The 47,704-nt window shown below is 32.3% G+C and carries 63 protein-coding genes and 1 other annotated feature; all 63 genes read right to left on the reverse strand.

The genetic code is table 11. The annotated features are described in order from the left end of the window. Positions 1-313: 313 nt before the first annotated feature. On the reverse strand, positions 314-1,018 hold the full coding sequence (gene cwlD, locus IR152_RS17565; protein ID WP_227453186.1) for an N-acetylmuramoyl-L-alanine amidase CwlD: 705 nt from the start codon (positions 1,016-1,018) through the stop codon (positions 314-316). A 508-nt stretch (positions 1,019-1,526) separates the two neighbouring features. Beyond that, entirely contained in the window at positions 1,527-1,919 is a 393-nt protein-coding gene (gene rpsI, locus IR152_RS17570) for a 30S ribosomal protein S9 (protein WP_003421105.1), read from the reverse strand. A gap of 28 nt (positions 1,920-1,947) precedes the next feature. Beyond that, a complete protein-coding gene (gene rplM, locus IR152_RS17575; RefSeq protein ID WP_021382526.1) occupies positions 1,948-2,379 on the reverse strand; it encodes a 50S ribosomal protein L13 in 432 nt (143 codons plus the stop codon). Between the two features lie 119 nt (positions 2,380-2,498). Beyond that, positions 2,499-3,230, reverse strand: a complete 732-nt coding sequence (gene truA, locus IR152_RS17580; RefSeq protein WP_227453187.1) for a tRNA pseudouridine(38-40) synthase TruA — start codon at positions 3,228-3,230, stop codon at positions 2,499-2,501. Between the two features lie 32 nt (positions 3,231-3,262). Continuing rightward, positions 3,263-4,066: an energy-coupling factor transporter transmembrane component T family protein gene (locus IR152_RS17585; RefSeq protein WP_227453188.1), complete on the reverse strand. Its 804-nt coding sequence runs from the start codon at positions 4,064-4,066 to the stop codon at positions 3,263-3,265. Then, positions 4,060-4,926 carry an energy-coupling factor transporter ATPase gene (locus IR152_RS17590; protein ID WP_227453189.1) on the reverse strand — a complete coding sequence of 289 codons (867 nt, stop codon included), beginning with the start codon at positions 4,924-4,926 and terminating at the stop codon, positions 4,060-4,062. Before IR152_RS17590 ends, IR152_RS17585 begins: the two co-directional genes overlap by 7 nt. After that, positions 4,914-5,747, reverse strand: a complete 834-nt coding sequence (locus IR152_RS17595) for an energy-coupling factor transporter ATPase (RefSeq protein WP_227453190.1) — start codon at positions 5,745-5,747, stop codon at positions 4,914-4,916. Before IR152_RS17595 ends, IR152_RS17590 begins: the two co-directional genes overlap by 13 nt. Before the next feature lie 119 nt (positions 5,748-5,866). Further along, on the reverse strand, positions 5,867-6,208 hold the full coding sequence (gene rplQ, locus IR152_RS17600) for a 50S ribosomal protein L17 (protein WP_003421117.1): 342 nt from the start codon (positions 6,206-6,208) through the stop codon (positions 5,867-5,869). Between the two features lie 20 nt (positions 6,209-6,228). Continuing rightward, positions 6,229-7,176 carry a DNA-directed RNA polymerase subunit alpha gene (locus IR152_RS17605; RefSeq protein ID WP_003427733.1) on the reverse strand — a complete coding sequence of 316 codons (948 nt, stop codon included), beginning with the start codon at positions 7,174-7,176 and terminating at the stop codon, positions 6,229-6,231. A gap of 77 nt (positions 7,177-7,253) precedes the next feature. Beyond that, positions 7,254-7,877 (reverse strand): 30S ribosomal protein S4, encoded by a 624-nt coding sequence (gene rpsD, locus IR152_RS17610; protein WP_227453191.1) that lies wholly within the window; start codon positions 7,875-7,877, stop codon positions 7,254-7,256. Between the two features lie 31 nt (positions 7,878-7,908). Next, on the reverse strand, positions 7,909-8,307 hold the full coding sequence (gene rpsK / locus IR152_RS17615; RefSeq protein ID WP_003421122.1) for a 30S ribosomal protein S11: 399 nt from the start codon (positions 8,305-8,307) through the stop codon (positions 7,909-7,911). 35 nt (positions 8,308-8,342) lie between these two features. Then, positions 8,343-8,714, reverse strand: a complete 372-nt coding sequence (gene rpsM, locus IR152_RS17620; protein ID WP_003421125.1) for a 30S ribosomal protein S13 — start codon at positions 8,712-8,714, stop codon at positions 8,343-8,345. Positions 8,715-8,866: 152 nt separating this feature from the next. Further along, positions 8,867-8,980: a 50S ribosomal protein L36 gene (gene rpmJ, locus IR152_RS17625; RefSeq protein WP_002509257.1), complete on the reverse strand. Its 114-nt coding sequence runs from the start codon at positions 8,978-8,980 to the stop codon at positions 8,867-8,869. 35 nt (positions 8,981-9,015) lie between these two features. Next, complete coding sequence (gene infA / locus IR152_RS17630) at positions 9,016-9,234, reverse strand: translation initiation factor IF-1 (RefSeq protein ID WP_003421127.1); 219 nt, start codon at positions 9,232-9,234, stop codon at positions 9,016-9,018. Positions 9,235-9,271: 37 nt separating this feature from the next. Next, positions 9,272-9,541, reverse strand: coding sequence for a KOW domain-containing RNA-binding protein (locus IR152_RS17635; RefSeq protein ID WP_009895197.1), 270 nt, complete (start codon positions 9,539-9,541; stop codon positions 9,272-9,274). Positions 9,542-9,562: 21 nt separating this feature from the next. After that, positions 9,563-10,309: a type I methionyl aminopeptidase gene (map, locus tag IR152_RS17640; RefSeq protein ID WP_003421130.1), complete on the reverse strand. Its 747-nt coding sequence runs from the start codon at positions 10,307-10,309 to the stop codon at positions 9,563-9,565. Next, entirely contained in the window at positions 10,310-10,960 is a 651-nt protein-coding gene (locus IR152_RS17645) for an adenylate kinase (protein WP_102815217.1), read from the reverse strand. It lies immediately after the preceding gene. Between the two features lie 16 nt (positions 10,961-10,976). Next, positions 10,977-12,245 (reverse strand): preprotein translocase subunit SecY, encoded by a 1,269-nt coding sequence (gene secY / locus IR152_RS17650; RefSeq protein ID WP_227453192.1) that lies wholly within the window; start codon positions 12,243-12,245, stop codon positions 10,977-10,979. Positions 12,246-12,288: 43 nt separating this feature from the next. Further along, positions 12,289-12,732: a 50S ribosomal protein L15 gene (rplO, locus tag IR152_RS17655; RefSeq protein WP_227453193.1), complete on the reverse strand. Its 444-nt coding sequence runs from the start codon at positions 12,730-12,732 to the stop codon at positions 12,289-12,291. A 32-nt stretch (positions 12,733-12,764) separates the two neighbouring features. Further along, complete coding sequence (rpmD, locus tag IR152_RS17660) at positions 12,765-12,950, reverse strand: 50S ribosomal protein L30 (protein ID WP_003421137.1); 186 nt, start codon at positions 12,948-12,950, stop codon at positions 12,765-12,767. Between the two features lie 14 nt (positions 12,951-12,964). Then, the gene (gene rpsE, locus IR152_RS17665; protein WP_003421138.1) at positions 12,965-13,474 is read right to left on the reverse strand and encodes a 30S ribosomal protein S5; all 510 of its coding nucleotides are present in this window, start codon (positions 13,472-13,474) and stop codon (positions 12,965-12,967) included. A gap of 20 nt (positions 13,475-13,494) precedes the next feature. Continuing rightward, positions 13,495-13,863: a 50S ribosomal protein L18 gene (gene rplR / locus IR152_RS17670; RefSeq protein WP_003421141.1), complete on the reverse strand. Its 369-nt coding sequence runs from the start codon at positions 13,861-13,863 to the stop codon at positions 13,495-13,497. A 35-nt stretch (positions 13,864-13,898) separates the two neighbouring features. Next, a complete protein-coding gene (rplF, locus tag IR152_RS17675) occupies positions 13,899-14,441 on the reverse strand; it encodes a 50S ribosomal protein L6 (RefSeq protein ID WP_003435668.1) in 543 nt (180 codons plus the stop codon). A 30-nt stretch (positions 14,442-14,471) separates the two neighbouring features. Continuing rightward, on the reverse strand, positions 14,472-14,870 hold the full coding sequence (gene rpsH, locus IR152_RS17680) for a 30S ribosomal protein S8 (protein ID WP_003421148.1): 399 nt from the start codon (positions 14,868-14,870) through the stop codon (positions 14,472-14,474). 32 nt (positions 14,871-14,902) lie between these two features. Next, positions 14,903-15,088: a type Z 30S ribosomal protein S14 gene (locus IR152_RS17685; RefSeq protein ID WP_003421149.1), complete on the reverse strand. Its 186-nt coding sequence runs from the start codon at positions 15,086-15,088 to the stop codon at positions 14,903-14,905. 17 nt (positions 15,089-15,105) lie between these two features. Next, positions 15,106-15,648, reverse strand: coding sequence for a 50S ribosomal protein L5 (gene rplE / locus IR152_RS17690; protein WP_003421151.1), 543 nt, complete (start codon positions 15,646-15,648; stop codon positions 15,106-15,108). 29 nt (positions 15,649-15,677) lie between these two features. Beyond that, positions 15,678-15,983, reverse strand: coding sequence for a 50S ribosomal protein L24 (gene rplX / locus IR152_RS17695; RefSeq protein ID WP_003427723.1), 306 nt, complete (start codon positions 15,981-15,983; stop codon positions 15,678-15,680). A gap of 23 nt (positions 15,984-16,006) precedes the next feature. Beyond that, complete coding sequence (gene rplN / locus IR152_RS17700) at positions 16,007-16,375, reverse strand: 50S ribosomal protein L14 (RefSeq protein ID WP_003421155.1); 369 nt, start codon at positions 16,373-16,375, stop codon at positions 16,007-16,009. Positions 16,376-16,400: 25 nt separating this feature from the next. After that, on the reverse strand, positions 16,401-16,655 hold the full coding sequence (gene rpsQ / locus IR152_RS17705) for a 30S ribosomal protein S17 (protein ID WP_003421156.1): 255 nt from the start codon (positions 16,653-16,655) through the stop codon (positions 16,401-16,403). 23 nt (positions 16,656-16,678) lie between these two features. Next, entirely contained in the window at positions 16,679-16,882 is a 204-nt protein-coding gene (gene rpmC, locus IR152_RS17710) for a 50S ribosomal protein L29 (RefSeq protein ID WP_003421158.1), read from the reverse strand. A 1-nt stretch (position 16,883) separates the two neighbouring features. Then, the gene (rplP, locus tag IR152_RS17715) at positions 16,884-17,315 is read right to left on the reverse strand and encodes a 50S ribosomal protein L16 (protein WP_003421160.1); all 432 of its coding nucleotides are present in this window, start codon (positions 17,313-17,315) and stop codon (positions 16,884-16,886) included. A 35-nt stretch (positions 17,316-17,350) separates the two neighbouring features. Beyond that, entirely contained in the window at positions 17,351-18,166 is an 816-nt protein-coding gene (gene rpsC, locus IR152_RS17720; protein ID WP_227453194.1) for a 30S ribosomal protein S3, read from the reverse strand. Positions 18,167-18,188: 22 nt separating this feature from the next. Beyond that, a complete protein-coding gene (rplV, locus tag IR152_RS17725) occupies positions 18,189-18,524 on the reverse strand; it encodes a 50S ribosomal protein L22 (RefSeq protein WP_009887891.1) in 336 nt (111 codons plus the stop codon). A 31-nt stretch (positions 18,525-18,555) separates the two neighbouring features. Then, positions 18,556-18,837, reverse strand: coding sequence for a 30S ribosomal protein S19 (rpsS, locus tag IR152_RS17730; RefSeq protein ID WP_003421166.1), 282 nt, complete (start codon positions 18,835-18,837; stop codon positions 18,556-18,558). Between the two features lie 34 nt (positions 18,838-18,871). Further along, on the reverse strand, positions 18,872-19,702 hold the full coding sequence (gene rplB, locus IR152_RS17735) for a 50S ribosomal protein L2 (protein ID WP_003421168.1): 831 nt from the start codon (positions 19,700-19,702) through the stop codon (positions 18,872-18,874). A 29-nt stretch (positions 19,703-19,731) separates the two neighbouring features. Continuing rightward, positions 19,732-20,022 carry a 50S ribosomal protein L23 gene (gene rplW, locus IR152_RS17740; RefSeq protein WP_003421170.1) on the reverse strand — a complete coding sequence of 97 codons (291 nt, stop codon included), beginning with the start codon at positions 20,020-20,022 and terminating at the stop codon, positions 19,732-19,734. Beyond that, positions 20,022-20,645 (reverse strand): 50S ribosomal protein L4, encoded by a 624-nt coding sequence (gene rplD, locus IR152_RS17745; protein ID WP_009887887.1) that lies wholly within the window; start codon positions 20,643-20,645, stop codon positions 20,022-20,024. Before rplD ends, rplW begins: the two co-directional genes overlap by 1 nt. 29 nt (positions 20,646-20,674) lie before the next feature. Further along, positions 20,675-21,304 (reverse strand): 50S ribosomal protein L3, encoded by a 630-nt coding sequence (rplC, locus tag IR152_RS17750; RefSeq protein WP_003421173.1) that lies wholly within the window; start codon positions 21,302-21,304, stop codon positions 20,675-20,677. 91 nt (positions 21,305-21,395) lie between these two features. Further along, positions 21,396-21,707, reverse strand: coding sequence for a 30S ribosomal protein S10 (gene rpsJ / locus IR152_RS17755; RefSeq protein ID WP_003421175.1), 312 nt, complete (start codon positions 21,705-21,707; stop codon positions 21,396-21,398). A gap of 370 nt (positions 21,708-22,077) precedes the next feature. Further along, on the reverse strand, positions 22,078-23,271 hold the full coding sequence (tuf, locus tag IR152_RS17760; RefSeq protein WP_009887863.1) for an elongation factor Tu: 1,194 nt from the start codon (positions 23,269-23,271) through the stop codon (positions 22,078-22,080). Between the two features lie 90 nt (positions 23,272-23,361). Beyond that, a complete protein-coding gene (gene fusA / locus IR152_RS17765) occupies positions 23,362-25,428 on the reverse strand; it encodes an elongation factor G (RefSeq protein WP_227453195.1) in 2,067 nt (688 codons plus the stop codon). Between the two features lie 48 nt (positions 25,429-25,476). Further along, positions 25,477-25,947: a 30S ribosomal protein S7 gene (rpsG, locus tag IR152_RS17770; protein ID WP_054274278.1), complete on the reverse strand. Its 471-nt coding sequence runs from the start codon at positions 25,945-25,947 to the stop codon at positions 25,477-25,479. Positions 25,948-26,069: 122 nt separating this feature from the next. Next, the gene (gene rpsL, locus IR152_RS17775; protein WP_003436176.1) at positions 26,070-26,492 is read right to left on the reverse strand and encodes a 30S ribosomal protein S12; all 423 of its coding nucleotides are present in this window, start codon (positions 26,490-26,492) and stop codon (positions 26,070-26,072) included. Positions 26,493-26,779: 287 nt separating this feature from the next. Beyond that, on the reverse strand, positions 26,780-30,265 hold the full coding sequence (gene rpoC / locus IR152_RS17780) for a DNA-directed RNA polymerase subunit beta' (RefSeq protein ID WP_227453196.1): 3,486 nt from the start codon (positions 30,263-30,265) through the stop codon (positions 26,780-26,782). A 41-nt stretch (positions 30,266-30,306) separates the two neighbouring features. Next, positions 30,307-34,023 carry a DNA-directed RNA polymerase subunit beta gene (locus IR152_RS17785; RefSeq protein ID WP_227453197.1) on the reverse strand — a complete coding sequence of 1,239 codons (3,717 nt, stop codon included), beginning with the start codon at positions 34,021-34,023 and terminating at the stop codon, positions 30,307-30,309. A gap of 461 nt (positions 34,024-34,484) precedes the next feature. After that, positions 34,485-35,273 carry an SDR family NAD(P)-dependent oxidoreductase gene (locus IR152_RS17790; RefSeq protein ID WP_227453198.1) on the reverse strand — a complete coding sequence of 263 codons (789 nt, stop codon included), beginning with the start codon at positions 35,271-35,273 and terminating at the stop codon, positions 34,485-34,487. 385 nt (positions 35,274-35,658) lie between these two features. Further along, positions 35,659-36,024, reverse strand: coding sequence for a 50S ribosomal protein L7/L12 (gene rplL, locus IR152_RS17795; RefSeq protein WP_003421186.1), 366 nt, complete (start codon positions 36,022-36,024; stop codon positions 35,659-35,661). Positions 36,025-36,081: 57 nt separating this feature from the next. After that, positions 36,082-36,588: a 50S ribosomal protein L10 gene (gene rplJ, locus IR152_RS17800; RefSeq protein ID WP_003421187.1), complete on the reverse strand. Its 507-nt coding sequence runs from the start codon at positions 36,586-36,588 to the stop codon at positions 36,082-36,084. A gap of 42 nt (positions 36,589-36,630) precedes the next feature. Further along, positions 36,631-36,759: a sequence feature (ribosomal protein L10 leader region), on the reverse strand. 51 nt (positions 36,760-36,810) lie between these two features. Beyond that, the gene (rplA, locus tag IR152_RS17805; protein WP_227453199.1) at positions 36,811-37,509 is read right to left on the reverse strand and encodes a 50S ribosomal protein L1; all 699 of its coding nucleotides are present in this window, start codon (positions 37,507-37,509) and stop codon (positions 36,811-36,813) included. A gap of 70 nt (positions 37,510-37,579) precedes the next feature. Beyond that, positions 37,580-38,005 carry a 50S ribosomal protein L11 gene (gene rplK, locus IR152_RS17810; protein WP_003421189.1) on the reverse strand — a complete coding sequence of 142 codons (426 nt, stop codon included), beginning with the start codon at positions 38,003-38,005 and terminating at the stop codon, positions 37,580-37,582. Between the two features lie 38 nt (positions 38,006-38,043). Next, positions 38,044-38,586 (reverse strand): transcription termination/antitermination protein NusG, encoded by a 543-nt coding sequence (nusG, locus tag IR152_RS17815; RefSeq protein WP_227453200.1) that lies wholly within the window; start codon positions 38,584-38,586, stop codon positions 38,044-38,046. Positions 38,587-38,605: 19 nt separating this feature from the next. Continuing rightward, complete coding sequence (gene secE, locus IR152_RS17820) at positions 38,606-38,827, reverse strand: preprotein translocase subunit SecE (RefSeq protein ID WP_003429494.1); 222 nt, start codon at positions 38,825-38,827, stop codon at positions 38,606-38,608. A 25-nt stretch (positions 38,828-38,852) separates the two neighbouring features. After that, positions 38,853-39,002, reverse strand: coding sequence for a 50S ribosomal protein L33 (gene rpmG, locus IR152_RS17825; RefSeq protein ID WP_003421192.1), 150 nt, complete (start codon positions 39,000-39,002; stop codon positions 38,853-38,855). A gap of 249 nt (positions 39,003-39,251) precedes the next feature. Continuing rightward, positions 39,252-40,445 (reverse strand): elongation factor Tu, encoded by a 1,194-nt coding sequence (gene tuf, locus IR152_RS17830; protein WP_009887863.1) that lies wholly within the window; start codon positions 40,443-40,445, stop codon positions 39,252-39,254. Positions 40,446-40,518: 73 nt separating this feature from the next. After that, positions 40,519-41,166 carry an RNA polymerase sporulation sigma factor SigH gene (gene sigH / locus IR152_RS17835; RefSeq protein WP_009892548.1) on the reverse strand — a complete coding sequence of 216 codons (648 nt, stop codon included), beginning with the start codon at positions 41,164-41,166 and terminating at the stop codon, positions 40,519-40,521. Positions 41,167-41,230: 64 nt separating this feature from the next. Then, on the reverse strand, positions 41,231-41,758 hold the full coding sequence (locus IR152_RS17840) for an NYN domain-containing protein (RefSeq protein ID WP_227453201.1): 528 nt from the start codon (positions 41,756-41,758) through the stop codon (positions 41,231-41,233). 2 nt (positions 41,759-41,760) lie between these two features. Next, positions 41,761-42,498: a 23S rRNA (guanosine(2251)-2'-O)-methyltransferase RlmB gene (rlmB, locus tag IR152_RS17845; protein WP_227453202.1), complete on the reverse strand. Its 738-nt coding sequence runs from the start codon at positions 42,496-42,498 to the stop codon at positions 41,761-41,763. Positions 42,499-42,510: 12 nt separating this feature from the next. Beyond that, on the reverse strand, positions 42,511-43,269 hold the full coding sequence (gene thyX / locus IR152_RS17850) for an FAD-dependent thymidylate synthase (protein WP_227453203.1): 759 nt from the start codon (positions 43,267-43,269) through the stop codon (positions 42,511-42,513). A 103-nt stretch (positions 43,270-43,372) separates the two neighbouring features. Next, positions 43,373-43,768 carry a ribonuclease III domain-containing protein gene (locus IR152_RS17855; RefSeq protein ID WP_227453204.1) on the reverse strand — a complete coding sequence of 132 codons (396 nt, stop codon included), beginning with the start codon at positions 43,766-43,768 and terminating at the stop codon, positions 43,373-43,375. A 2-nt stretch (positions 43,769-43,770) separates the two neighbouring features. Then, entirely contained in the window at positions 43,771-45,168 is a 1,398-nt protein-coding gene (gene cysS, locus IR152_RS17860; RefSeq protein ID WP_227453205.1) for a cysteine--tRNA ligase, read from the reverse strand. Between the two features lie 139 nt (positions 45,169-45,307). Next, a complete protein-coding gene (locus IR152_RS17865; protein ID WP_003421202.1) occupies positions 45,308-45,463 on the reverse strand; it encodes a hypothetical protein in 156 nt (51 codons plus the stop codon). 221 nt (positions 45,464-45,684) lie between these two features. Next, positions 45,685-47,166 carry a glutamate--tRNA ligase gene (gene gltX / locus IR152_RS17870; protein ID WP_227453206.1) on the reverse strand — a complete coding sequence of 494 codons (1,482 nt, stop codon included), beginning with the start codon at positions 47,164-47,166 and terminating at the stop codon, positions 45,685-45,687. Positions 47,167-47,352: 186 nt separating this feature from the next. Continuing rightward, a partial coding sequence (locus IR152_RS17875) for an RNA-guided endonuclease TnpB family protein (RefSeq protein ID WP_227453207.1) occupies positions 47,353-47,704 on the reverse strand: 352 nt, incomplete at its 5' end.

Genomic DNA, 47,704 nt, shown 5'->3' on the forward strand with positions numbered 1-47,704 from the left:
ATCCTGAGCCAGGATCAAACTCTCAAATAAAAGTTTATCAGGCTCAGATACTATTGTTATCAAAATATCTGGCTTTATGGTTTGTTTCTTGTTTATAAATTAACCTACTGTTTAATTTTCAAAGTTCTTTTGTCTTATTTTGGTGCTCCTTTTGGGCACTCATATATAATATCATCTATATCATCCGAAGTCAATAATTTTTTAACTTTTATTTTAAATATTTTTTTGTCAAAACAAAAATAGCCTATATTAATGCATTTTAACCGCTTTAATACAAGCTATTTACATATTCAGACCTATTTTTATAGTTACTTTAACTTAAATATTTTTGTATTCCTATGTAGATTGCCCATGCTATTTTTTCTTGATATGTTTCATCAGTTAAAAGCTTACACTCTTTTTCATTCGATAAAAAACCACATTCTATTAATACTGATGGAATATTATTTTCTTTCAAAAGATATATATCATCTCTTGGTTTAACTTCTCTATTGTTTGTTTTATCTACCACTCTTTTAAGTTCTTCTTGAATACATTTTGATAATTCTTTACTATCTTGCTTATCTTTAGGATAAAAAGTTTGAGCCCCATAGTATTTTGACTGTTCAAATGCATTGAGATGTATGGAGACAAACATATTGGCATTAGAGCTAGATATTATTTCTTTTCTATTTTTCAAATTCTCATTATATTTTTGTCTTGTAGTTTTATTATTTTCTTCTTTATAAAGGCTACTATCATCCTCTCGAGTTAATATTACAAGACCCCCACTTGATTCTATAAGCTCTCTAAGCTTAAGTGTTATTGCTAGGTTAATATCTTTTTCAGATGTGCTCTTATCCTTATTTAATGCGCCTGGATCAATTCCTCCATGACCAGCATCGAGAATTATAGTTTTGTTTGTTACTGGCATATACTTGATAACATCTTCAGAAATATTTTTAACTTCAAATATAGATACTACTACTAGACATACCATCACAAAACTAAAAATTATATGTTTTATGTACTTTCTCACAACATCACCCTGTATATGTATACTTATAAAAACACTATAATATTCCAGATATTAGTACAAACACTTAAGTTTTCTTTTAATATTTATATATCTTTATTTATTAGTATTAATATATTATTATGTAATGGTGCTATATTCCTCCCCCCTTTTTAATTCACTATGCTTATCTAACATTCAATATTGCATAATAAATTATATTTAGTTTATATTGTAAACTATGATAATGTATATTCAGAATTTATATTTTTATACAAGACTTGCAGATACACCATCTTTTGTAAATCTTCAAACCGTATTTTTATAAAAATTCGGTTTGATTATTGTTAGCATATATTTTTTGTTAAATAGTTAAAATAAAAAAGGATACTCTTCTTACTGAAAAGCATCCTAATAAGATCTTATTATTTTATTATATATCAATAATTAACTTAACCCAACATTTTTAACATACCAATACTTTCTGAATGACAGTAAATAAAGGATTTTGTTTTTCCAAAAAAATAAATAATTATCTTTTTGAGAATTGTGGAGCTCTTCTTGCTGCTTTTAATCCGTATTTCTTTCTTTCCTTCATTCTTGCATCTCTAGTTAAGAAACCTTCTTTCTTTAAAGCAGGTCTTAAATCTAAATCAGCTTTTAATAAAGCTCTAGATATACCATGTCTTATAGCTCCAGCTTGTCCAGTGAATCCTCCACCTTCAACTTTTACTATAACATCATATTTATTTTCATTTCCAGTTAAAACTAATGGTTGTTTAACATCTCTTATTAATGTTTCATAGTTAAAATAATTTTCTAATGCTCTTCCATTTACTAATATATTTCCTTCACCTGCAACTAGTCTTACTCTAGCAACAGAACTTTTTCTTCTTCCAGTTCCATAATATTGAACGTTAGCCATTATAAACTCCTCCTTTCACCTATTAATCTTACTTAAAATTTAAAACTTCTGGATTTTGAGCTGCATGAGTGTGTTCAGCACCTGCGAATACTCTTAATCTAGTCATCATTCTACTTCTTAATTTGTTTTTAGGTAACATACCACTTACAGCATGTGCTATAACTTCTTCTGGTTTCTTATCCATCATATCTCTGTAAGATATTTCTTTTAATCCACCTACATAACCAGTATGGTATCTGTAATATTTTTGATCTAATTTTTTACCACTTAAAACTATTTTTCCTGCATTTACTACAACAACAAAATCTCCACCATCAACGTGAGGAGTAAATGTTGGTTTATGTTTACCTCTCAATACTGTCGCAATTTCTGTTGCTAAACGACCTAATGTTTTTCCTTCAGCATCAACTAAGTACCATTTTCTTTGTACATCAGCTGGCTTAGCTATATAACTTTTCATAACTGTCCCTCCTTAACTACTTTTCATAAAATTTTTCTACCGTTTATGTCAAGTCCGGGGCAAGTGGACTTATTAACACATTCTCATATATTTTAATACATGTAGCCTGGTGTGTCAAGTTAATAATGAATTTTTTTAAGAAATAATCCTTGTGCTGGAGCTGTATGTCCACACCTTGACCTAGTTTTTGATTGTATTATGTCTAAAAATGGTTCATTAATTCTACCACGACCTATATCAACAAGTGTTCCAACAATAATTCTTACCATGTTATACAAAAAACCATTACCACTAATCTCCAAAGTAATCAAATCATCTTTTTTATTTATATCAATATCATATATAGTTCTAACTGTATCTCTTACAGATGAACCAGAACTCATAAAACCTTTAAAGTCATGTGTACCTAATAAACTTTTTGATTCCAAACACATTTTATCAAAATCAAGTTTATATTTTACTTGATATGACATATCACTAAGTATTGGATTTCTAAACCTACTATTATATATTAAATATTTATATGTTTTACCCTTTGCACTATATCTTGAATGAAAATTATCATTTACTTCACATGCTTTTATAACCGATATATCTTTTGGTAACTTAGCATTTAACGCCATTGGTATAGTTTCTATACTTATACCTGAACTAAGTATAAAATTTGCAGTTTGCCCAAGAGCATGAACCCCTGAATCAGTTCTACCTGACCCTATGAGTTTGACTTCTTCTTTTGTTATATCATATATAGCTTTTTCAATTGTACCCTGTATTCCTAAAGAATCAGGTTGCTTTTGCCATCCACAATAATTTTTACCATTATATTGGATTGTAATTTTTATATTTCTCATACTTTACCTCATTTATATCTATCTCTTCTTAATTAGATTGCTATAAATCTAGTAGCTATAATTGCACCTAGATAGACCACTTGAAATACACATGCTATATAATCTCCTCTTGCTATAACAGACTCTCTCATTTTAGTTCTATTGTGTCCTCCTCTATAGCATCTAGCTTCCATAGCCATGGCCAATTCATCTGCCCTTCTAAATGCACTCACAAATAAAGGTACCAAAAGTGGTACTAGATTCTTTGCTCTATTTATAAGATTCTTACTTTCAAAATCTGCACCTCTGGACATCTGAGCCTTCATTATTTTGTCTGTCTCATCTAACAATGTAGGAATAAAACGTAAAGCAATTGTCATCATCATTGCAAGTTCATGAACTGGCAAACCAATTTTTTTAAATGGATTCAATAATCTCTCTATTCCATCAGTTAATTCTATTGGTGAAGTTGTTAAAGTAAGTAATGATGTACCAACTACTAAAAATATTAATCTTATAGCCATAAAAATTGCTTGTCTTAAACCTTGTCTTGTAATAGCTAAAAATCCAAATGACCATATCTTATCACCTGGTAAGAAAAAAATATTTATAACAAATGTAAACAGAATAATCCACTTAAGAGGTTTTACACCCTTAACAATATATTTAACTGGTATATTAGCTAACTTTATCATACCTAGTAAACATAATAAAACTATTATATAAGGCCAAAATTTATTTACTACAAATATAGATACCATAAATACAATTGTTGCTACAAGCTTTATCCTTGGATCTAACTTATGAATAGCAGAACTCGTTGGGTAGTATTGCCCTATAGTTATATCTTTTAACATAATCCTCGTCCTCTCACAACTTTTAATATTTCCTGTTTTGCTTCTTCTAAAGTCAATATATCTTCACTGATGTCAAAACCTTTTTGTCTCAATTTCAATGCAAGTTCTAAAACTTGCGGAATATCTAATCCTATCTCTTTCAATTTGCTCGCATTTGATTTAAATACTTCCCTAGGAGACCCCATAAATTCGATTCTTCCATGATTCATAACAATTAAAGTTTTGGCTAATTTTGCCATATCATCCATGCTATGTGATGATAGTATTATAGTCATATTATTGTTTTCATGTAAGTTTTTTATTAAACTAAAAATTTCATCTCTTCCACCAGGGTCAAGACCAGCAGTTGGTTCATCCAATATAAGAACTTCTGGATTCATTGCTATAACTCCGGCAATGGCTACTCTACGCTTTTGACCTCCCGATAATTCAAAAGGAGATTTATCTTTAAATTCCTCATAATCAAGTCCTACAGCTTCCATTGATACTTTTACCCTACTATGTATCTCAAACTCCTCTAAGCCCAAATTAGCAGGTCCAAAAGCTATATCTTTATCAATTGTTTCTTCAAATAACTGATATTCTGGATATTGAAATACAACACCTACTCTTTTTCTAATCTCAGTTAGGTTCAAATTTTTATCTGTTATATTAAAATCATTTATAAATATTTCTCCTGAAGAAGGCTTTAATAATCCATTTAAATGTTGTATTAATGTAGATTTTCCTGACCCTGTATGACCTATGAGACCAACAAAATCTCTATCTTTAATCTCAAAAGAAACATCATCAAGTGCCTTACTTGCAAAAGGCATCCCTTCATTATATATGTGTGTTAAATTCTTTACTATAATTGACATAATTCCATCACCATCTCATCCACAGTTAATATATCACTGCTAATATTCATACCTTCTTCTATTAATAAGCTAGATAACTCTGTCATACAAGGTACATCTAAACCGATTTCCTTTAACATCTTTATTTTACTGAATACTTCTCTAGGAGTTCCCTCTAAGATTTTCTTTCCTTTTTCCATAACTACAACTCTATCAGCCTCTACTGCTTCTTCCATAAAGTGTGTTATATGTATAACAGTTATATTTTCTTCCTTATTAAGTCTTTTTATTGTTTTCATAACTTCTTTTCTTCCAGATGGATCTAGCATTGCTGTTGCTTCATCAAATATTATACATTTAGGCCTCATAGCAATAATTCCTGCTATTGCAACTCTTTGCTTTTGACCACCTGATAACAAGTGAGGTTGTCTACCTCTTAAATCATACATACCTACACTCTTTAAAGACTCATCTACAATTCGTCTTATTTCTTTTGGCTCTATACCCAAGTTCTCCGGACCAAATGCAACATCTTCTTCTACTATAGTGGCAACTATTTGATTATCTGGATTTTGAAATACCATGCCTGCAGTTTGTCTTATATTCCATAATCTTTCTTCTTCTTTAGTATCCATACCATCAATAAGAATATTTCCTTCAGTGGGCATAAGAATAGCATTTAAGTTTTTAGATAAAGTAGACTTACCAGAACCATTATGTCCTATTATCGCAACAAATTCTCCTTTTTTAACATCTAGGCTTAAATTATCTATTGCTTTAAGTTTTGCTTCATCTGTAATATACTCAAACGAAATATTATTTACCTTTACTATATTATCCATTAACTCATACTCCTTTTAGTAAGCAATAACTTATAAAAATCATTTTACACATTATTATATCATACCTTAGTCAAAAAAATAAAAAAAAGATTAAGCCATCAAGCCTAATCCTTTCCTTACTATACTAATTCTATAAAAGCCATTTCAGCAGCATCGCCTTTTCTTGGCCCTATTTTTATTATTCTAGTGTATCCACCATTTCTCTCAGCATATTTTGGAGCTAAATCTGTGAATAAGTTATTAACTACTGTTTCATCCATAACATAAGCTAAAACTTGTCTTCTAGCATGAAGATCTCCTCTCTTAGCAAGAGTTATCATCTTTTCAGCCATTCTACGAGTTTCTTTCGCTCTAGTCACTGTAGTTTCTATTCTTCCACTTCTTAGTAAGCAAGTTACTAAGTTTCTTAACATAAGGTTTCTGTGAGCTGTTTCACGTCCTAATTTACGGTACTTAGCCATTCTTATCCCTCCTTTGCTCGCTATTCTTCACTTGGTTTTAATCCCAATCCAAGTTCTTCTAGTTTTTGTATTACCTCTTCTAATGACTTCTTACCTAGGTTTCTAACCTTCATCATATCATCCTCAGATTTATTAGCTAATTCTTCAACTGTATTAATTCCCGCTCTCTTTAAACAGTTATATGATCTAACTGATAAATCTAATTCTTCTATAGTCATTTCAAGAACTTTTTCTTTTTGATCTTCTTCTTTTTCTACCATGATTTCAACACTACTTACATGTTCAGTTAAGTCTATAAATAAGTTTAAATGCTCAACTAATACCTTTGCAGCTAATGATATTCCCTCTTGAGGATTTATACTACCATTAGTCCAAACTTCTAGTACTAATTTATCATAATCTGTTTTTTGACCAACTCTTGTGTTTTCCACATGATAACTAACCTTCTCAACAGGAGTATATATTGAATCCACAGGTAAAACACCTATTGGAACATTCTCTGTTTTATTTTCTTCAGCAGAAACATAACCTCTACCTTTATCTACAAATATCTCCATATTAAGTTTAGCATTATCATCTAATGTAGCTATTGCTAAATCTTTACTTAATATTTCAACATCTGGAGGACAGATTATATCTGCACCTGTGATAGAGCATGGTCCTTGAGCTTCTATTTTAAGTGTTCTACTTCCTTCACCATCTATAGTTGCTGAAAGCTCTTTTAAAGTTAATATTATCTCAGTAACATCTTCTTTAACACCAGGTATTGTTGAAAATTCATGAAGAACTCCATCTATTTTTATAGCATTCACTGCTACACCTGGTAATGATGATAATAATATTCTTCTTAATGCGTTACCTATAGTTATTCCATATCCTCTTTCTAGAGGCTCTATAACAAACTTACCATATCTATAGTCTTCGCTAAGCTCAACTATATCTACTTTTGGCTTTTCTATTTCTATCATGGACAAAACCCTCCTTAAAATTCAGTAATCCACTGAGGGTAAACAAAATTTTAAAATAATTTTTAAAAGTGTTCTTATTATTTAGAGTAAAGTTCTATGATTAAGTGTTCTGCTATCTCAAGATCTATATCTTCTCTTGTTGGAACACCAACTACTTTTGCTGTCATTCCTTCTACATTAGCTTCTAACCATTTAGGAGCTATTCTTGAGTTAACTTCTACTAAATTTTTGAATTTTGCAGAAGATCTTGATTTCTCTTTAACTTCTATAACATCTCCAACCTTAACTATTAATGAAGGTATGTCTACTTTATTTCCATTTAAAGTGAAATGACTATGAGTCACTAATTGTCTAGCTTCTTTTCTAGAAGATGCTAGTCCCATTCTGTAAACTACATTATCTAATCTTCTCTCTAATAAACTTAATAAGTTCTCACCTGCTTTACCAGGCATATTTTCAGCACGTTCATATAAATTTCTAAATTGAGTCTCTAAAACTCCATATATTCTTTTAACTTTTTGTTTTTCTCTTAATTGTAATCCATAGTTAGAAACTTTCTTTCTTCCTTGGCCATGTTGACCTGGAGCATAGTTTCTTTTTACTATAGCACATTTATCTGTATAACATCTATCACCTTTAAGGAATAATTTCATTCCCTCTCTACGGCATTGTCTACATGATGCACCTGTATATCTTGCCATTTATCTACACCTCCTATTGTACTCTTATTAATTACACTCTTCTTCTCTTTGGTGGTCTACATCCGTTATGTGGGATTGGAGTAACATCTTTTATCATAGTTACTTCTAGTCCAGTTGCTTGTAAAGCTCTTATTGCAGCTTCTCTTCCTGAACCTGGCCCCTTTACGAATACCTCAACACTTTTTAGTCCGTGTTCCATCGCAGCTTTTGCAGCTGTTTCAGCAGCCATTTGAGATGCAAATGGAGTTGATTTTCTTGATCCTTTGAATCCTAATTGTCCAGAACTTGCCCAAGATATAGCATTTCCGTGAACGTCAGTTAAAGTTATTATTGTATTATTGAAAGTTGATTGTATATGAGCATGACCACGTTCTATATTTTTACGTTCTCTTCTTCTAATACGTGTAACTTTCTTTTTTGGTTTAGCCATTTTCCTTTTCCCTCCTTCATCTAGTTATTATTTATTTATTTTTTCTTTTTACGAGATACTGTTTTTCTAGGACCTTTTCTAGTTCTAGCATTAGTCTTAGTTCTTTGTCCTCTTAATGGAAGACCTTTAGCGTGTCTTATTCCTCTATAACATTTTATATCTCTTAATCTCTTTATGTTTAAAGCAATTTCTCTTCTTAAGTCACCTTCAACTAAGAAATCGTCATCTATAACTTTTCTTAACTCATTAACTTGATCTTCTGATAAATCTTTTATTCTAGTATCTGGATTTATCTCAGCCTTAGCTAATATTTCGTTAGCAGTCGCTTTACCTATACCATATATATAAGTTAAGCCTATCTCCGCTCTTTTTTCTCTAGGTAAATCTACCCCAGCTATTCTTGCCATGATCGCACCTCCTACACATAGTTTTTAGTGTTTAAAACTTCACATCATATGCCAATCCTACGCCAGATTGTTCAACGATTTTAACGTTCTTTTGTTAACATCACAATATAGTATTATACTATAAAATTTAACAAAATGCTAGTAATAATTTCTTATCCTTGCTTTTGCTTATGCTTTGGATTTTCACAGATAACCATTACTTTTCCTTTTCTTTTTATTACTTTACATTTTTCACATATTGGTTTTACTGATGGTCTAACCTTCATTATTAATCCCTCCTTAGACTAAATATTAATATAGTCTACTTCTTACGCCAAGTAATTCTTCCTCTTGTAAGGTCATATGGAGAAAGTTCAACATTCACCTTGTCACCTTCAAGAATTCTTATGAAGTTCATTCTTAGCTTTCCAGAAATGTGGCATAATATCTCATGTCCATTTTCTAGTTTAACTTTGAACATAGCATTAGGTAAAGCTTCTGAAACTGTACCTTCTAATTCTATAACATCTTTTTTGGCCATTAACTAACCAGCCCTCCATTTCAATAAGTTAAATTATCTAATTTAACTTAGTAAGTTCAGCTCTTAAAAAAGAATCTGTAATCTCTTGTCCAGATACTACTCTTTTTCTAACTTCATCATTAATAAAATTATATTTTTTTAAGTGCTTCACTTTCTTTAACTTAGGTTTGTCAAGTTTTCTTTTTTTTCCATCAGCTATTAATACATATTCATTATTAATTATTTTGACTACGAAGAATAAATTTCCTTTATCTCGTCCTAATGAAACTTTAACAACTTGACCTATACTTAAATTATCTGATAGCACTTTTTTCACCTACTTTTTAAATTACAACTTTGTCAATATCAAAGGTTCATGTTCAGTAATTGCTATCGTATGCTCATAATGAGCTGATTTTTTTCCATCTATTGTAACAGTCGTCCACCCATCTGATAGAGTCTTTACATGATAACGACCTGCATTAACCATTGGCTCTATAGCAATAACCATTCCTTCTCTAAGTCTTGGTCCTTTTCCTGGGAGTCCATAATTAGGTACTTGTGGGTCTTCATGAAGATTTGCTCCAACTCCATGACCCACTAAATCTCTAACTACCGAGAAACCATGTTTCTCAACGTGTGTTTGTACTGCGTGTGAGATATCTGAAAGTCTATATCCTAATTTAGCAAATTTTATTCCTTCATAGAAGCTTTCTCTAGTTACTTCTATCAATTTCCTATCTTCTTCAGATATCATGCCTACCCCGTGAGTTTTCGCAGAATCACCATGATATCCTTTATAATAGGCTCCTATATCCAAACTTACAATGTCACCTTCTTGTAATATAGTTTCTCCTGGAATACCATGTACTACCTCTCTATTGATAGAAGCACATATACTTCCTGGAAAACCTCCATATCCTTTAAAAGAAGGTTCTGCATTGTATTTTCTTATATTCTCTTCAGCTATTTTATCTAATTCTAAAGTAGATATTCCCGGAGAAATAGCTTTTCTTAAAACTTCATGAGTGTCAGCAACTATTTTACCTGCTTCTCTTAAAAGTTCTATTTCTTTTTTTGATTTCAAGATAATCATTTATTTTCCACTTCCTAAGGCTGTGACAATATCTTCAAATACTTTATCTATTGCTTGATCACCTTTTATATCTGCTATTATACCTTGTTTGCTATAATAATCTACTAAAGGCTTAGTTTCATCTAGATAAACTTGTATTCTCTTAGATACAGTTTCTTCATTATCATCAGCTCTTTGATATAATTCTCCTTGGCATACATCACATACACCTTCTACTTTAGGAGGATTAAACTCAACATGGTAGGTAGCTCCACAAGACTTACATATTCTTCTACCAACTGCCCTAGACACTAGTATGCTCTTATCAACTTCAATATTGACAACTTTATCTAGTGATATACCAGCATTTTTTAAGAAGATATCTAAATGTTCTCCTTGTGCTACATTTCTTGGAAATCCATCTAACATAAATCCATTTTTACAATCTTCTTGAGATATTCTATCAGTAACTAAACCTACAGTTAACTCATCTGGTACTAATAAACCTTGGTCCATGTATTCTTTAGCTTTTTTTCCAAGTTCTGTTCCCTCTTTTATATTCTTTCTGAATATATCTCCTGTTGATATATGAGGTATATTGTATTTTTCTACTATTCCTGCCGCCTGAGTACCTTTACCAGCACCTGGAGGTCCAAGTAATATTATTCTCATATTATCCATCTCCATTTTATTTTAAGAAACCTTGATAGCTTCTCATAACTAAGTTTGACTCTAACTGTCTCTTAAGCTCCAAAGCAACTCCAACAACGATTAGCAATGAAGTCCCAGCTAGACTCATATTTACTTTCATATAATGTGTTGTAAGAGCTGGCACCATAGCAATTATTGCTAAGAAAGTAGCTCCAGCTAAAGTTAATCTAGTTAAAATTCTATTTAAATAATTCATAGTAGGTTCACCTGGTCTTATACCTGGTATAAATCCACCATTATTTTTCATATTTTTAGATATGTCTTCTGTATTAAATGATACAGTTGTATAAAAATATGAGAAGAAAATTATAAGTAGAATCTCAATTGATCTATATGTCCAAAATCCTTGTTCTGTTGCCATACTTAAGTACTTTTGAACAAAAGCCTGAGCATTTGGCCCCATAAACATAGCTATTGTTTGAGGAAAAGCTAAAAGTGAACTTGCAAAAATTATAGGCATAACTCCTGACTGGTTAACTTTCATTGGTATATGAGAACTTTGTCCTCCATACATTTTTCTTCCAACAACTCTTTTAGCATATTGTACAGGTATCTTTCTAGTCGCTTCTTGTATAAATGTAACTCCTGTTACTGTAAGTAATATAACTACAGCTAGAACTACTATAACCCAAGGTGCAACTTCACCAGATTTAACTTGTTGCGCGATTTTAATAACGTCTGTAGGTATTCTTGATATTATACCTGCAAATATTATTACTGAACTACCATTACCGATTCCTTTTTCAGTAATTTTGTCCCCAATCCACATTACTAACATACTTGCTGAAACTAATGTTATTACAACAGTTGTGATAAAAAACACACTATTTGATATTAAAGCACTTCTTACAATTCCTAATGTAATTCCCAAAGCTTGTACAACTGCTAGAGCTAGTGCTGTATATTTAGTGTACTTATTGATTTTTTTCTTTCCTTCTTCACCAGATTTTTGAAGTTCTGCTAAACTTTCAAAACCTACTGTTAGAAGTTGTATTATGATTGATGCAGTGATATATGGACTTATACCTAAAGCAAATAGTGAAAAATTACTAAATGCTCCACCAGTAAACATATTATACAGAGAAAGTAGACTATTGCCGCCTACCATCTTTTGTATAATACTAGTGTCTATGCCTGGAACTGGTATAGTAGTACCTATTCTGAATATCACGATCATCATAAGTGTATACATTACTTTTTTTCTTACTGCTTTAATCTTCCAAGCTTGTTTTAATTTTGACAGCACGCTAATTCACCCCGCCTGTACTGGCTAGGAGATTAGCAGGTTATTATACTAACTCTGCTTTTCCACCAGCTTTTTCTATTTTTTCTTGAGCTGAAGCTGTAAATTTAGCAGCTTTAACAGTTAAAGCTTTCTCTAAATTACCTTCACCTAAGATTTTAATTCCGTCTTTACCTATTTTGCTTATAGTTTTAGTAGATTTTAATAATTCTGCAGTTACTTCTGTTCCATTTTCAAATCTATTTAAAACTTCAACATTAACTTCTGTGTAAACTTTCTTAAATATGTTATTGAAACCTCTCTTAGGAAGTCTTCTAGCTAGTGGCATTTGTCCACCTTCAAATCCTACTCTTACTCCACCACCAGAACGAGACCATTGACCTTTTTGTCCACGTCCTGCAGTTTTACCTTGTCCAGTTGCAGTACCTCTACCTAATCTTCTCTTAGCTCTTACTGCACCTTCAGCAGGTTTTAACTCATGTAACTTCATGGATTGCACCTCCTTGCACTACTTTATAAAAATTATTCAGCTATTTCAGTTACTTCTAATAAGTGACTTACTTTATTTATCATACCTCTTGTTTGAGCATTGTCTTCTTTTACAACAACTTGTTCTCTTTTTCTTAATCCTAACGCTTCAACATTCTTTTTTTGGTTAGGAGTAGTTCCTATAACACTTCTAACTAACTTTATTTGTAATTTAGCCATTTTACACTACCTCCTTACCCTAGAAGTTCTTCAACTTTTTTACCTCTAAGTTTAGCTATATCTTCAACTGTTTTTAGAGAATTAAGTCCTTCTATTGTAGCATTTACCATATTTCTTGGATTGTTAGACCCTAAAGATTTAGCTCTAACGTCTTTTAGTCCAGCTAGCTCAAGTACGGCTCTAGCAGGTCCTCCAGCTATTACTCCTGTACCTTCTACAGCAGGCATTATTAATATATTTCCAGCACCAAAGTGTCCGCGTACTTCGTGAGGAATTGTAGTCCCAACTATTGGCACTACTATTAGATTTTTCTTAGCATCTTCAACTGCTTTTTTTATAGCGTCTGGTACTTCCATTGCTTTCCCAGCACCTATACCAACGTGTCCGTTTTCATCTCCAACAACTACTAATGCTGCAAATCTAAAGTTTCTACCACCTTTTACAACCTTAGTAACACGTCTTACTTCAACAACTTTTTCTTGTAAGTCAAGTTGTCCTGCATCTATCGGCTTACGACGTAGCATGTATTTTTCCCTCCTTCGTATTAGAACTTAAGACCAGCTTCTCTAGCACCTTCAGCTAATTCTTGAATTCTTCCATGATATAAGTATCCACCTCTGTCAAATACAACTTCAGTGATTCCTTTTTCAACAGCTTTTTTAGCAACTAATTCTCCAACTTTCTTAGCTGCTTCCTTGTTTCCTGTATGATTGACAGCACTCTTAACTTCTGCTTCTAAAGAAGATGCAGCAACTAGAGTTACTCTTTTTGTGTCATCTATTATTTGAGCATATATATTGTTAGCACTTCTAAATACACATAATCTTGGTCTTTGAGAAGTACCGCTTATTTTTCTACGAACTCTCTTATGTCTTTGAAGTCTATTAGCATTTTTATCAGCCTTTTTTAACACCTAGCTCACTCCTTTCTAGCGTTTAAGTTTTGGTATTATTTTTTACCAGTTTTTCCTTCTTTACGTCTGATTACTTCATCAACGTATTTTATACCTTTACCTTTGTATGGCTCTGGCTTTCTCCAAGCTCTTATCTTAGCAGCATAGTTGCCTACTAATTGCTTGTCTATACCTTTTACTATTAACTCTGTTTGGTTTGGAGCTTCAACAGTTATTCCTTCTGGATCTTCCATCTCAACTGGATGAGAGAAACCTAAGTTCATAACTAATTTCTTTCCTTGTTTTTGAGCTCTATATCCAACACCTTTTAGTTCTAATTTCTTTTCGAAACCAGTATTTACACCTACAACCATATTATCTAATAAAGTTCTAGTTAGTCCGTGTAAAGATCTATGTTTTTTATTATCAGTTGGTCTTTCAACCATTATTGTATTTTCTTCTTTTTTTATGTTTAACTCAGCACTTAATTGTTTAGTTAAAGTTCCTTTTGGACCTTTTACTGTAACTAAATTTCCTTCAGCTATAGTAACTTCAACACCTGCTGGTATTATTATTGGCTTAACACCTATTCTTGACATGGTCGCACCTCCTTACATTGTTCATATTGATTACCAAACGTAGCAGATTACTTCTCCACCAACATTTTCTTTTCTAGCTTGCTTGTCAGTTAATATTCCTTTTGAAGTAGATATAACTGATATTCCTAATCCGTTTAATACTTTTGGTATCTCATGGTTAGCAGCGTAAACTCTCATTCCAGGCTTAGATATTTTCTTAAGACCTGTTATAACTCTTTCGCCTTCTTGTCCGTACTTTAATTGTATTCTTATGATACCTTGTTTTCCATCTTCTATAACATCATAACCTCTTATGAAACCTTCTTCTAATAAAATTCTAGCTAATTCTTTCTTCATATTAGAAGCTGGAACATCTACAGTTTCATGCTTAACAACATTAGCATTTCTTATACGAGTAAGCATATCTGCAATTGGATCTGTCATTGTCATTTTGTTGCCCTCCTTCCATTCTAATCAAGCTTCTACCAGCTTGCTTTTCTAACACCAGGTATTTGACCTTTATAAGCTAATTCTCTAAAGCATATACGGCATATACCAAATTTTTTCAAAACTGAATGCGGTCTTCCGCATATAGTACATCTAGTGTATTCTCTAGTAGCGTACTTTTGCTTTCTTTGTTGTTTAACAACCATCGCTTTTCTAGCCACGGGAATCCCTCCTTTGCTTACTTAGAAAATGGCATTCCTAATAATTTTAATAATTCACGAGCTTCTTCGTCAGTTTTTGCTGTAGTAACAAATATTATATCCATTCCTCTTACTTTATCTATTTTATCATATTCTATTTCAGGGAATATTAATTGTTCTTTAACTCCTAAAGCATAGTTTCCTCTACCATCAAAAGCATTAGGGTTAACTCCTCTAAAGTCTCTAACTCTTGGTAAAGAAACTGAAACTAATTTGTCCATAAAATAGAACATTTTGTCAGCTCTTAATGTAACTTTTGTTCCTATTGGCATTCCTTCTCTTAATTTGAAGTTAGCAACAGATTTTCTAGCTTTAGTTATAACAGGCTTTTGTCCTGATATTATTTCTAATTCTTCAACGCCTTTTTCTAATCCTTTTGGATTTTCTCTAGCGTCACCTATACCCATGTTAATAACTATTTTATTTAACTTAGGTATCTCCATTACGTTTTTGTATCCAAATTTCTCCATTAAAGCAGGAGCAACTTCTTTCATGTATTTTTCTTGTAATCTAGAAGCCATTTAAGGTCCCTCCTTTCAAGCAATATTTATTATAATTCTTTTCCGCTCTTTGCTGATACTCTTACTTTGTTCCCATCTTTTACTTCATATCTTACTCTAACGCCTTTTCCTGTTTCAGGATCAAATGGCATTACATTAGATATGTGTATTGGGGCTTCTTTATTTATTATTCCACCTTGTTGGTTCATAGCACTTGGTTTTTGATGTTTAGTTATTACATTTACACCTTCAACTAACACTTTGCTAGTTTTAGGATATACCTTTAAAACTGAACCTTTTTTACCTTTATCTTTACCTGCTATAACTACAACAGTGTCACCTTTTTTAACACGCATCATGTCCTATTGCACCTCCTTAATTATAGTACTTCTGGAGCAAGAGAAACTATTTTCATGAATTCATTGTCTCTTAACTCTCTAGCAACAGGCCCGAATATACGAGTTCCTACTGGAGTTTTATCGTCCTTTATTATAACAGCAGCATTTTCATCAAAAGATATATAGCTTCCGTCATTACGTCTTACGCCTTGTTTGCTTCTTACTATAACAGCTTTAACAACCTTACCTTTTTTTACAACTCCACCAGGTGTTGCACTTTTAACAGTAGCAACTATAACGTCGCCTATGTTACCATATCTTCTTTTACTTCCGCCTAGAACACGTATACATAAAAGTTCTTTAGCTCCTGAGTTATCAGCAACTCTTAGACGTGATTCTTGTTGTATCATATCGTAATCCCTCCTTCTTCAAAAACTACTTAACTTTCTCAACAACTTCAACTAGTCTGAATCTCTTATCTTTAGATAATGGTCTAGTTTCCATTATTTTAACTCTATCTCCGATGTTACATATATTCTTTTCATCATGAGCCTTGAATTTCTTAGTTCTCTTAACACGTTTATTATATAGTGGATGACGTACGAATTCTTCAACAGCTACTACTATTGTTTTATCCATCTTATCACTAACAACACGGCCTATTCTAACTTTTCTTCTTCCTCTTTCCATGTTTAAAAAGCCTCCTTTCCAAATTAAGCTCTAGTTTCGTATAACTTTCTTTCAGCAAGAACAGTTTTAACTTTTGCTATATCCTTCTTAACAAACTTTATTCTAGCTGTATTTTCTAATTGACCAGTAGCTAATTGGAATCTTAAGCTAAATAATTCACTTTTGAAGTCATTTAATTTGTTCATTAGCTCTTCACTTGTTAAATCTCTTAATTCTTTAGCTTTCATCCTATTCACCACCCTTTACTTCTAAATCTTCTTTTTTAACAAATTTACATTTGATTGGTAATTTATGTGCAGCAAGTCTCATAGCTTCTCTTGCTTTATCTTCAGAAACACCTGCTAATTCAAACATAACTCTTCCTGGCTTAACTACAGCTACCCAATATTCTGGAGAACCTTTCCCTGCACCCATACGAGTCTCTGCTGGTTTTCTTGTTACTGGTTTATGAGGGAATATTTTTATCCAAACCTTTCCCCCTCTTTTTATATATCTAGTCATCGCGATTCTGGCAGCTTCTATTTGATTAGAAGTTATCCAAGAAGCTTCTAATGCTACTAATCCAAACTCACCATAAGTAACTTTGTTACCCTTATGAGCTTGCCCAGCCATGCTTCCTCTATGAACTCTACGACGCTTTACTCTTTTTGGCATTAACATGAGTATTTTTCCTCCTTCCTTGAACCTAACTATTATTAATTTCCTTTGTTTTCAGTTCTTTGAGGTCTTGATCCACCTTGAGGTCTTTGTCCTCTGTAGTTTCCTCTGTTATCATTTCCTCTTCTGTCATTTCCTCTTCTATCGTTTCTTCTATTATCTCTCTTGTTGTCTCTTCTATCGTTCTTTCTGCTTTCTTCTCTTGGATTTACACCGTCTCTAGTTGGTAAAACTTCACCATTACATATCCAAACTTTTATACCGATTTTTCCATAAGTTGTATCAGCTTCAGCGAAACCATAATCTATATCTGCTCTTAAAGTTTGTAGTGGCACATTTCCTTCACTATAACCTTCAGTTCTAGCCATTTCAGCTCCACCTAATCTTCCTGAAGCAGAAACTTTTATCCCTTTAGCACCAGATTTCATTGCTCTTTGTATAGCTTGTTTCATTGCTCTTCTGAAAGCAACCCTTCTTTCTATAGCTAAAGCTATATTTTCAGCTACTAATTGAGCATTTTTATCTGTACTTCTTACTTCTACTATATTAACTATTATAGTTTTCTTTGTCATTTTTTCTAATTCAACTTTTAATGCTTCGATTCCTGCACCAGCTCTTCCTATAACTACACCAGGCTTAGCAACGTGTAAGTCCATTTTTATTTTGTTAGCTGATCTTTCTATTTCTATCTTAGCAACTCCAGCTGAGTATAATCTTTTCTTTAAGAATTTACGTATATTATGGTCTTCTAATAATAAGTTTCCGAACTCTTTTTTATCAGTAGCGAACCATCTTGAGTCCCAATCTTTTATAACACCGACCCTTAAGCCGTGTGGATTAACCTTTTGACCCATTACTTTCCCTCCTATCTATTAATTATTTTTTCTCTTTAACAACAACCTCTATATGAGAAGTTCTTTTTCTTATTGTAGTTGCACGACCCATAGCTCTAGGCATGAATCTCTTCATTGTTGGTCCTTGATTAGCAACTATTGATGCTATATATAATTTTTCAGTATCCATTTCGTGATTGTTTTCTGCGTTAGCTTTAGCTGATTTTACAACCTTAGCTATTATTGAAGCCGCTCCTCTTGGAGTAAACTTTAATATTGCTAATGCTTCATCAACATTCTTTCCTCTAACAAGGTCACATATTTGGCCTGCTTTTCTTGGTGATACACGTACGTATTTAGCAGTAGCTTTTGCTTCCATTGTTATTCCTCCTTTCTTAGTCATAATTTAATTATTTTCTCTTATTAGATTTTTCGTCATCCTTATGTCCTTTGAAAGTTCTAGTAGGAACGAACTCACCTAATTTGTGTCCAACCATATCTTCTGTTATATATACTGGAACATGTTTTCTTCCATCATGAACAGCTATAGTATTTTCTACCATTTGTGGAAATACAGTTGAAGATCTTGACCAAGTTTTTATAACTTCTTTATTTCCACTAGCATTCATAGCTTCTATCTTCTTTAAAAGTCTTGCATGGACAAAAGGCCCTTTTTTAGTTGATCTTGACATTTATATTCCTCCTTTCCGAGCAAAAATAAATTTACTACTTAGTTCTTCTTGATACTATTAGTTTATTTGAAGCTTTATTTTTCTTTCTAGTTTTGTATCCAAGAGCTGGTTTACCCCATGGAGTAACAGGAGATGGTCTACCTATTGGAGATCTACCTTCCCCTCCACCGTGTGGATGGTCATTAGGGTTCATTACAGAACCTCTTACAGTAGGTCTTATTCCCATATGTCTTTTTCTTCCTGCTTTACCGATAACTACGTTACCATGCTCTATATTTCCAACTTGTCCTATAGTAGCTTTACAGTTTATACTTACTAGTCTCATCTCACCTGATGGTAATCTTAATAAAGCATTTTTTCCTTCTTTAGCCATTAATTGTGCAGAAACTCCAGCAGATCTAACTAATTGAGCTCCTTTTCCTGGCTTTAATTCTATATTATGAATGATAGTACCAACTGGCATATCTTTTAATGCTAAACAATTTCCTGGTTTTATATCAGCACCTAATCCTGATAATATAGTATCTCCAACGTTAATTCCAACTGGAGCTAATATATATCTTTTTTCTCCATCAGCATAGTTTAATAATGCGATATTTGCAGTTCTGTTTGGATCATATTCTATAGTAGCAACCTTAGCAGGTATACCATCTTTATCTCTTTTAAAATCTATTATTCTATATTTTCTTTTTTGTCCTCCACCTCTATGACGAACAGTTATTCTACCATGTACGTTTCTACCAGCATTTTTCTTTAAGTTAACTAAAAGAGATTTTTCTGGTTGATTACATGTTATTTCATCAGAAACTAAAACTGTCATTTGTCTTAAGGCAGGAGAAGTTGGTCTAAACTTTTTTATAGCCATCTGTTTTCCCTCCTTCGTTTGTTATAATACTACATTCCTTGGAAGAATTCTATTTCTTTACTATCAGCAGTTAATTTAACTACTGCTTTCTTAAAGCTTGCTGTTCTTCCTTGAGTTCTACCCATTCTTTTAACTTTTCCATCGTAGTTTAAAGTATTTACTTTATCAACACTAACTCCAAATACTTTTTCTACTGCTTTTTTTATTTCAGTTTTGTTCGCATCTTTAGCCACAACAAAAGTGTATTTTTTTTCACCCATTTCAGCCATACTGTGCTCAGTTACAACTGGTCTTATTATTACATCATGTGGATTAGTCATTATGCGTACACCTCCTCCACTTTTTTAACAGCATCCGTAGTTATTATAAATGAATCATACTTTAATATGTCATATACATTCATAGTATTAACTAATGCAGTTTGAACACCTTCTATATTTCTAGCTGATTTTATTACGTTATCGTTTTTGTCAGCTATAACTACTAAAGCTTTTTTAGCAGCATTTATATTGTTTAATATTTGAGCGAATTCTTTAGTTTTAGGAGCATCCATGTTTAATGCATCTAATACTATAACTTCACTATTTTGAACTTTTGAAGATAAAGCACTCTTCATAGCTAATCTTCTTACCTTCTTAGGTAATGTATATTTGTAGCTTCTTGGTTTAGGTGCAAAAGCAACTCCTCCACCTACCCATTGTACAGATCTTGTAGAACCTTGTCTTGCTCTACCTGTTCCTTTTTGTTTCCAAGGTTTTCTTCCGCCACCTCTAACTTCTGCTCTAGTTTTAGCAGATTGAGTTCCTTGTCTCTTATTTGCTAATTGATTTTTTACAACTTCATATAAAACATGTCCATTAACTTCTACGCCAAATATAGAATCTGATAATTCTATTTCTCCAACGTTTTGTCCACTAACATTTAGTACATTTAATTTTGGCATTGTTATTCCTCCTTTCTCTAGGTTAGTCATTATTTAGAAACCTTTATAGCTTCTTTTATAGTTACTACTGAACCTTTAGCTCCTGGTATAGCTCCTTTAACTAATATAAGGTTCTTATCAGCATCTACTTTAACAACCTCTAAGTTTTGAACTGTTACCTTTACGCTTCCCATGTGTCCAGCTAATTTTTTGTTTTTAAATACTCTACCAGGGTAAGAACAAGCTCCCATTGAACCTGGTCTTCTGTGGTATCTAGAACCGTGAGTTTCAGGACCTCTACTTTGTCCATGTCTTTTTATTGGACCTTGGAATCCCTTACCTTTACTTATTCCAGTAACATCTATTTTTGCACCTGCTTCAAATACATCAGCTTTTATTTCTTGTCCTACTGTGTATCCTTCTACAGAATCTACTCTAAATTCTTTTAAATGTTTCTTTAAAACATTAGCAGCAGCTAAATGTCCTTTTTTAGGTTTGTTTAAAGCTTTTTCTTTAGCATCTTCAAAACCTATTTGTATAGCGTTGTATCCATCTTTATCAACTGTTTTTATTTGAGTAACGACCATAGGTCCTGCTTCAACAGCTGTTACAGGTATAACTACACCTTTATCAGTGAATATTTGAGTCATACCAACTTTTTTGCCTAATATTCCTTTCATATTAGCACCTCCTATAATTCTTACAGCGGATTACATCTTTTAGAGTAATCATTCTAAGATAGTTACCTATAGGATAATATCTTAGGGGTTCTTATAATTTTATTTCTATATCTACACCTGCTGGTAAGTCTAATCTCATTAATGAGTCAACTGTCTTAGGTGTTGGATTAGCTATGTCGATTAGTCTTTTATGAGTTCTTATTTCAAATTGTTCTCTAGAGTCTTTGTACTTATGTACAGCTCTTAATATAGTTACAACTTGTTTTTCTGTTGGTAGAGGCACAGGTCCTGAAACTTGTGATCCAGCCTTTTTAGCAGTTTCAACTATTTTCCCTGCTGAAAAATCTAATAATTTGTGATCATATGATTTTAATCTTATTCTTATTTTTTCATTCTTAGCCATTTTGTTTTCCCTCCTTTATCACGTGTTTAATTTTCAAGTTGCGTACAACTAATACCGATACACTGCTCCGGGTGTGTTGTAACTTTCAAATCGATATCAGTTCGTATTTCACTAGGATTTAATTCTTATTTTCTTAATCTCTCAAGCACACTATTATATTTTATATCATATGTTACATTTTTTCAAGTTTTTTTTATATTTTTTTCAAGTTTATTTTCTATTACAACAGCATAACCTCAAACTTGATTGTTAATCTATCTCAAGGCACTAGTTTAGTATATATGCTTTAGTGCTACTTGTCAACAGAAAACAAAAAAGAGAGGTGTTACCCCCTCTTTTTCTATATTAAATCCCTTAGTTTAGAAAAGGATTACTCTATTATTGTAGCAACAACTCCTGAAGCTACTGTTCTTCCACCTTCTCTTATTGAGAATCTTAATCCCTCTTCTACAACTATTGAGTTTATTAAGTCTACTTCCATTGTTACGTTATCTCCTGGCATTACCATCTCTATTCCTTCTGGTAACTTACAAGCTCCTGTTACGTCTGTTGTTCTGAAATAGAATTGTGGTCTATATCCATCAAAGAATGGTGTATGTCTTCCACCTTCTTCTTTTTTAAGTACATATACTTCTGCTGTAAACTTTGTGTGTGCCTTTACTGATCCAGTCTTTGCTAGTACTTGTCCTCTTTCTATCTCGTTTCTTTGTACTCCTCTTAATAATGCTCCTATATTATCCCCTGCTTGTGCTTGGTCTAATAATTTTCTGAACATCTCTACTCCTGTTACTACTACTTTTCTTGGTGCTTCTGTTAATCCTACTAATTCTACTTCGTCTTGTACTTTTAGTACTCCTCTTTCCACTCTTCCTGTTGCAACTGTTCCTCTTCCTGTGATTGAGAATACGTCCTCTACTGGCATTAAGAATGGTTTATCTGTATCTCTCTCTGGAGCTGGTATATACTCATCTATTTGCTCGAATAATTCTACTATCTTATCTCCCCACTCGCTCTTTGGATCTTCTAATGCCATTAATGCTGAACCTCTTACTATTGGAGTGTCATCTCCTGGGAAATCATATTCTGTTAATAAATCTCTTACTTCCATCTCTACTAACTCTAATAACTCTTCATCATCTACCATGTCACATTTGTTTAAGAATACTACTATATATGGTACTCCAACTTGTCTTGATAATAGTATATGCTCTCTTGTTTGTGGCATTGGTCCATCTGTTGCTGAACAAACTAATATTGCTCCATCCATTTGTGCTGCTCCTGTTATCATGTTCTTAACGTAGTCAGCATGTCCTGGGCAATCAACGTGTGCATAGTGTCTATTTGGTGTTTCATACTCAACGTGTGCTGTTGATATTGTGATTCCTCTTTCTCTTTCTTCTGGAGCTTTATCTATGTTTGCGAAATCTACTGCTTCTCCTAATTGATATCTGTCATATAATGTTTTTGTTATTGCTGCTGTTAATGTAGTTTTACCGTGGTCTACGTGTCCTATTGTCCCTATATTAACATGAGGTTTTGTTCTTTCGTATTTAGCTTTAGCCATTTTGAATTTCCTCCCTTTATCTTGTGCAAGATGAGATATATCTCATCTTGCTGATTATTTTTTATATTTATATTATTAATTATTTTTAAATTATTTTCCTTCAGCTATTTTCTTAGCAACTGAAGCTGGAACTTGCTCATAGTGATCGAATATCATTGTATAAGTTGCACGACCTTGTGTTGAAGATCTTAAATCTGTTGAGTATCCAAACATTTCTGAAAGTGGAACGAATGCATTTATAACTTGTGCACCACTTCTAGCTTCCATTCCCTGGATTAAACCTCTTCTTGAGTTCAAGTCACCCATAACATCTCCCATGTAATCTTCTGGAGTAACAACTTCTACTTTGAAGTAAGGCTCTAAAAGAACTGCATTACCTTTCTTCATAGCATCTTTGAATGCCATTGAACCAGCCATTTTGAACGCCATCTCAGAAGAGTCAACCTCATGGTAAGAACCATCATATAACTCAACAGCAACGTCTACAACTGGATATCCAGCAACTATACCAGATTGCATAGCTCCTTGTATACCCATGTCAACTGGACCAACATATTCTTTTGGTACAGATCCACCAACAGTTTTGTTTGTGAACTTGTATCCTTCACCTGGCTCTTGAGGAGCAACTCTAATCTTAACGTGACCGTATTGTCCTCTACCACCTGATTGCTTAGAGTACTTGTATTCAACATCAACTGGTTGAGTTATAGTCTCTCTATATGCAACTTGTGGTGCACCAACTTTAGCTTCTACTTTAAATTCTCTTAATAATCTATCTACTATTATCTCTAAGTGTAACTCACCCATACCAGATATTATAGTTTGTCCTGTTTCTTGGTCAGTCTTAACTGTGAAAGTTGGGTCTTCTTCAGCTAGTTTTTGAAGAGCTATACCCATTTTCTCTTGAGCTGCTTTAGAGCTTGGCTCTATAGCAACAGATATAACTGGCTCAGGGAATTCCATAGATTCAAGTATTATTGGATTAGCAGGGTCACATAATGTGTCTCCAGTAGTAGTATCTTTTAATCCTACTGCTGCTGCTATATCTCCAGCATAAACCTTAGTTATTTCTTCTCTTGTATTGGCATGCATTTGTAATATACGACCAATTCTTTCTCTCTTATTCTTAGTTGCATTTAAAACATAAGAACCAGATTCTAATGTTCCAGAGTAAACTCTGAAGAACGCTAGTTTTCCAACGAATGGGTCAGTCATTATTTTGAATGCTAATGCAGAGAATGGTTCTTCATCAGAAGAATGTCTTTCAGCTTCTTCTCCATCTGCTAATATACCTTTTATAGCTGGTATATCAGTTGGTGCTGGTAAGTAATCTAAAACTGCATCTATTACTAACTGAACACCTTTGTTTCTATAAGCTGTACCACAGAAAACTGGGTTCATTTCACAAGCTATAGTAGCTTTTCTTATAGCAACTTTTAATTCATCTATAGTAAGTTCTTCACCTTCAAGGTATTTCATCATTAATTCTTCATCAGTTTCAGCTACTGACTCAACTAATTTTTCTCTCCACTCAGCAGCTAATTCTTTCATATCTTCTGGTATGTCTGTTTCTTCCATTTCAACACCTAGGTCGTCTTTGTATATAACAGCATCCATTTTTAATAAGTCTATTATACCTATGAATGAATCTTCCTTACCTATTGGTAATTGCATAGGAACTGCATTAGAATTTAATCTAGATTTCATCATACTTACAACATTGTAGAAATCTGCACCTAATATATCCATTTTGTTTACAAAAGCTATTCTAGGTACTCCATAAGTTTCAGCTTGTCTCCATACATTTTCTGATTGAGGCTCAACCCCACCTTTTGCACAGAATACAGCAACTGAACCGTCAAGAACTCTTAGAGATCTTTCAACCTCAACTGTGAAGTCCACGTGTCCAGGAGTATCTATTATGTTTATTCTATGGTCTTTCCATGAAGCAGTAGTAGCGGCAGAAGTTATTGTTATACCTCTTTCCTTCTCTTGCTCCATCCAGTCCATTTGAGAAGCTCCTTCATGAGTTTCTCCTATTTTATGAGTTTGCCCAGTATAAAACAGGATTCTTTCTGTAGTAGTAGTCTTTCCTGCATCTATATGAGCCATGATTCCTATATTCCTAGTTTTTTCCAAAGGAAACTTTCTAGCCATGGTTATCCTCCTTATGATATCCTTAAATTTATAAGATATCTATATATCCTACCATCTGTAATGAGCAAATGCCTTATTAGCTTCTGCCATTTTATGAGTATCTTCTTTTTTCTTAACTGAAGCTCCAGTGTTGTTAGCTGCATCCATTATTTCTTTAGCTAGCTTTTCAACCATTCCTTTTTCTCCACGAGCTCTAGTATATTTCACTAGCCATCTTAAGCCTAATGTTTGTCTTCTTTCAGGTCTAACTTCGATTGGCACTTGGTAGTTTGCTCCACCAACTCTTCTTGCTTTTACTTCTAAAACAGGCATTATATTATCCATTGCTTTATTAAATACTTCTAAAGCTTCTTCTCCTGTCTTTTCAGCAACAATTGCGAAAGCATCATAAACTATTCTTTGAGACTTTCCTTTTTTTCCGTCTACCATTAGATTATTTATTAATTTAGTAACTACCTTACTCCCATACATAGGATCTGGTAAAACTTCTCTTTTTGGAACATTACCTTTTCTTGGCATTTCGCTTCCCTCCTTAATTATTTAACTTAAATCATAGGTACTCGACATAAATCATTTAATGCCGTGATGCCGTAAATATATATATATTTAAAGCACCGAACTATAATCAATCATTAATTGTTTTATTTTTTAGCTTCTTTAGGTCTCTTCGCACCGTATTTAGATCTTGATTGTCTTCTCTTATCAACACCTGCTGTATCTAGAGTACCTCTTAGTATATGGTATCTAACCCCTGGAAGGTCTTTTACTCTTCCTCCTCTTATAAGAACAACACTATGCTCTTGTAAGTTATGTCCTTCTCCTGGTATATAAGCAGAAACTTCTATACCATTAGTTAATCTAACTCTGGCAACTTTTCTTAAAGCTGAGTTAGGCTTCTTAGGAGTAACTGTTTTTACTGAAGTACAAACCCCTCTTTTTTGTGGGGCACTAGCGTCAGTTACTTTCTTATTTAAAGAGTTGTAACCTTTTTGTAATGCTGGAGCAGTAGATTTCTTCTCTAGCGCTTTTCTACTTTTACGAACTAATTGGTTAATTGTTGGCATCATCTGCACCTCCTTCCAAATTTTCGATCTTATCAGTGACCGCCAACTACATCAATATGAATATTCATACTGACTGATTGTAACATTCGTTACTTACAATTTAATGTCTATAACACATAAATATGTGATATTAGCATTTTCTAGCTTGATGCTTTTTAGTTCTCATTTATTGCCATCTAAAAGTCACTAAGAACTTGTTCAAGCCCTTAGTGTACTTTTAAACAACACACTTTACTATTTTAACACCACAAATAATGGTTGTCAAGATTTCTTTACTCTATATACTATTAATCTTCAATTTTTTCAACAGCTATATTTCTATATTTCTTCATTCCTGTTCCTGCTGGTATTAACTTACCTAATATAACATTTTCTTTAAGCCCTATTAAGTGATCTTCTTTACCTTTTATGGCTGCCTCTGTTAATACTCTTGTTGTTTCTTGGAAAGAAGCTGCTGATAAGAATGAATCAGTTGCAAGAGATGCTTTAGTTATACCAAGTAAAACTCTTTTAGCAACTGCTGGTCTTAAACCTTTAGCTATAGCGTCTTTATTACATTCATTGAATGTTAATACATCTTCATATCCACCTGGTAATAAATCTGTATCTCCTGGGTCTTCAACTTTAACTTTAGATAGCATCTGTCTTACTATAACCTCTATATGTTTATCGTTAACGTCAACCCCTTGAAGTCTATACACTCTCTGAACTTCTTTAACTATATATTCTTGAACTCCCTTAACACCATTTACTCTTACTATGTCGTGAGGATTTATAAACCCTTGTGTTAGAGGGTCTCCAGCATCTAACATTTGACCTTGCTTAACTTTTAATCTGGAACCATATGGTATTATATATGTTTGAGTCTCGCCTTCTTCTGGTATTACATTTACTTCTTTTCGCTTTCCAGTTTCATCTATTTCAACTCTACCAGACACTTCAGTTATTACAGCTAATCCTTTTGGTTTTCTTGCTTCAAATAATTCTTCAACCCTTGGAAGACCTTGAGTTATATCAGCTCCTGCAACTCCTCCAGTATGGAATGTACGCATTGTAAGCTGAGTACCCGGCTCACCGATAGATTGAGCTGCTATTATACCAACTGCTTCACCTATATTAACTTCTTTTCCTGTAGCTAAGTTTCTACCATAGCACTTAGAACAAACTCCATGATTAGTTTTACAGTTAAGAACTGTTCTTATCCTAATTTTTTCAATTCCTAAATTTACTATAGTTTCTGCTTCATCTTCTTGTATCATAGCATCAGCTTCAACTATAACTTCACCAGTTTCAGGATTTAATATAGGGTCTATAGTATATCTTCCTACAATTCTATCGTATATCTCTTCTATAATTTCATTTCCTTCTTTTATAGCATAAATTTCTGTAGTATCTTCTGTACCGCAATCTATTTCTCTTACAATAACATCTTGACTTACATCAACAAGTCTTCTTGTTAAGTATCCAGATTCAGCTGTACGTATAGCTGTATCGGCAAGACCTTTTCTGGCACCATGTGAAGATGTAAAGTACTCTAGTACTGATAAACCTTCACGGAAATTAGATTTAACTGGTATCTCAACTGTTTTACCAGATGCATTGGCCATAAGACCACGCATACCTGCTAGCTGTCTAATTTGGTTTTTAGAACCTCTGGCTCCTGAATGTGCCATTATATATATATTGTTTAATCTGTCTAATCCACCCATAAGAGCATCAGTAACTTTATCAGTTGTTTCTGTCCATGTCTCTATAACTTTTTCATATCTCTCTTCATCAGATATTAGACCTCTTCTGTATGCTCTTTCATATTTATCAACTTTTGCTTCTGCATCAGCTATAAATATTTTCTTTTCTTCTGGAACACTCATATCATCAACAGCAACTGTTATACCACCTAATGTAGAGTATTTAAATCCTAAAGATTTTATATAATCTAGTAATTCAGCTGTCTCTGTATTACCATGTTTTCTAAAGCATTTATCTATTATTTTACCAAGAGACTTCTTATCTGCTAAGAAATCAACTTCAAGTGCAAATGGATTTTCTTTTCTATCTACAAAACCTAAGTCTTGAGGTATATTTTCATTAAATATAAATCTACCGACAGTACTTTCAACTAATGAACTTCTTCCATCTTCAAGTGTTACCTTCAATTTTACTAATGCATGTAGATGAACTGACTTATTGTAATAAGCAAGTAATAATTCATTAAAGTCTTTAAATACCATACCTGTTCCTTTAGCCCCATCTTGTGCTTCTATTGTTAGATAATAACAACCTAAAACCATATCCTGAGATGGAGTAGTTATAGGTGAACCATCTTTAGGAGCAAGTATATTATTTACAGAAAGCATTAAGAATCTTGCTTCTGCTTGTGCTTCTACTGATAAAGGTACATGAACTGCCATTTGGTCACCATCAAAGTCTGCGTTGTAAGCTGTACATACAAGAGGATGTAGTTTTATAGCTTTGCCTTCAACTAAGATTGGTTCAAATGCTTGTATACCTAATCTATGCAGAGTTGGCGCACGGTTAAGAAGAACTGGATGACTTTTTATAACATCTTCTAAAACATCCCAAACTTCTGGTTTAACTTTTTCTACTATAGATTTCGCACTTTTTATATTATGTGCATATCCTTCTTTAACTAACTTATCCATAACAAATGGCTTGAATAGCTCCAATGCCATTTTCTTTGGAAGACCACACTGATAGAATTTAAGTTCTGGTCCAACAACTATAACAGAACGTCCTGAGTAGTCAACACGCTTACCAAGTAAGTTTTGACGGAAACGACCTTGTTTACCTTTTAGCATATCTGATAAAGATTTAAGTGGTCTATTTCCAGGTCCTGTTACAGGTCTACCTCTTCTACCATTATCTATTAATGCATCAACGGCTTCTTGAAGCATTCTTTTTTCATTTCTTACAATTATATCTGGAGCTCCAAGCTCTAATAATCTTTTAAGTCTATTATTTCTATTTATAACTCTTCTATATAAATCATTTAGGTCTGAAGTCGCAAATCTTCCACCATCAAGTTGTACCATTGGTCTTAAATCTGGTGGTATTACTGGTATAGCGTCTAAAATCATCCATTCTGGTTTGTTGCCAGACTTTTTAAATGCTTCCACAACTTCTAATCTTCTTATTGTTCTAACTTTCTTTTGTCCTGTACTATCTTTTAACTCTGCTCTTAAGTCTTTACTTTGTTGTTCTAAGTCTATATTTTGTAGTAATGTCTTTACAGCTTCAGCACCCATTCCTACAGTAAAAGTATATCCATACTTTTCAAGAGCAGTTCTGTATTCTTTTTCTGTAAGTAGTTGTTTTTCATTCAATCCAGTTTCTCCTGGATCAACTACTACATATGAGGCAAAGTATAATATTTTTTCTAATGATCTTGGTGACATATCAAGTAAAAGTCCCATTCTACTTGGTATACCTTTGAAGTACCAGATGTGAGACATAGGAGCAGCTAGCTCTATATGTCCCATTCTTTCTCTTCTTACTTTTGATTTAGTTACTTCTACTCCACATCTATCACAAACTACACCTTTATATCTAACTCTTCTATATTTACCACAGTGACACTCCCAGTCTTTTTGTGGTCCAAATATTCTTTCACAGAAAAGACCATCTTTTTCTGGTTTTAAAGTACGGTAATTTATAGTTTCTGGCTTTTTAACTTCTCCTCTAGACCATTGTCTTATTTTTTCTGGAGAAGCCAATGCTATTTTTATCGACTCGAAATTGTTTAATTCAAACAAGGAGTTCTCTCCCTTCTATTTGAGATTTACATTAATTAAATTTATATATCAAAGTCATCACTTTCAAAATCTATTTCTTCTTCAAATAAATCATCCTCAGTGAATTCTTCTAAATTCTCTATATCCTCATCTTCTGCATTTTCCGCAAAATCATCTTCAATTTCTTCTATTATGTTACTTTCTTCAACTTCTCCCATGTGATTTACAACATCTAGCTCAAATTCACCTATTGTATCATCTTCATCCACAGATTCTCTTACTTCTATTTCTTGGTCTTCATCTGTCAATACTTTTACATCTAAGCATAAACTTTGAAGTTCTTTTATAAGAACCTTAAATGATTCTGGGATTCCTGGTTCAGGTATGTTTTCACCTTTAACTATAGCTTCATAAGTTCTAACACGACCTACAACATCATCAGACTTAACAGTAAGTATCTCTTGAAGTATGTGAGCAGCTCCATATGCTTCTAGAGCCCAAACCTCCATCTCTCCAAATCTTTGTCCACCAAATTGTGCTTTACCACCTAGTGGCTGTTGAGTAACTAACGAGTATGGTCCAGTACTTCTTGCATGTAGTTTTTCATCTACTAAGTGATGTAGTTTCAAGTAATACATATATCCAACAGTTATTCTGTTGTCAAAAGACTCACCTGTTCTACCATCATATAAAGTTAATTTACCATCTCTAGGATACCCAGCTTCCTCAAGAGCATCCATTATATCATACTCATTAGCACCATCGAATACTGATGTTGCTACATACCATCCTAATGTCTTAGCAGCAAGTCCTAAATGAACTTCTAGAACCTGACCTATGTTCATACGTGATGGTATACCTTGTGGGTTAAGTATTATGTCTAATGGTGTTCCATTTTCCATGAATGGCATATCTTCTTCAGGTAATACTCTTGAGATAACCCCTTTATTACCATGACGACCAGCCATTTTATCTCCAACTTTTATTTTTCTCTTTTTAGCTATATAGCATCTTACTAATTCATTTACTCCTGGAGATAAATCATCTCCATTTTCTCTAGTAAATACTTTTACATCAACTATTATACCAGATTCACCATGAGGCACTTTAAGTGAAGTATCTCTAACTTCTCTAGCCTTTTCTCCAAATATTGCACGAAGTAATCTTTCCTCCGCAGTAAGTTCAGTTTCTCCTTTTGGAGTTACTTTACCAACTAGTATATCACCTGAGTCTACTTCTGCACCTATTCTTATTATACCTCTGTCATCTAAGTTCTTAATTGCACTATCTCCAACATTAGGTATATCTCTAGTTATTTCCTCTGGTCCTAGTTTTGTATCTCTAGCTTCACATTCATATTCTTCTATATGAATTGTTGATAATCTATCTTCTTTAACTAATCTTTCATTTATTAATATGGCATCCTCGTAGTTATAACCTTCCCAAGTCATAAATGCTATAAGGCAGTTTCTTCCAAGTGCAACTTCTCCTAAATCAGTTGCTGGACCGTCTGCTATAACATCACCTTTCATTATCTGGTCACCTTTATTTATTATAGGTGTTTGATTTATACAAGTACCTGAGTTTGAACGTTTAAACTTAAGTAAATTATATCTATCTCTGTTTCCATCTTCTCTTTTTATTATTATTTCATCTGCTGTTACTCTTTCTGCTATACCAGAATTTCTAGCAACAACAACTGCTCCAGAGTCTTTTGCGGCTCTATATTCTATACCAGTTCCTATAATTGGTGCTTCTCTTCTAACTAGAGGCACTGCCTGACGTTGCATGTTCGCTCCCATAAGGGCACGGTTGGCATCATCATTTTCTAAGAAAGGTATCATAGCAGTGGCAACAGATACAACCTGCTTAGGAGATATATCCATGTAATCTACTCTACTTTCAGGAACCATTTCAACAGCACCATTTACAGTTCTACAAACAACTCTATGGTTTACGAATTTACCGTCTTCTGTTAATGGCTCATTTGCCTGAGCTCTTACGAATAAATCTTCCTCGTCAGCAGTTAAATAATGTATTTCATCAGTAACTGTTGATGTTTCTTTATCAAATTTTCTATATGGTGATTCTATAAATCCAAATTCATTTATCTTTGCATAAGTTCCTAGAGAGTTTATAAGACCTATATTTGGTCCCTCTGGAGTCTCTATTGGACACATTCTACCATAGTGTGAATGGTGAACGTCACGCACTTCGAATCCAGCTCTTTCTCTTGAAAGACCTCCAGGTCCAAGGGCTGATAATCTTCTCTTATGTGTTAACTCAGATAGAGGATTTGTTTGATCCATGAACTGAGATAACTGAGAACTACCAAAGAATTCTTTTATTGCAGCTGAAACTGGTCTTATATTAACTAACGCTTGAGGCGTTATAGCTTCCATATCTTGAACTGTCATTCTTTCTTTTATAACTCTTTCCATTCTTGAAAGACCAATTCTAACTTGATTTTGTAATAATTCACCTACAGATCTTATTCTTCTATTTCCTAGGTGATCTATATCATCAATATTTCCTATATTATAGAATATATTAAACTCATAACTTATTGAAGCTATTATATCATCTAATAATATATGTTTTGGTATAAGTTCTTTAATTCTTGATTTTATAGCTTCTTTTATTTCTTCTTCATCACTATATCCATCTAAAATTTCTTTTAAGGTTGGATAATGTACTTTTTCTTTTATGTTTAAATCATCTATGTCAAAATCAATGTGAGACTTAATATCTACAAAATTATTTCCTATAACTCTAACTTTCTTATCATCATCCATTAGTAGATTTACTACATTTATACCTGCATTTTGTATATCTTTAGCTACCTCATAACTTATTTTTTCTCCAGCTTTTACAAATACCTCACCAGTTTCTGGGTTTATTATGTCTTCTGCTGAAATTTTATTCATTATTCTATAGCATAAAGCAAGTTTCTTATTGAATTTATATCTACCAACTTTTGCTAAGTCATATCTTTTTGGGTCAAAGAATAAAGCATTTAGTAAAGATGATGCACTTTCTACAGTAGGGGGTTCACCTGGTCTTAATTTTTTGTATATCTCTACAAGACCTTCTTCTACCGTCTTAGTATTATCCTTTTCTAATGTAGCAGATAATCTCTCATCTTCTCCTAAAAGGTCAATTATCTCTGCATCTGTTCCTATTCCTAAAGCTCTAAGTAAAACTGTAACTGGTTGTTTTCTTGTTCTATCAACTCTTACAGATATTACATCATTAGAATCTGTTTCATATTCTAACCATGCTCCTCTATTAGGAATTACAGTAGATGAAATCAATCTCTTACCTGTTTTATCTCTTTCTTCCGCATAGTAAACACCAGGAGATCTAACTAATTGACTTACTATAACTCTTTCTGCTCCATTTATAACGAAAGTTCCTCTTTCTGTCATTAAAGGGAAGTCACCCATAAACACTTCTTGTTCTTTTATCTCACCTGTTTCTTTATTTATAAGTCTTACCTTAACTTTTAGAGGTGCACAATATGTAGCATCTCTCTCTTTACACTCTTCTATATCGTACTTTGGTTTATCATCTAAAGAATAGTCCACAAATTCCAATATAAGATTACCAGTATAATCCTCTATTGGTGAAATATCATCAAACACTTCTTTTAAACCTTCTTTTAAAAACCACTCATAGGAATCTACTTGAATTTCTATAAGATTTGGCACATCAGCTATTTCCTTAATTTTAGAAAAGCTCATTCTAGTTCTTTTACCTATCGTGACAGGATGTGGCATTCACTTTTCACCTCTCAATAATTAAAAATAAAACAATAGTTCATTCTAACGCATCTAATAATTTTAGCATAATGTCAAGTATTTTTCAATATATTTTTTATCTTATATGTAAACTATGCATTATTTTTGATTTTTTGTAAATTATTTTAAGCATATATTATGTATTATGTACAATTTTCTGATTTAAAATCCATATTTTTCATTTATAGGTCTAATTTTCTATGCTAAATTATGTACCAATAACATCCCCCTATTTAATTATAATTCCATAAGAAAACACTTGTAAACAATTACATTTATACAAAAATCTATTAAATAACCAAAATAAAGACCATAAATAAATTTAACTGGTGATTTTAAGCCTTAAACTTTTTCCAGTATAAATTATATCTATGGTCTTTATAAGATAGAATTCCTACTATAACTAATACATAAATTTTCATTACATATTAGTAACTTAATTATCTTAATATATTATCTGCAAATTGCGGAGTAGGTAAACCAAATCCTCCTGCAACTTCAAGTAAATCTCCTGTTATAAATGATGAATCATCACTAGCATAGAATAAAACTGCTTTTGCTATATCATCTGGTTTTCCTATACGATTTAAGGGAACATGCTTTAAAAATTCTTTTATGAATTCTGGTGACATATTATCTAGTGCAGCCTTAGTTGCAATAAGGCCTGGAAGTACAGCATTACATCTAACATTATCTTTTGCATATTGTGTTGCTATGTTTTGAGTTAATGAATTAATTGATGCTTTTGATACACAGTAAGCTATTCTAGATAAATCAGGTAACACTGAACCTATACTTGATATATTTACTATACTGCCTTTTCCATTCTTTATCATATGAGGAATCGCTGCTTTACATGGTAAATACACACTTTTTAAATTAGTATTTACTGTATCAAAAAAATTATCTGTATCTCCAGTCAAAAGGTCTTTGTCAAGAGAAGGGTTTGTTGAACCAAAATTGTTTACAAGTATGTCTATCTTACCTTCTTTTTTAACTACAGCTTCTATCATTGAAGTAAAAGTTTCTTCTTCACGAGCATTAAAGTAAACAAACTTAGCACAACCGCCTTCTGAACTTATCTTATTTATAACTTCAGTAGCTAATTCTTCTGAACGAGCTGCTAAATATACAATTGCTCCATTCTTTGCCAATATCTCTGCGGAAGCTAATCCAATACCTTTTGTTGCTGCAGTGACTACTGCAATTTTTCCTTGTAATTTTTCCATTATTAATTCCTCCTTAAATACGTCCTCTAGTCTACAAATTTCGATTATTCTAAATATCTAATTCATTTTAAAATTTATATTTGTTAATTAATTATTTATTACATTTTATTTATAAAATATTTTTGTGTTTTTTTAAATAATATGTAATTTTTTACAGTGTCATTTAATTATATACCTTATATATATACATTACAATAATTGTTTATATTTCAATTTAATAACAATATTAAATTAAAATATCATTACATAGTATATGATACCCTTAATTTAATACTATTATATAAATTTTTTTCATTTTATAAAAATACTTTATTTATAACTCCAAATAAATTCTATAATTCTTTGCAAATAAAAAAGATACCCAATGGGTATCTTTTTAAAGAAACTACTTAACTTCTACTTTAGCTCCAGCAGCTTCTAATTTTTCTTTTATTTGATCAGCTTCTTCTTTAGAAGCTCCTTCTTTAACTGTCTTAGGAGCATTGTCAACTACTTCTTTAGCTTCTTTTAATCCTAATCCTGTTATTTCTCTAACTGCTTTTATAACTCCAACTTTTGAAGAACCAACGTCAGTTAATACTACATCAAACTCAGTTTTTTCTTCAGCAGCTGGTCCACCAGCAGCTGCACCAGCTACCATTACTGGAGCTGAAGCTGATACACCGAATTTTTCTTCAGCAGCTTTAACTAATTCATTTAATTCTAAAACTTTCATATTTTCTATAGCTTCTAATATTTGTTCTATTGTCATTTTTAGCACCTCCGAATTTTATTTCAAATTAATATTTATAATTTTTTAGTTAAGCAATTAAGCTTCTTCTTGACCTTCTGCCTTTTTCGCTATTGCATCTATTAAGTATGCGAAGTTTGATACTGGAGCTTTTAAGCTACCAAGTAATTTAGCGATAAGAACTTCTCTTGATGGTATGTTAGCCATTTCAACAATTTTAGACTCATCGTAGAATGCACCTTCCACAATACCCATCTTTAATTTCATTTTTGGATGAGAATCCATGAATCCTTTTAATATTCTAGCTGGAGCAACTGGATCATCATATCCAAATGCTATGGCATTAGTTCCAACTAATAATTCATCATTAAATTGCTCTATACCAACTTCTTTAGCTGCTCTTCTAACTAAAGTATTTTTATATACTTTGTAATCCACACCAGCTTCTCTCATTTGTTTTCTTAACTCAGTTACTTCTTCAACTGTTAATCCTTTGTAATCTACAACAACAGCAGCAGAAGATTTTTGTAACTTTTCAACTATCTCAGAAACAACTTCTGATTTAATTTCTATAGCTTTTCTCATATAGACGTGCACCTCCTTCACCAAATAGGCTTAGTATTTACCGCAACATTATAAAAAGCTTTTGTTGCCAAAAGTAGACATCAAAAGCTTTAGTAATCTCAATTTATCTAAAACCTCGGCGGGATATTAAGCTTTCGCACCCACTATCTACGGCAAATCTATTCTTTTTTACATTGACAAGTGATATGATAACATTTTTGTCAACCTGTGTCAACAGTTTTATTATTCAGCTGTTCTTGCTGGGTTTATTTTAACTCCAGGTCCCATTGAAGAAGCTACTGTTATACTTCTTAAATATTGTCCTTTAGCAGCAGCTGGTTTAGCTTTTATTATAGCATCCATTAATGCAGTAAAGTTTTCAGTTAATTTCTCTCCACCAAATGATACTTTTCCTACTGGAACGTGTATTATGTTAGTTTTGTCTAATCTGTATTCAACTTTACCAGCTTTTATTTCATCTATAGCTTTAGCTACATCAAATGTAACTGTTCCTGATTTAGGGTTTGGCATTAAACCTTTAGGTCCTAATACTCTACCTAATCTACCTACTACACCCATCATGTCTGGAGTAGCAACTACTATATCAAATTCAAACCAGTTTTCACCTTGTATTTTTTGAACTAATTCTTCAGCTCCTACAAAGTCAGCACCAGCTTGTTCAGCTTCTTTAGCTTTTTCACCTTTAGCAAAAACTAAAACTCTTTTAGTTTTACCAGTTCCATGAGGTAATACAACTGCACCTCTTACTTGTTGATCAGCATGTCTTGAGTCAACACCTAATTTAATGTGTGCTTCTACTGTCTCATCAAATTTAGCTCCAGCTATGTCTGAAACTAATGTTAATGCTTCTGATGCATCATAGAATTTAGTTCTATCTACTTTTTGTAATGCACCTGCATATCTTTTACCTTTTTTAGCCATTTTATTTTCCTCCTCGTGGTTAATTTCGGCTTTTCGCCTCCCACTTTATAAAAAAAAGTGTATCTTTTAATTAATCTTCGATTACAACACCCATACTTCTAGCAGTACCAGCTATCATACTCATAGCAGCTTCTACTGATGCAGCATTTAAGTCAGGCATCTTTAATTCAGCTATTTCTCTTACTTGAGCTGAAGTCATTTTAGCAACTTTCTTCTTGTTTGGTTCTCCAGAACCTGATTTTAAGTTTAATGCTTTTTTAATTAAAACTGCAGCTGGTGGAGTTTTTGTTATAAAACTGAATGATCTATCTTGATATACAGTTATAACAACTGGTATTATCATTCCAGCTTGATCTGCAGTTTTAGCATTAAATTCTTTTGTAAATCCCATTATATTAACACCATGTTGTCCTAATGCTGGTCCAACTGGTGGCGCTGGAGTAGCCTTTCCTGCAGGTATTTGTAACTTTATTTGACCTATAACTTTTTTAGCCATTTTGAGCGCACCTCCTCAGATTTTTCTATAATATAGTATTAGATTTTTTCTATACCTTCAAGCTCTATTACAAATAGAGTCCTTTTACCAAATGCATTTATGCATACTTTGACTTCTCTATTTTCTAAGTCAATTTCTTCTATGTTACCTATTTGTCCACTAAATGGTCCTTGAGATACTTTTACTGTATCTCCTATTTCAAAATCAATATCACTATTTACTACCTTAGGGTCTGTTGTATCTATACCCATAGATTTGACTTCATCTTCACTTAATGGTACTGGTTTTGAACCAGGTCCAACGAAACCTGTAACTCCCTTAGTATTTCTTACTACATACCAAGATTCATCAGTTATTATCATTTTAACCAAAACATAGCTTGGATAAACTTTACGTTGTCTAGTTTTTTCTTTTCCAGTTTTAGTAGTTTCCACTACTTCTTCTGTTGGAACAACTACTTGTCTTATGCAGTCTTCCATACCTCTTGTTTTAACTGCTTTCTCAATTGTAGCTTTAACTTTATTTTCATGTCCCGAATAAGTATGAACTACATACCAACTTGCTTCTTGTAATTCTGACATTTAACTTACCTCTTTTCGTCTATTTTAGTAATAACGCTAGTGCACCAGATAATATAGTGTCTATACCCCATACTAATATAGTGCATGAAATAACTACAGTTAAAACTATACTTGTGTTTTTAAACAGTTCCTTTTTTGTCGGCCATGTAACTCTTTTTAATTCTTGTTTAGTTTCTTTTAAGTATCCAAACAAACTAAACCTTTTTTTAGTTTTTGCACCGTCATTTTTTTGGGCAGCCATTCCATACTCACATCCTTATAAAAAACTATTTTGTTTCTTTATGAGTTGTATGCTTTTTACAGAATCTACAATATTTTTGTAATTCTATTCTGTCTGGATTATTTTTCTTATTCTTAGTAGTGTTGTAGTTTCTTTGCTTACACTCTGTACATGCTAAAGTTACTTTAACTCTCATCTGATACACCTCCAACTTTGTAATACAATAATGTATATTGTTAATATATGTGAATATAATATCTTTAAAATATGTATTTATTAAAAATCTACAGTATTCAAGATATTATTAACTTCCTATAATCATTACCTTGTATAAGTTATCACAAAATCCTATGCTGTGTCAATGTTTTTGTATTTCTATGTTAAAAAAAGAGGAGCATAACCCCTCTTTTTGTTATTCCTTTTAATCCATCAGTTTAGAAAAGAATTACTCTATTATTGTAGCAACAACTCCTGAAGCTACTGTTCTTCCACCTTCTCTTATTGAGAATCTTAATCCCTCTTCTACAACTATTGAGTTTATTAAGTCTACTTCCATTGTTACGTTATCTCCTGGCATTACCATCTCTATTCCTTCTGGTAACTTACAAGCTCCTGTTACGTCTGTTGTTCTGAAATAGAATTGTGGTCTATATCCATCAAAGAATGGTGTATGTCTTCCACCCTCTTCTTTTTTAAGTACATATACTTCTGCTGTAAACTTTGTGTGTGCCTTTACTGATCCAGTCTTTGCTAGTACTTGTCCTCTTTCTATTTCGTTTCTTTGTACTCCTCTTAATAATGCTCCTATATTATCACCTGCTTGTGCTTGGTCTAATAATTTTCTGAACATCTCTACTCCTGTTACTACTACTTTTCTTGGCGCTTCTGTTAATCCTACTAATTCTACTTCGTCTTGTACTTTTAGTACTCCTCTTTCCACTCTTCCTGTTGCAACTGTTCCTCTTCCTGTGATTGAGAATACGTCCTCTACTGGCATTAAGAATGGCTTGTCTGTATCTCTCTCTGGTGCTGGGATATACTCATCTATTTGCTCGAATAATTCTACTATCTTATCTCCCCACTCACTCTTTGGATCTTCTAATGCCATTAATGCTGACCCTCTTACTATTGGAGTATCATCTCCTGGGAAATCATACTCTGTTAATAAATCTCTTACTTCCATCTCTACTAACTCTAATAACTCTTCGTCATCTACCATATCACATTTGTTTAAGAATACTACTATATATGGTACTCCAACTTGTCTTGATAATAGTATATGCTCTCTTGTTTGTGGCATTGGTCCATCTGTTGCTGAACAAACTAATATTGCTCCATCCATTTGTGCTGCTCCTGTTATCATGTTCTTAACGTAGTCAGCATGTCCTGGGCAGTCAACGTGTGCGTAGTGTCTATTTGGTGTTTCATACTCAACGTGTGCTGTTGATATTGTGATTCCTCTTTCTCTTTCTTCTGGAGCTTTATCTATGTTTGCGAAATCTACTGCTTCTCCTAATTGGTATCTGTCATATAATGTTTTTGTTATTGCTGCTGTTAATGTAGTTTTACCGTGGTCTACGTGTCCTATTGTCCCTATATTAACATGAGGTTTTGTTCTTTCGTATTTAGCTTTAGCCATTTTGAATTTCCTCCCTTATCTTTCGATATAAATTAATTTTGCTCACAATAAGCTTATGGTAAGTATTTTACTATTAATCATTTCTGTTTTCAAGATGTTTTTCTAATTTTCTCTTAACCCTTTGTAAAGCGTTATCTATTGACTTTACATCTCTTTTAAGCTTGTCTGCTATAAACTGGTATGACTTTCCATTTAAATATAATTCTAGTACTTCTAATTCCAAGTCACTTAACAATTCGTTCATCTTTGATTCTATATTTTTTAACTCTTCTTTACTAATTATAAGCTCTTCTGGATCTGTTACTATACTTGTAGCTATAATATCTAAAAGTGTTCTGTCTGACTCTTCATCATATATTGGTTTGTTCAAAGAAACATATGAATTTAAAGGTATATGTTTTTGTCTTGTTGCAGTTTTTATAGCAGTTATTATTTGTCTTGTTATACATATCTCTGCAAAACATTTAAATGAATTTGTCTTACTTCCATCAAAATCTCTAACTGCCTTATAAAGGCCTATCATTCCTTCTTGTATTATATCTTCTTTATCTGCTCCAATTAAAAAATATGACTTTGCTTTTGCCTTTACAAAATTTCTGTATTTGGTAATAATATACTCTAGTGCTATTTTATCCCCTTCACTTGCTCTTAGTACAATGTTATACTCATCCTGCTGACAATTGTCCACTAACTCATAACTTTTTTCTTTTGCTACTAACATGTAAATCTCCCCCATATATAAAACAAATTTATAGGTATATTATAGTCTAAAGAAGCTAGTAATTTCAACGCTTTCTACGAATGTTCTCAAGTTTCGACAATGTTTCTTTATCTAACCTTTCCTCCAACCAATTTCGCTGAATTTTTTTCCCCAAACCGATATTTTTTTCCTTCATTTTATTCTTGGAACGATCTAGCTCTAACTTTAATTCTCTTGCAGACATTCTAGTAGCACCTTTTCCTAAAATCATTTGTTGTTCTGCATAGTCATTAGTAGCTACTTTTACATCATCATACTTTGATAAAGAAGTTATAAACTTTTCTATATAACTATCTGCTGTTTGATGTTCTCGTGTATAAACTATTGTTATGTGTTTTCTTTTCTCAATTTTTTCTCGTGAGTTTTTAACATTATAAGCATCAAAAACTATTATAGTCTTATAACCCATAAACTCAGAAAATTCTATAATATCATCAATAAGCTTTTCTCGAGAATCTTCTAAGTCCTCTTTAGCCAGTTCTTTCAAATTATCCCACGCATTTATAATATTGTAGCCATCTATTATTAAGTAATGATTTATATTTTTTTTCATGCTTATTTACTTTTATCCAATCTCTGTCTGAATATCTCATATAAAAGTATTCCACCTGCTACAGACGCATTTAAAGATGTAACATTACCTATCATTGGCATTTTTACTATAAAGTCACAGTTTTGTTTAACCAATCTAGATATTCCAAAACCTTCACTTCCAATTACCACACCAAGAGGGCCAGTAAGATTTTGTTTATAAAAAGTTTCTCCATCCATATCAGCAGCAGCAATCCACAGCCCTTCATCCTTGAGTCTTTTTATTGTATTAACTATATTGGTTACCTTGCAAACTGGCATATACTCTACTGCTCCAGCAGATGCTTTAGCAACTACAGGGGTTATGTGTACAGACCTTCTCTTTGGAATAATAACTCCATGTGCCCCTACTGCATCTGCTGTCCTTATTATTGAACCTAGATTATGTGGATCTGTTATTTCATCTAGTATAATGAAAAATGGTTCTTCATCTTTATTTTTTGCTAAGTCTATTAACTCATCTAATTCATAATACTTATACTCACTTGCATAAGCTATTACACCTTGATGTGAATGACTTGTACTTACTTCATCTAACTTATGTTTATCAACATACTGGATAATTATGTTCTTCTCTTTAGCCATTCCTATTATTTTCTTAATTGACCCTTCTTTAGCTGAATTTGCAATTAATATTTTATCTATTTCTCTGTCACTCTTCATTGCTTCTATTACTGGATTTCTTCCTTCTATACTTGCCAAACTATTCACCTCCTACAAGGCTTTAAATTTTTCTCTGACTTGAACTATATCTCCACAAGTCATAGTTCCTTCTGGACAACTTCCATTTACACAACTTGGTCCAGTCTTTTTAAATAATACAGGAGCAACCTTTTTAACCTCTCTTAACATCTCTACAGCTAAATTTCTTATTTCCCACTGTGCTCTTTCACAGCATCTATGTTCAAAGAAATTAAATAAACTTCTAGCATTTATAGTAAATACCATTTTTGTTTCACATGCATTTGGAAATACATATCTAGCATCTTCTATTGCTTTCTTTTCAGCTTGTCTTTTTGCTGTTTTCTCATTTTTACCATTTTTTATTAGGTCATTATAATGATTTTCAAACAATATATCAACTAGCTTATCATAATTCTCTTGGTCTTTTTTCATTGAGCTTATAAATAACTCTTTTGCCTTTTCTATTTTTTCTATTTCTGGAGGAATTATGTACTCAAATTGCTCTAATTTAACATATCTTTGACTTTGTTGTGAAAAACTAGCTATACGATGTCTAACAATTTGATGTGAACAAGCTCTTGAAATACCTTCTATTGAAAATGTAAATGAAGCATGTTCTAATATTGACCCATGACCTATACTTAATAACATATTTAAAAATTTCTCTATACTTTCATCTGTTAAATCTTTTTCTATTTCGTCTGTCCCAACTGGTGAATAACATAGCTTAGCTGCCATAGCTATTACTTTTTCTGGTTCAGGTGTATGTGATATTAATTTTACTTTCATAAATTCTTATCCTTTCTCAACACTAATTTATATATATTTATTATACATTAGTTATAAAAAAAGTGTTGCCTTATTACTTATTATTAAGACAACACCCTTATATTTACAAATCTCTTTCAATAATTTTGATTCCTTTATTGATAATATCTTGAAGTCTCTCTATTTCATTATTTAAATACAAATATCCAACCAAAGCCTCAAATCCAGTTGCATGTTTGTAGTCTATAATATCTGCATTTTTAGGAGAAGTATTTGATTTTTGATTTCTTCCCCTTTTATAAATTTTACTCTCTTCCTCAGTTAATTCAGTTTCAATTTCATGAATTATTGTTGCTTGAGCCTTAGCTTTTACATACTTTATGGCTAATTTATGCAAATCATTAACTTTTCTTTGTGTATTCTGTCTAATCAAATGTTCTCTTATATATTTTTCATAAACTGTATCACCTAAGTATGCTAAAACTAGTGGTGATATAGTAACTAATTCAGTTTTTTCCATTTTTATATCCTTTTCCACTTAACACCTTGTCTTGTGTCTTCTAATACGATTCCCATATCTAATAATTGTTGTCTTATATCATCTGCTAATTGGAATTCTTTATTTTTCTTTGCATCAGTTCTTTTTTGTATCAATTCTTCAATATCCTTATCTAATGCAGTATCCTTTTTCTTATTTACAATATTTAATACTCCTGTAAGTTCATTAAACTCATCTAAACATTTCTTGGCAAACTCTAAAGAAGAATTTTCATCTACATTAGAATTTATTAGTTTAGCTAACTCAAAGATAACACTCACTGCGTCTGCTGTATTAACATCATCATCCATAGCGTCTATAAATCTTTGTCTAAAATTATCTAATTCTTTAACAAGTTCTACTTCTTTTTCTGTTAAATAAGATTCTTTTAGATTACTTAGTGTAAATTCTAATTTTTCTTTAGTATTATACAATCTTTCAAGACCAGCTTTAGCTTGATTTAGCATTTCATCACTAAAGTTTACTGGATTTCTATAATGTGCTGATAGCATGAAAAATCTTACTATCTCTAAATCATACAATTTTGATATATCTCTTACCGTAAAGAAATTACCTTTTGACTTACTCATCTTTTCATCATTTATATTTATATATCCATTGTGCATCCAATATTTTGAGAATGTTTTTCCGCTTCTAGCTTCACTTTGCGCTATTTCGTTTTCATGGTGTGGGAATGTTAAATCTTGACCACCTGCATGTATATCAATTGTCTCACCTAAATATCTCTTAGACATAACAGAGCATTCTATATGCCATCCAGGTCTACCTTCTCCCCAAGGGCTATCCCACCCTGGCTCACCTTCTTTTTTTGCTTTCCAAAGAACAAAATCCATAGGATGTCTTTTTTGGTCATTTACTTCAATTCTAGCTCCTGCTTCTAAATCTTCTTGTTTTTGACCTGAAAGCTTTCCATATCCTTCAAACTTATTTGTATCAAAATATACATCACCATTTACTGCATATGCATATCCCTTATCTTCTAATTCTTTTATAAAATCTATAATCTGTTGTATATTATCTGTAACCTGAGGGTGAACAGTAGCTCTTTTAATTCCTAGCCCATCACAATCTACAAAATATTCTTTTATATACTTAGTAGCAACTTCTTCTGGAGATATTCCTTCTTCATGGCTTCTATTTATAATTTTATCATCAACATCGGTAAAGTTTTGTACATAAGTTACATCATATCCTCTATACTCTAAATATCTTCTTAGAGTATCAAATATTATAAATGGTCTTGCATTACCTATGTGTATATAGTTATAAACTGTTGGACCACACACATACATTTTTACCTTTCCTTCTTCTATTGGAACAAATTCTTCTTTTGTTCTAGTCAATGTATTATAAACTTTCACACTCATCACCTCACTATATTTTTATAAATTATTTTCTTAACATTATATATTATAGTTGAAAATTGCAATAAATAATAGTACTACTATCATTTTTCGTACTATCTTTCAAACTACATAATAATACTACTGTTACTATTCTCTATTGTTCTTCTAAAAATATCTTTTTTTGAGAAGAGCATTTTTCAAAAGTTTCTTCTGTAATCATTTTTTCATCTTTTAATTTTTCTAAAATTGTAACATATTCTAAGCATAGCTCCTTTAATTCCTTTTTAACATCATCAATATTACTATACATAGTAATTACCCCCTTAATAATTAAATCAAACTAAAATAATAGATTTCCTTCTTTCTATGCTTAATATTTTATTAGTTTATTATTCATATTTTACTTATATTTTTGCTTTGCTTTTTATATATTAAATTTATTCCCCTAAATACCTTCATTTTCTTAAGCAGATATTTTCACCAAATACTAACACAAAAAAAGTCCGCTTCTAAATTAGCGGACTTTTATGACTATAATATATTATTTTTTACATAAGCTATTCTATTTAAGCAAGTTTCTTTTCCTAAAACTTCCATTACTTTTGGCAAATCTGGACCATGCATTTGCCCTGTCAAAATTATTCTTGAACCCATAAATAAATTTTTTCCTTTTATTTTGTACTCTTTTTGTATTTCTTTAAGCATGGCTTGAACGAACTCAGTATTTAATACCTCTGCTTTTTCTATTTTTTCTCCCAAAACATCTATTAAAGTAGGTATGTGCTCTAACTTTAAGAATTCACTTCCTTCTTCAGTCTCTACCTCTATTTTATCTCCAAAGAATATACTTGCATGTTCAGTAACTTCTTTTACATATTGTAATTTTTCTTTAAGTACTGATATCATACTTTTTAAGAAATCATACTTGCTAGTAGCTTCTCCTTCTGTTATAAATCCATCTTCTATTAAAAATGGTATTGCCAAATCTGTTAGGTAGGCATCATCACCATCTTTTATATAGTGCTGGTTAATCCAGTTTAACTTTTCAGTATCAAATACTCCACCACTTTTAGACACTCTTTCTACAGAGAAAGCTTTTTCTAATTCTTCCATTGTAAACAATTCTTGATTATCTTCTGGAGACCAACCAACTAATGCTACATAGTTTACTAATCCTTCTGGTAAATATCCTTTTTTCTTAAAGTCTTCAACAGCTACATCACCTTGTCTCTTACTTAATTTTTTCTTTTCTTTATTAAGTATATTTGGTAAATGCACAAATACAGGTGCTTTCCATCCAAAAGCTTCATATAAATAAACATGTTTTGGAGTAGATGATACCCACTCTTCTCCTCTTATAACATGTGTGATTTTCATTAAATAGTCATCCACAACTACTGCAAAATGATAAGTTGGAAATCCATCTGTTTTCATTAAGACTTGATCATCTAAATCATTAGTATTAAATTCCATATCTCCTCTAACTAAGTCTGTAAACTTAATTGTATGATTCTCTGGCAATTTTAATCTTATAACATATGGTATTCCTGCTTTTATATTTGCTTCTACTTCTTCTTTAGAAAGATTCTTGCAATGACCATCATATTTAGCCGTTTCTCCTGCTGCTCTTTGAGCATCTCTTACTTCGTCTAGTCTTTCTTTTGTACAGAAGCAGTAATAAGCCTTTCCACTATCCAAAAGTTGCTTTATATATTCTTGGTATATATCTAATCTTTGAGATTGAATATATGGACCATATTCTCCTTTTTGTACTACTTTCCCACTATCATCTAACATAACACCTTCATTATGATTGACACCAGCCCACTTCATAGCATTAAGCATATTCTCTATAGCACCTTCTACTAATCTACTTTGGTCTGTATCCTCTACTCTTAATATATATTCTCCGCCCATTTTTTTTGCAAATAAATAGTTATATAAAGCAGTTCTTAAACTACCTATATGTACAAATCCCGTTGGACTTGGTGCAAACCTTACTCTTACATTCATTTTTACTTCCTCCTGATATTTTATTCAATATAACTATAATATTAAACTAGTACATTGTTTTGCAAGTTTATTTTTACTGAACCTCCCATGACTAAAGTCACAGGATTCCTGCTTCATAGAATTTTGCATACTAAAATATGTATTCTCCACAGACTATCCCCGTAGTTCCTACGGTTCTTACATAAGTTATCTATTTTGAACTTTTATTAGTCTTAATCCTTCTTTTAGTATATTTATACTTGCATTTATATCTCTATCGTGAGTTTCATTACAACAAGGACAAATCCATTCTCTTACATTTAAGTTCTTAACTTCCTCGTTTTTGTACCCACATTTATTGCATATTTGTGAACTTGCAAAGAATTTACCTATCTTTACAATTTGTCTATCATGCCAATTAGCCTTGTATTTTAATTGACGAACAAATTCTGACCACGACACATCAGAAATAGAGAGAGATAGTTTACGATTTTTAATCATGTTCTTTACTTGTAAATCTTCTATGCAAATAATATCATTCTCTTTTATTAATTTAGTA

The sequence above is a fragment of the Clostridioides sp. ES-S-0108-01 genome (assembly GCF_020662285.1).
Taxonomy (GTDB): domain Bacteria; phylum Bacillota; class Clostridia; order Peptostreptococcales; family Peptostreptococcaceae; genus Clostridioides.

Coding starts and splice junctions, on each gene's coding strand:
- rpsS (WP_003421166.1), bottom strand. CDS start 18,837: ATGTCAAGATCAACTAAAAAAGGGCCTTTTGTCCATGCAAGACTTTTA.
- IR152_RS17585 (WP_227453188.1), bottom strand. CDS start 4,066: ATGTTAAAAGATATAACTATAGGGCAATACTACCCAACGAGTTCTGCT.
- rplQ (WP_003421117.1), bottom strand. CDS start 6,208: ATGGCTAAGTACCGTAAATTAGGACGTGAAACAGCTCACAGAAACCTT.
- rpsC (WP_227453194.1), bottom strand. CDS start 18,166: ATGGGTCAAAAGGTTAATCCACACGGCTTAAGGGTCGGTGTTATAAAA.
- rpsJ (WP_003421175.1), bottom strand. CDS start 21,707: ATGGCTAAGAATGAAAAAATAAGAATAAGATTAAAATCATATGATCAC.
- IR152_RS17645 (WP_102815217.1), bottom strand. CDS start 10,960: ATGAGAATAATATTACTTGGACCTCCAGGTGCTGGTAAAGGTACTCAG.
- rpsM (WP_003421125.1), bottom strand. CDS start 8,714: ATGGCAAGAATAGCTGGGGTAGATTTACCTAGAGAAAAAAGAGCGGAG.
- IR152_RS17855 (WP_227453204.1), bottom strand. CDS start 43,768: ATGGAAAAAACTGAATTAGTTACTATATCACCACTAGTTTTAGCATAC.
- rpmJ (WP_002509257.1), bottom strand. CDS start 8,980: ATGAAGGTTAGACCATCAGTAAAACCAATATGTGAAAAATGTAAAGTA.
- rplK (WP_003421189.1), bottom strand. CDS start 38,005: ATGGCTAAAAAAGTTATAGGTCAAATAAAGTTACAAATACCTGCAGGA.
- rpsI (WP_003421105.1), bottom strand. CDS start 1,919: ATGGCTAACGTTCAATATTATGGAACTGGAAGAAGAAAAAGTTCTGTT.
- rplO (WP_227453193.1), bottom strand. CDS start 12,732: ATGAAGTTACATGAGTTAAAACCTGCTGAAGGTGCAGTAAGAGCTAAG.
- rpmG (WP_003421192.1), bottom strand. CDS start 39,002: ATGAGAGTTAAAGTAACTTTAGCATGTACAGAGTGTAAGCAAAGAAAC.
- rpsH (WP_003421148.1), bottom strand. CDS start 14,870: ATGACAATGACAGATCCAATTGCAGATATGCTTACTCGTATAAGAAAT.
- rpsD (WP_227453191.1), bottom strand. CDS start 7,877: ATGGCAAGATATACAGGTGCATCATGTAGACAATGCCGTAGAGAGGGA.
- sigH (WP_009892548.1), bottom strand. CDS start 41,166: ATGTTAGTAGCAAAAGAAAAAAGTTATGAGTTAGTGGACAATTGTCAG.
- rplD (WP_009887887.1), bottom strand. CDS start 20,645: ATGCCAAAATTAAATGTACTAAATGTTAGTGGACAAAACGTTGGAGAA.
- IR152_RS17590 (WP_227453189.1), bottom strand. CDS start 4,926: ATGTCAATTATAGTAAAGAATTTAACACACATATATAATGAAGGGATG.
- rpmC (WP_003421158.1), bottom strand. CDS start 16,882: ATGAAAGCTAAAGAATTAAGAGATTTAACAAGTGAAGAGCTAATGAAC.
- rplV (WP_009887891.1), bottom strand. CDS start 18,524: ATGGAAGCAAAAGCTACTGCTAAATACGTACGTGTATCACCAAGAAAA.
- rpsL (WP_003436176.1), bottom strand. CDS start 26,492: ATGCCAACAATTAACCAATTAGTTCGTAAAAGTAGAAAAGCGCTAGAG.
- truA (WP_227453187.1), bottom strand. CDS start 3,230: ATGAGAAATATAAAAATTACAATCCAATATAATGGTAAAAATTATTGT.
- rpsK (WP_003421122.1), bottom strand. CDS start 8,307: ATGGCTAAACCAAAAAAGAAAGTTACACGTATTAGAAGAAGAGAACGT.
- rplP (WP_003421160.1), bottom strand. CDS start 17,315: ATGTTAATGCCAAAAAGAGTAAAGCGTCGTAGAGTTCATAGAGGAAGC.
- IR152_RS17785 (WP_227453197.1), bottom strand. CDS start 34,023: ATGCCACATCCTGTCACGATAGGTAAAAGAACTAGAATGAGCTTTTCT.
- rplE (WP_003421151.1), bottom strand. CDS start 15,648: ATGGCTTCTAGATTACAAGAAAAATACATGAAAGAAGTTGCTCCTGCT.
- IR152_RS17790 (WP_227453198.1), bottom strand. CDS start 35,273: ATGGAAAAATTACAAGGAAAAATTGCAGTAGTCACTGCAGCAACAAAA.
- rplA (WP_227453199.1), bottom strand. CDS start 37,509: ATGGCTAAAAAAGGTAAAAGATATGCAGGTGCATTACAAAAAGTAGAT.
- rplM (WP_021382526.1), bottom strand. CDS start 2,379: ATGAAAAGTTATATAGCTAAGCCAGCTGATGTACAAAGAAAATGGTAC.
- infA (WP_003421127.1), bottom strand. CDS start 9,234: ATGGCCAAAAAAGATGTTATAGAATTAGAAGGTACAGTTTCAGAAGCT.
- gltX (WP_227453206.1), bottom strand. CDS start 47,166: ATGAATGTAAGAGTAAGGTTTGCACCAAGTCCAACGGGATTTGTACAT.
- rplN (WP_003421155.1), bottom strand. CDS start 16,375: ATGATACAACAAGAATCACGTCTAAGAGTTGCTGATAACTCAGGAGCT.
- IR152_RS17605 (WP_003427733.1), bottom strand. CDS start 7,176: ATGATAGAAATAGAAAAGCCAAAAGTAGATATAGTTGAGCTTAGCGAA.
- rplW (WP_003421170.1), bottom strand. CDS start 20,022: ATGACTAATCCACATGATGTAATAATAAGACCAGTTGTAACTGAGCAC.
- map (WP_003421130.1), bottom strand. CDS start 10,309: ATGATTATCTTGAAATCAAAAAAAGAAATAGAACTTTTAAGAGAAGCA.
- rplC (WP_003421173.1), bottom strand. CDS start 21,304: ATGAAAGGAATATTAGGCAAAAAAGTTGGTATGACTCAAATATTCACT.
- rplL (WP_003421186.1), bottom strand. CDS start 36,024: ATGACAATAGAACAAATATTAGAAGCTATAGAAAATATGAAAGTTTTA.
- rplB (WP_003421168.1), bottom strand. CDS start 19,702: ATGGCTATAAAAAAGTTTAGACCAACTTCTCCTGCCTTAAGACAAATG.
- rplJ (WP_003421187.1), bottom strand. CDS start 36,588: ATGAGAAAAGCTATAGAAATTAAATCAGAAGTTGTTTCTGAGATAGTT.
- secE (WP_003429494.1), bottom strand. CDS start 38,827: ATGGCTGCCCAAAAAAATGACGGTGCAAAAACTAAAAAAAGGTTTAGT.
- rpsQ (WP_003421156.1), bottom strand. CDS start 16,655: ATGGAAAGAGGAAGAAGAAAAGTTAGAATAGGCCGTGTTGTTAGTGAT.
- fusA (WP_227453195.1), bottom strand. CDS start 25,428: ATGGCTAGAAAGTTTCCTTTGGAAAAAACTAGGAATATAGGAATCATG.
- rpsE (WP_003421138.1), bottom strand. CDS start 13,474: ATGCTACGTCGTAAGCCGATAGATGCAGGACAACTTGACTTACAAGAA.
- tuf (WP_009887863.1), bottom strand. CDS start 40,445: ATGGCTAAAGCTAAATACGAAAGAACAAAACCTCATGTTAATATAGGG.
- rpsG (WP_054274278.1), bottom strand. CDS start 25,947: ATGCCAAGAAAAGGTAATGTTCCAAAAAGAGAAGTTTTACCAGATCCT.
- rplX (WP_003427723.1), bottom strand. CDS start 15,983: ATGCGTGTTAAAAAAGGTGACACTGTTGTAGTTATAGCAGGTAAAGAT.
- tuf (WP_009887863.1), bottom strand. CDS start 23,271: ATGGCTAAAGCTAAATACGAAAGAACAAAACCTCATGTTAATATAGGG.
- nusG (WP_227453200.1), bottom strand. CDS start 38,586: ATGTCAGAATTACAAGAAGCAAGTTGGTATGTAGTTCATACTTATTCG.
- IR152_RS17840 (WP_227453201.1), bottom strand. CDS start 41,758: ATGAAAAAAAATATAAATCATTACTTAATAATAGATGGCTACAATATT.
- thyX (WP_227453203.1), bottom strand. CDS start 43,269: ATGAAAGTAAAATTAATATCACATACACCTGAACCAGAAAAAGTAATA.
- IR152_RS17865 (WP_003421202.1), bottom strand. CDS start 45,463: ATGTATAGTAATATTGATGATGTTAAAAAGGAATTAAAGGAGCTATGC.
- rpmD (WP_003421137.1), bottom strand. CDS start 12,950: ATGGCTAAATTACAAATAAAGTTAGTTAGAAGTGTTATAGGAACTACT.
- IR152_RS17595 (WP_227453190.1), bottom strand. CDS start 5,747: ATGGATAATATAGTAAAGGTAAATAATATTTCGTTTGAGTATATTACA.
- rplF (WP_003435668.1), bottom strand. CDS start 14,441: ATGTCAAGAATAGGTGTTAAGCCAATAATAATACCAGCAGGTGTTGAA.